The organism is Pseudomonas sp. P1_A1, from assembly GCF_056406935.1.
Window position 1 is genome coordinate 1 of the sequence record NZ_JBFTZE010000016.1, and the last position, 57,179, is coordinate 57,179.

48 protein-coding genes, 1 tRNA gene, 1 rRNA gene and 1 pseudogene (1 of these 51 running past the window's edge) are annotated in these 57,179 nt (G+C 57.6%); 27 read left to right on the forward strand and 24 right to left on the reverse strand.

Annotated elements, in window-relative coordinates; genetic code table 11:
* Positions 1 to 86 precede the first annotated feature (86 nt).
* From rrf to AC1D2Q_RS21535, 3 genes are all read left to right on the forward strand, one after another.
* Positions 87 to 202 (forward strand): 5S ribosomal RNA (rrf, locus tag AC1D2Q_RS21525).
* 152 nt (positions 203 to 354) lie between these two features.
* Complete coding sequence (locus AC1D2Q_RS21530; RefSeq protein ID WP_477814474.1) at positions 355 to 1,020, forward strand: M24 family metallopeptidase; 666 nt, start codon at positions 355 to 357, stop codon at positions 1,018 to 1,020.
* Between the two features lie 13 nt (positions 1,021 to 1,033).
* The gene (locus tag AC1D2Q_RS21535) at positions 1,034 to 1,387 is read left to right on the forward strand and encodes a gamma-glutamylcyclotransferase family protein (RefSeq protein ID WP_477814475.1); all 354 of its coding nucleotides are present in this window, start codon (positions 1,034 to 1,036) and stop codon (positions 1,385 to 1,387) included.
* A gap of 118 nt (positions 1,388 to 1,505) precedes the next feature.
* On the opposite strand, the gene AC1D2Q_RS21540 is transcribed toward AC1D2Q_RS21535, so the two are convergent.
* Together AC1D2Q_RS21540 and AC1D2Q_RS21545 are read right to left on the reverse strand one after the other, a co-directional pair.
* The gene (locus AC1D2Q_RS21540) at positions 1,506 to 1,769 is read right to left on the reverse strand and encodes a hypothetical protein (RefSeq protein WP_477814476.1); all 264 of its coding nucleotides are present in this window, start codon (positions 1,767 to 1,769) and stop codon (positions 1,506 to 1,508) included.
* Positions 1,759 to 2,550 (reverse strand): MlaA family lipoprotein, encoded by a 792-nt coding sequence (locus tag AC1D2Q_RS21545; protein WP_477814477.1) that lies wholly within the window; start codon positions 2,548 to 2,550, stop codon positions 1,759 to 1,761. Before AC1D2Q_RS21545 ends, AC1D2Q_RS21540 begins: the two co-directional genes overlap by 11 nt.
* Before the next feature lie 165 nt (positions 2,551 to 2,715).
* Here AC1D2Q_RS21545 and AC1D2Q_RS21550 point away from each other — a divergent pair, with 165 nt between their 5' ends.
* Complete coding sequence (locus AC1D2Q_RS21550) at positions 2,716 to 3,426, forward strand: response regulator (protein WP_428635472.1); 711 nt, start codon at positions 2,716 to 2,718, stop codon at positions 3,424 to 3,426.
* Positions 3,423 to 4,775 carry an ATP-binding protein gene (locus AC1D2Q_RS21555; protein WP_477814478.1) on the forward strand — a complete coding sequence of 451 codons (1,353 nt, stop codon included), beginning with the start codon at positions 3,423 to 3,425 and terminating at the stop codon, positions 4,773 to 4,775. The genes AC1D2Q_RS21550 and AC1D2Q_RS21555 overlap by 4 nt, the downstream gene beginning before the upstream one ends.
* Positions 4,776 to 4,884: 109 nt before the next feature.
* On the opposite strand, the gene AC1D2Q_RS21560 is transcribed toward AC1D2Q_RS21555, so the two are convergent.
* The 4 genes from AC1D2Q_RS21560 to AC1D2Q_RS21575 are packed head-to-tail and all read right to left on the reverse strand — an operon-like array spanning position 4,885 to position 10,023.
* Positions 4,885 to 5,106: a formate dehydrogenase subunit delta gene (locus AC1D2Q_RS21560; RefSeq protein ID WP_018926721.1), complete on the reverse strand. Its 222-nt coding sequence runs from the start codon at positions 5,104 to 5,106 to the stop codon at positions 4,885 to 4,887.
* On the reverse strand, positions 5,103 to 7,991 hold the full coding sequence (fdhF, locus tag AC1D2Q_RS21565; protein ID WP_477814479.1) for a formate dehydrogenase subunit alpha: 2,889 nt from the start codon (positions 7,989 to 7,991) through the stop codon (positions 5,103 to 5,105). The genes AC1D2Q_RS21560 and fdhF overlap by 4 nt, the downstream gene beginning before the upstream one ends.
* A complete protein-coding gene (locus AC1D2Q_RS21570; protein ID WP_477814480.1) occupies positions 7,988 to 9,550 on the reverse strand; it encodes a formate dehydrogenase beta subunit in 1,563 nt (520 codons plus the stop codon). Before AC1D2Q_RS21570 ends, fdhF begins: the two co-directional genes overlap by 4 nt.
* Positions 9,547 to 10,023 carry a formate dehydrogenase subunit gamma gene (locus AC1D2Q_RS21575; protein WP_018926718.1) on the reverse strand — a complete coding sequence of 159 codons (477 nt, stop codon included), beginning with the start codon at positions 10,021 to 10,023 and terminating at the stop codon, positions 9,547 to 9,549. Before AC1D2Q_RS21575 ends, AC1D2Q_RS21570 begins: the two co-directional genes overlap by 4 nt.
* Before the next feature lie 757 nt (positions 10,024 to 10,780).
* Between AC1D2Q_RS21575 and AC1D2Q_RS21580 the strand changes: the two genes are divergently transcribed.
* Complete coding sequence (locus tag AC1D2Q_RS21580) at positions 10,781 to 11,698, forward strand: Abi family protein (RefSeq protein WP_477814481.1); 918 nt, start codon at positions 10,781 to 10,783, stop codon at positions 11,696 to 11,698.
* A 45-nt stretch (positions 11,699 to 11,743) separates the two neighbouring features.
* Here AC1D2Q_RS21580 and AC1D2Q_RS21585 read toward each other — a convergent pair whose 3' ends face one another.
* The 5 genes from AC1D2Q_RS21585 to AC1D2Q_RS21605 all read right to left on the reverse strand — a co-directional run bounded on the left by AC1D2Q_RS21585 (position 11,744) and on the right by AC1D2Q_RS21605 (position 18,088).
* Positions 11,744 to 11,995 (reverse strand): hypothetical protein, encoded by a 252-nt coding sequence (locus AC1D2Q_RS21585; protein ID WP_477814482.1) that lies wholly within the window; start codon positions 11,993 to 11,995, stop codon positions 11,744 to 11,746.
* 850 nt (positions 11,996 to 12,845) lie between these two features.
* A complete protein-coding gene (locus AC1D2Q_RS21590) occupies positions 12,846 to 15,116 on the reverse strand; it encodes an alpha-ketoglutarate-dependent dioxygenase AlkB (RefSeq protein ID WP_477814483.1) in 2,271 nt (756 codons plus the stop codon).
* Positions 15,113 to 16,228 carry an AAA family ATPase gene (locus AC1D2Q_RS21595; RefSeq protein ID WP_477814484.1) on the reverse strand — a complete coding sequence of 372 codons (1,116 nt, stop codon included), beginning with the start codon at positions 16,226 to 16,228 and terminating at the stop codon, positions 15,113 to 15,115. Before AC1D2Q_RS21595 ends, AC1D2Q_RS21590 begins: the two co-directional genes overlap by 4 nt.
* A 2-nt stretch (positions 16,229 to 16,230) precedes the next feature.
* A complete protein-coding gene (locus AC1D2Q_RS21600; protein WP_477814485.1) occupies positions 16,231 to 17,100 on the reverse strand; it encodes a hypothetical protein in 870 nt (289 codons plus the stop codon).
* A gap of 658 nt (positions 17,101 to 17,758) precedes the next feature.
* Positions 17,759 to 18,088, reverse strand: a complete 330-nt coding sequence (locus AC1D2Q_RS21605; RefSeq protein ID WP_477814486.1) for a hypothetical protein — start codon at positions 18,086 to 18,088, stop codon at positions 17,759 to 17,761.
* Positions 18,089 to 18,570: 482 nt separating this feature from the next.
* On the opposite strand from AC1D2Q_RS21605, the gene AC1D2Q_RS21610 reads away from it, so the two are divergent.
* From AC1D2Q_RS21610 to AC1D2Q_RS21620, 3 genes are all read left to right on the forward strand, one after another.
* Positions 18,571 to 18,876: an NIPSNAP family protein gene (locus tag AC1D2Q_RS21610; RefSeq protein WP_414868018.1), complete on the forward strand. Its 306-nt coding sequence runs from the start codon at positions 18,571 to 18,573 to the stop codon at positions 18,874 to 18,876.
* A 548-nt stretch (positions 18,877 to 19,424) separates the two neighbouring features.
* Positions 19,425 to 20,129 carry a helix-turn-helix transcriptional regulator gene (locus tag AC1D2Q_RS21615; RefSeq protein WP_477748804.1) on the forward strand — a complete coding sequence of 235 codons (705 nt, stop codon included), beginning with the start codon at positions 19,425 to 19,427 and terminating at the stop codon, positions 20,127 to 20,129.
* A gap of 63 nt (positions 20,130 to 20,192) precedes the next feature.
* A complete protein-coding gene (locus tag AC1D2Q_RS21620) occupies positions 20,193 to 20,495 on the forward strand; it encodes a hypothetical protein (RefSeq protein WP_288074740.1) in 303 nt (100 codons plus the stop codon).
* Between the two features lie 383 nt (positions 20,496 to 20,878).
* On the opposite strand, the gene AC1D2Q_RS21625 is transcribed toward AC1D2Q_RS21620, so the two are convergent.
* The 5 genes from AC1D2Q_RS21625 to AC1D2Q_RS21645 form a co-directional block, all read right to left on the reverse strand.
* A complete protein-coding gene (locus tag AC1D2Q_RS21625) occupies positions 20,879 to 23,251 on the reverse strand; it encodes a TOTE conflict system archaeo-eukaryotic primase domain-containing protein (protein ID WP_477748805.1) in 2,373 nt (790 codons plus the stop codon).
* A 196-nt stretch (positions 23,252 to 23,447) separates the two neighbouring features.
* On the reverse strand, positions 23,448 to 23,723 hold the full coding sequence (locus AC1D2Q_RS21630; RefSeq protein ID WP_477748806.1) for a hypothetical protein: 276 nt from the start codon (positions 23,721 to 23,723) through the stop codon (positions 23,448 to 23,450).
* A complete protein-coding gene (locus AC1D2Q_RS21635; RefSeq protein ID WP_477748807.1) occupies positions 23,720 to 24,697 on the reverse strand; it encodes an integrase domain-containing protein in 978 nt (325 codons plus the stop codon). The genes AC1D2Q_RS21630 and AC1D2Q_RS21635 overlap by 4 nt, the downstream gene beginning before the upstream one ends.
* Before the next feature lie 908 nt (positions 24,698 to 25,605).
* Entirely contained in the window at positions 25,606 to 26,925 is a 1,320-nt protein-coding gene (locus AC1D2Q_RS21640) for a tyrosine-type recombinase/integrase (RefSeq protein WP_477748808.1), read from the reverse strand.
* Positions 26,926 to 27,088: 163 nt separating this feature from the next.
* Positions 27,089 to 27,173 (reverse strand) — tRNA-Leu (locus AC1D2Q_RS21645).
* Positions 27,174 to 27,280: 107 nt separating this feature from the next.
* On the opposite strand from AC1D2Q_RS21645, the gene queA reads away from it, so the two are divergent.
* From queA to AC1D2Q_RS21705, 12 genes are all read left to right on the forward strand, one after another.
* On the forward strand, positions 27,281 to 28,330 hold the full coding sequence (queA, locus tag AC1D2Q_RS21650) for a tRNA preQ1(34) S-adenosylmethionine ribosyltransferase-isomerase QueA (RefSeq protein ID WP_428633979.1): 1,050 nt from the start codon (positions 27,281 to 27,283) through the stop codon (positions 28,328 to 28,330).
* Between the two features lie 14 nt (positions 28,331 to 28,344).
* The gene (gene tgt / locus AC1D2Q_RS21655) at positions 28,345 to 29,460 is read left to right on the forward strand and encodes a tRNA guanosine(34) transglycosylase Tgt (RefSeq protein WP_019651852.1); all 1,116 of its coding nucleotides are present in this window, start codon (positions 28,345 to 28,347) and stop codon (positions 29,458 to 29,460) included.
* Between the two features lie 43 nt (positions 29,461 to 29,503).
* On the forward strand, positions 29,504 to 29,839 hold the full coding sequence (yajC, locus tag AC1D2Q_RS21660; RefSeq protein WP_007934009.1) for a preprotein translocase subunit YajC: 336 nt from the start codon (positions 29,504 to 29,506) through the stop codon (positions 29,837 to 29,839).
* Between the two features lie 63 nt (positions 29,840 to 29,902).
* Positions 29,903 to 31,771: a protein translocase subunit SecD gene (secD, locus tag AC1D2Q_RS21665; RefSeq protein WP_018926707.1), complete on the forward strand. Its 1,869-nt coding sequence runs from the start codon at positions 29,903 to 29,905 to the stop codon at positions 31,769 to 31,771.
* A 9-nt stretch (positions 31,772 to 31,780) separates the two neighbouring features.
* Positions 31,781 to 32,695: a protein translocase subunit SecF gene (gene secF, locus AC1D2Q_RS21670; RefSeq protein ID WP_018926706.1), complete on the forward strand. Its 915-nt coding sequence runs from the start codon at positions 31,781 to 31,783 to the stop codon at positions 32,693 to 32,695.
* Between the two features lie 120 nt (positions 32,696 to 32,815).
* Positions 32,816 to 33,364: a glycine zipper 2TM domain-containing protein gene (locus AC1D2Q_RS21675; protein ID WP_018926705.1), complete on the forward strand. Its 549-nt coding sequence runs from the start codon at positions 32,816 to 32,818 to the stop codon at positions 33,362 to 33,364.
* Between the two features lie 136 nt (positions 33,365 to 33,500).
* On the forward strand, positions 33,501 to 34,397 hold the full coding sequence (gene xerD / locus AC1D2Q_RS21680; RefSeq protein WP_477814487.1) for a site-specific tyrosine recombinase XerD: 897 nt from the start codon (positions 33,501 to 33,503) through the stop codon (positions 34,395 to 34,397).
* A gap of 143 nt (positions 34,398 to 34,540) precedes the next feature.
* Positions 34,541 to 35,272, forward strand: a complete 732-nt coding sequence (locus tag AC1D2Q_RS21685; protein WP_477814488.1) for a DsbC family protein — start codon at positions 34,541 to 34,543, stop codon at positions 35,270 to 35,272.
* Between the two features lie 134 nt (positions 35,273 to 35,406).
* Positions 35,407 to 36,711, forward strand: coding sequence for a homoserine dehydrogenase (locus AC1D2Q_RS21690; RefSeq protein ID WP_018926703.1), 1,305 nt, complete (start codon positions 35,407 to 35,409; stop codon positions 36,709 to 36,711).
* Between the two features lie 66 nt (positions 36,712 to 36,777).
* Positions 36,778 to 38,187 (forward strand): threonine synthase, encoded by a 1,410-nt coding sequence (gene thrC, locus AC1D2Q_RS21695; protein WP_477814489.1) that lies wholly within the window; start codon positions 36,778 to 36,780, stop codon positions 38,185 to 38,187.
* A gap of 133 nt (positions 38,188 to 38,320) precedes the next feature.
* The gene (locus tag AC1D2Q_RS21700; RefSeq protein WP_477814490.1) at positions 38,321 to 39,676 is read left to right on the forward strand and encodes a transporter substrate-binding domain-containing protein; all 1,356 of its coding nucleotides are present in this window, start codon (positions 38,321 to 38,323) and stop codon (positions 39,674 to 39,676) included.
* Between the two features lie 219 nt (positions 39,677 to 39,895).
* Entirely contained in the window at positions 39,896 to 40,183 is a 288-nt protein-coding gene (locus tag AC1D2Q_RS21705; protein ID WP_477814491.1) for a DUF3509 domain-containing protein, read from the forward strand.
* A gap of 171 nt (positions 40,184 to 40,354) precedes the next feature.
* On the opposite strand, the gene AC1D2Q_RS21710 is transcribed toward AC1D2Q_RS21705, so the two are convergent.
* Together AC1D2Q_RS21710 and AC1D2Q_RS21715 are read right to left on the reverse strand one after the other, a co-directional pair.
* Entirely contained in the window at positions 40,355 to 41,281 is a 927-nt protein-coding gene (locus tag AC1D2Q_RS21710) for a TIGR02285 family protein (protein ID WP_477814492.1), read from the reverse strand.
* Positions 41,262 to 42,461: a CaiB/BaiF CoA transferase family protein gene (locus AC1D2Q_RS21715; RefSeq protein ID WP_477814493.1), complete on the reverse strand. Its 1,200-nt coding sequence runs from the start codon at positions 42,459 to 42,461 to the stop codon at positions 41,262 to 41,264. Before AC1D2Q_RS21715 ends, AC1D2Q_RS21710 begins: the two co-directional genes overlap by 20 nt.
* Positions 42,462 to 42,609: 148 nt before the next feature.
* Between AC1D2Q_RS21715 and AC1D2Q_RS21720 the strand changes: the two genes are divergently transcribed.
* The 3 genes from AC1D2Q_RS21720 to AC1D2Q_RS21730 all read left to right on the forward strand — a co-directional run bounded on the left by AC1D2Q_RS21720 (position 42,610) and on the right by AC1D2Q_RS21730 (position 46,301).
* Positions 42,610 to 43,152, forward strand: coding sequence for a YaeQ family protein (locus AC1D2Q_RS21720; RefSeq protein ID WP_007940622.1), 543 nt, complete (start codon positions 42,610 to 42,612; stop codon positions 43,150 to 43,152).
* Between the two features lie 66 nt (positions 43,153 to 43,218).
* Positions 43,219 to 44,928 carry a single-stranded-DNA-specific exonuclease RecJ gene (gene recJ / locus AC1D2Q_RS21725; protein WP_028939499.1) on the forward strand — a complete coding sequence of 570 codons (1,710 nt, stop codon included), beginning with the start codon at positions 43,219 to 43,221 and terminating at the stop codon, positions 44,926 to 44,928.
* A 266-nt stretch (positions 44,929 to 45,194) separates the two neighbouring features.
* On the forward strand, positions 45,195 to 46,301 hold the full coding sequence (locus AC1D2Q_RS21730; RefSeq protein ID WP_019581626.1) for an NADH:flavin oxidoreductase/NADH oxidase: 1,107 nt from the start codon (positions 45,195 to 45,197) through the stop codon (positions 46,299 to 46,301).
* A gap of 169 nt (positions 46,302 to 46,470) precedes the next feature.
* Here AC1D2Q_RS21730 and AC1D2Q_RS21735 read toward each other — a convergent pair whose 3' ends face one another.
* Positions 46,471 to 48,096, reverse strand: a complete 1,626-nt coding sequence (locus tag AC1D2Q_RS21735; RefSeq protein WP_477814494.1) for a glucan biosynthesis protein D — start codon at positions 48,094 to 48,096, stop codon at positions 46,471 to 46,473.
* 411 nt (positions 48,097 to 48,507) lie between these two features.
* Here AC1D2Q_RS21735 and AC1D2Q_RS21740 point away from each other — a divergent pair, with 411 nt between their 5' ends.
* On the forward strand, positions 48,508 to 48,693 hold the full coding sequence (locus AC1D2Q_RS21740) for a hypothetical protein (protein WP_105344867.1): 186 nt from the start codon (positions 48,508 to 48,510) through the stop codon (positions 48,691 to 48,693).
* A gap of 85 nt (positions 48,694 to 48,778) precedes the next feature.
* Here the strand turns inward: AC1D2Q_RS21740 and AC1D2Q_RS21745 are convergent, their stop codons facing one another.
* The 5 genes from AC1D2Q_RS21745 to ydcS all read right to left on the reverse strand — a co-directional run bounded on the left by AC1D2Q_RS21745 (position 48,779) and on the right by ydcS (position 54,388).
* Entirely contained in the window at positions 48,779 to 50,203 is a 1,425-nt protein-coding gene (locus AC1D2Q_RS21745; RefSeq protein ID WP_477814495.1) for a gamma-aminobutyraldehyde dehydrogenase, read from the reverse strand.
* Positions 50,204 to 50,283: 80 nt separating this feature from the next.
* A complete protein-coding gene (locus AC1D2Q_RS21750; protein ID WP_477814496.1) occupies positions 50,284 to 51,108 on the reverse strand; it encodes an ABC transporter permease in 825 nt (274 codons plus the stop codon).
* A complete protein-coding gene (locus AC1D2Q_RS21755) occupies positions 51,098 to 52,042 on the reverse strand; it encodes an ABC transporter permease (protein ID WP_477814497.1) in 945 nt (314 codons plus the stop codon). Before AC1D2Q_RS21755 ends, AC1D2Q_RS21750 begins: the two co-directional genes overlap by 11 nt.
* A 1-nt stretch (position 52,043) precedes the next feature.
* The gene (locus AC1D2Q_RS21760) at positions 52,044 to 53,081 is read right to left on the reverse strand and encodes an ABC transporter ATP-binding protein (RefSeq protein ID WP_477814498.1); all 1,038 of its coding nucleotides are present in this window, start codon (positions 53,079 to 53,081) and stop codon (positions 52,044 to 52,046) included.
* Between the two features lie 155 nt (positions 53,082 to 53,236).
* Positions 53,237 to 54,388, reverse strand: coding sequence for a putative ABC transporter substrate-binding protein YdcS (gene ydcS / locus AC1D2Q_RS21765; RefSeq protein WP_018926690.1), 1,152 nt, complete (start codon positions 54,386 to 54,388; stop codon positions 53,237 to 53,239).
* A gap of 295 nt (positions 54,389 to 54,683) precedes the next feature.
* Here ydcS and AC1D2Q_RS21770 point away from each other — a divergent pair, with 295 nt between their 5' ends.
* Together AC1D2Q_RS21770 and AC1D2Q_RS21775 are read left to right on the forward strand one after the other, a co-directional pair.
* Complete coding sequence (locus AC1D2Q_RS21770) at positions 54,684 to 57,077, forward strand: hypothetical protein (protein WP_477814499.1); 2,394 nt, start codon at positions 54,684 to 54,686, stop codon at positions 57,075 to 57,077.
* Between the two features lie 62 nt (positions 57,078 to 57,139).
* Positions 57,140 to 57,179 (forward strand): annotated as a pseudogene (locus tag AC1D2Q_RS21775) (tellurite resistance TerB family protein) (its annotated part continues 32 nt past the right edge of the window); the annotation flags it as partial.

A 57,179-nucleotide genomic window follows, 5' to 3' on the forward strand; every position in this document is an offset into this window, starting at 1 on the left:
TTCACAAAAGCCGTTCACAAAAGCCGCACAAACTATCGCATACCCAATTTGCTGAAGCGTCGAAAGACGGTTCGGTACCCGAATTTCTTGACGACCATAGAGCATTGGAACCACCTGATCCCATCCCGAACTCAGAAGTGAAACGATGCATCGCCGATGGTAGTGTGGGGTTTCCCCATGTGAGAGTAGGTCATCGTCAAGATTAAATTCCGAAACCCCTATCTGCGTATGCAGGTAGGGGTTTTGTTTTGCTCGCAGGAAAGTTTCTTCAGCCTGGATCATGGCTATATCTTTTTATCGAATATCGCAGTATATGAAAATATATAGCGAGAATTCGTACAAAAGGAATGATCGATGACAGCGGCCCTGAGCGGTAAAGAAGCAGTCGGCGAGCGTTACATGCTGGAAACGATGCGCCATGCGCAGCAGATGACCTGGAAGGCCATTGAACAGATTGCCCGGGTTATTTCTCCCGGCATGCGCGAGTCCGAAGCCCAGTCACTGGGTAAACAGGTTCTGTCGGAACTTGGCATGGATCGCATCTGGCACCCGCTACTGATCCGCTTTGGCGCCAATACGCTCAAGACGTTCAAACAGCGCTCCGATGGCGATCCTGTGCTGGGTGACGAAGATATTTTCTTCGTCGACATGGGCGCGGTCTGGCAAGGGCACGAAGGTGATGCAGGGGCGACTTTCACCACCGGTTCCGACCCGGAAATGATCGCCTGTGCTGCGGCCTCCCGGGAGCTTTTCAATCGGGTCGAAGGCTTTTGGCGTAGTGAGCAGGTTTCCGGCATGGAGCTTTACCGCTATGCGGCTGACCAGGCGCAAGCCATGGGATGGAAGCTCAACCTCGACATCAAAGGCCACAGAGTCAGCGATTTCCCTCATGCCATTCACCGTGGTGGCGACCTCGGGGATTTAGACAAGTGCCCGACGACTGGCCTGTGGATTCTGGAAATCCAGATCGCCCACCCTGAGCGCCCTTTCGGAGCGTTCTACGAAGACTTGCTTATCTGATCGAGGAAATCTCATGCCAAACCAAACAGAGCAACCGGTTCTGCTGTTCTCCTACGGTACTTTGCAGGACCGGGCCGTTCAGCTGTCCACCTTCGGGCGCGAGTTGAAAGGGCGCCTGGACAGCCTGCCAGGTTACAAGCAGAACCTGGTCGAGATAACCGATCCGGCGGTGTTGGCCGCTAGTGGGAAAACCCATCATCCGATCGTGCAGGAGAGTGGCGACCTGTCGGACGAGATCGCCGGCACTGTTTTCGAGCTCACGGCCCAAGAGCTGGTCGCGGCCGACGAATACGAGGTGGCGGACTACAAACGCATCAGTGTGACCCTCAAGTCCGGCATCAGCGCTTGGGTCTATGTGCGAGCCTGATTGCTGGTAAGGGCGGCAGTCACTATGGGAGGGCAGACAGATTTGTCTCAGTTTCGCTGTAGGCTTCGCAGGGGATGACGACCGGAAGACTAGCATCCTCCGTATCATCCCCCTGAAATCAAGACACTGACTGACTATCAGCTCGCGTGACCTCCACCTCACCATTGGCCACGAGCCAGCGCAACAGTTCGGCTACTGACACCGTATGGCTACGCTCGATCCAACGCACCACCGCCTGGCCGTAGTGTTCGGTGTAGCGACTGAGCACCAGTTGGCGACAGTCCGCTGACAGGCGCAGGGTGATTTCCCGACAATGCAGATTGGCCGGATCTTGCTGGATTACCCGTTTCTGCAGAGTCAGGCTATTGCTTTCAGAACCCATCGGCCGCTGCTCCTGTGCACTGTGGGGTAGTGTGCTCTGGCGAGCCTTGTTTGCCATCGGCTACGTAAGCGGCACGACGCTCGGCAACCACGTTACGCAGAGCGCCATAGTAGTCCGGCAGTTTTTGCAGGCTGTCGGTCAACGGTAAGGCTTCTGCCCGACCATCGACGATGCCGCCGACAGTGCTGATAGTGGACAGCGTATCCACGGTATCGCTGTTACTGCCGAACGGATCGACCACAAAGTCGAGCACGCGACCGGCGGCGTCGCGACTGTTGGAGGTTCCGAGCAATGGCAGCTCGACGATCGGACCGTTGCCGATGCCCCACACGCCGAAGGTCTGGCCGAAGTCCGCATTGTGACGCGGGATACCGGCCATGCCGGAAACGTCGATCAAGCCCACCACCCCGACGGTGGTGTTGAGCACGAAACGCCCCATGGTATTGACCGAGCGTATTGGGTTGCCTTGCAGCAGGTCATTGATAAAGACCTTGGGCTCGCCGAAGTTCGCCACAAAGTTATGCACACCGGTCTGGAAAAAGTCCGGCATGTAACGATAGCCGCGAGCGACCGGCGCCAGAGCGTAGTCATCGAGCACCCGGTTAAACGCGAAGACCCCGCGATTGAGTGGTTCCGCCGGGTCGTACACCGAATAGGCGACGTCGGCGCAGCTCACGTTGGTGGTAGACGGCGGTTGGCTGCTGCAACCCGTCAACCCTGCGGTCAGCACAGCAATCGAAGTATTACGGGCCAGCCAAGGAGCACATTTGAAAGACAACATGGATGAGTCTCGGGAGGAATTCGCCGAGATACTGAGCCCCGTGCCTTGCGCGAAGATGTCTGGTTTATTGCGGCGATGACGTTTTGTTGCAAGATTGAAATATATGACGCGCTGCCGTGAATGGTTTTAGATGGCGGTTCCATTCGCCCCCTTAAGTGACCTTCGGTGAACAGCCTTTTAATTGTGGACGACGACCTTGAAGTCCTCGATCTACTGAAAAAATTCTTCGTGCAGCACAGCTACAGTGTCGAGGTCGCCACAGACGGTGCGTCGCTGTGGGCGGCCATAGAGCGCCAGGCACCGGACCTGATCATTCTGGACGTGATGTTGCCCGGCGACAGCGGGCTGATCCTGTGTCAGCAACTGCGGATTCGATATGCAATGCCGGTGATCATGCTCACGGCCATGGGCGAGCTCAGTGACCGGGTGGTCGGGCTGGAGCTGGGCGCCGATGATTATCTAACCAAACCCTTCGACGCCCGTGAATTGCTGGCCAGAGTGCGCGCCGTGCTGCGGCGTGTGGACGAGCGTCGTCCGGTGCCGCAGGAACGGCCCCGGCCGCTGATTGATTTCGCTGACTGGCACCTGGACGTCACTCGCCGTGAGTTGCGCTCGCCGGACAACGTGATGATCCCGCTATCGGCCGGTGAGTTTGACTTGCTGCTGGTCTTCGTCGAGCACCCGCAGCGCATTCTCACCCGCGAGCAGTTGCTGGACCTGGCGCGCGGGCATTGCCATGAGGCGTTCGATCGCAGCATCGACGTTCAAGTCAGCCGCTTGCGACGCAAACTCGAGTCCGATACCAAGCGCCCGGCAATGATTCGCACCGTGCGCAATGGTGGTTACCTGTTCACGCCCAGCGTGACGCGGCGATGAGCTGGCTGAATCGGATTCGCGCCCGAGACTGGCCGCAAGATACGGTGGCGCGCTGGATTGCGTTGACGATCATTCTGGCCATGCTCATTTCACTGGCGCTCAACGGGTTGTTTATCCAACTGGCCGGCGTGTGGGCGCGTCCGCCGCTGACCGAAATCGGCCTGCTGGAAAAAGCCGCCGCCATCACCCGCGTCATCGAGGCCGCTCCTGCGCCTCTGCGCCCCTCATTGGCGCAAGCCGCCAACGAGAGCGGCTTCACTATCACTTGGCACCCTGATCGGCACGATCTCAATCTGCCGACAGTGGAAGATCCGAAGTCCGACATCGGTTCGAGCATCCTGCAGCCGATGCTCAGAGCCCCTGACCGGCGCATCGAAGCCTATGAACCGGCCGACTGGAAGGAGCACACGGCGGACGCACATTACGCGCTGCTGATCGAGTTGTCCGACGCATCGTGGCTGATGTTCTCCGCGCCCTCGCGCAGTTGGGGGCTCGACGAAACGCCACGCTACCTGATCGTGATCCTGCTGGTGCTGATCTCCACCGCCCTGGTTGCGCTAATCGCCACCCGGCGCCTCGCCACACCTTTGCAGCGCTTTGCCGAAGGCGCCCGTCGCTTCGGTGTGGACTTCCGCGCACCGCCGATCGAACCACTCGGTCCCCACGAAATCCGTCAGGCGATTCTCGCGTTCAATGCCATGCAGGCCCAATTGCAGCACTTCATTCGCGACCGTACGCAAATGCTTGCCGCCATCTCTCACGACCTGCGCGCCCCTCTGACGCGGATGCGCCTGCGTGGCGAGTTCATCGAAGATACCGAGCAACAGCAGCGGCTGTTTCGCGACGTGGATGAAATGCAGGTGATGATCAACTCGGCGCTGGAGTTCTTCCGCGACGACGCCAGGCTTGAACCGGCCACCCAGTTTGATCTGGCGGAACTGCTGCAAACCCTGCTCGATGATTACCGTGATCAGCGTATCGAGATTGCCTTCAGCGGGCCGCTGCGGCTGGTGTATTTCGGTCGACCGTTGGGGCTCAAACGGGTGATCACCAACTTGCTTGATAACGCCATCAAGTACGGTAGTGAGTCGGAGATTGAACTGATTCCCGGTACTGGAGAGGTGCGGATCAAAATACTGGACCGTGGACCGGGTATTCCAGATGCCTGCCTTGAACAAGTGTTCGCACCGTTCTTTCGCATGGAAGGCTCGCGCAACAAAAACACTGGGGGTGTTGGTTTGGGGTTATCGGCGGCGCGAGCGATTGTGCTGGAACACGGAGGCGAGCTGACCCTGAGTAATCGGTCGATGGGCGGGTTGGAGGCATTGGTGGTGTTGCCGGTGCATTAGTCCCGAAAGACTCGCAACACATGCTCACATGTGGCGAGGGAGCAAGCTCCCTCTCCACAGTTTTCAGTCAACAGGCCAAGGGGCAATCTTCCCCAAGGATGGTGTGAACCTAAGCCTCCCAGCCAGCCCCACTGACCGCCGCCTGCGCCAGCGGGTGCAAGTCTGCTCCCTGATGCGTCGTCTGCCAGGCCAGCAACTCCTTGCGCATGCCGGGCGTCCAGTACATCTGCAGATGATTGCGCACGCCGAGCACGGCCTGTTGCTGATCCGGTTCGCTGGCAAAGTATTGGGCGATCTGGTTGACCATCTTGATCAGGTTTTCCGTACTCATCGGCGTACCTCGGCTTTTGTCCCGGCGCTACGTTCATGGCGACGTTCGTTGAGCAGGCGTTGTTGTTCGTCGCTGAATGCCTGATAGCGTTTTTGCCACTCGGAAGGGTGATAGACGCGGCTGACCTCCACGGCGGTGACCTTGTACTCCGGACAGTTGGTAGCCCAGTCGGAGTTGTCGGTGGTGATCACGTTGGCACCCGACTCAGGGAAGTGGAAGGTGGTGTACACCACGCCTGGGGCAACCCGTTCGGTGACTCGTGCCCGCAGTACGGTCTGGCCGGCGCGGCTGCCGATGCCGACCCAGTCACCTTCGTTGATCCCACGGCTCTCGGCGTCGGTCGGGTGGATTTCCAGGCGGTCTTCGTCGTGCCAGGCGACGTTTTCAGTACGCCGGGTCTGGGCGCCAACGTTGTATTGGCTGAGGATGCGCCCGGTGGTCAGTAGCAGCGGATAGCGACTGTTGACCTTTTCCTCGGTTGGCACGTAGCCGGTGAGCATGAAGCGTCCCTTGCCACGCACGAATTCCTCAATGTGCATGGTTGGCGTGCCGTCCGGTGCCGCGGCGTTGCATGGCCATTGCAGGCTGCCGTGACTATCCAGTGCGGCGTAGCTGACGTTGGTGAAGGTCGGCGTCAGGCTGGCGATTTCATCCATGATTTCCGACGGATGCTTGTAGTTCATCGGATAGCCCAGGGCGTTAGCCAGAGCCACGGTGCCTTCCCAGTCGGCCTTGCCGCCCAGAGGCTCCATGACCTTGCGCACCCGGGAGATGCGCCGCTCGGCGTTGGTGAAAGTGCCGTCTTTTTCCAGGAACGAGGCGCCCGGCAGGAACACATGGGCGAACTTGGCGGTTTCGTTGAGGAAAATGTCCTGCACCACGATGCATTCCATGGCCGACAGCGCCGCGGTGACGTGTTGGGTGTTGGGGTCGCTCTGGGCGATGTCTTCGCCCTGGCAGTACAGGCCCTTGAAGCTGCCGGCCAGTGCAGACTCGAACATGTTGGGAATGCGCAGGCCCGGATCGGGTTGCAGGGTGACGTTCCAGGCCTGTTCGAACTGCGTCCGTACCACCTCGTTGGAGACGTGACGGTAACCGGGCAGTTCGTGGGGGAAGGAGCCCATGTCGCAGGAGCCCTGAACGTTGTTCTGCCCACGCAACGGGTTCACGCCCACGCCTTCGCGACCGATGTTGCCGGTGGCCATGGCCAGGTTGGCGATGCCCATGACCGCGGTACTGCCCTGGCTGTGCTCGGTGACGCCCAGGCCGTAGTAGATCGCCGCGTTACCGCCGGTGGCATACAAGCGTGCAGCGGCACGGATATCGGCAGGTTCTACGCCGCAGACAGGGCCAAGGGCTTCCGGCGAGTTTTCCGCTCGGCTGACGAACTCTTTCCAGTGGGCGAAATCGTTGCCCTCGCAACGGGCGTCGATAAAGGCCTGGTTGAGCAGGCCTTCGGTAACGATGACGTGGGCCAGGGCGTTGAGCATGGCGACGTTGGTGCCCGGACGCAGGGCCAGGTGCAGTTCGGCGCGGGCATGCACCGTGTCCACCAGGTCAATACGGCGTGGGTCGATGACGATCAGTCGTGCGCCTTCACGCAGACGGCGCTTGAGCTGGGAGGCGAACACCGGGTGAGCGTCGCTGGGGTTGGCACCCATCACCAGGATCACGTCAGCCTGCATTACCGAGTCGAAACTCTGCGTGCCGGCGGATTCGCCCAGGGTTTGTTTCAGGCCGTAGCCGGTCGGTGAGTGGCAGACTCGCGCACAGGTGTCGACGTTGTTGTTGCCGAACGCGGCGCGCACCAGTTTTTGCACCAGGTAGGTTTCTTCGTTGGTGCAGCGGCTGGAGGTAATGCCACCAATCGAGTCACGGCCGTACTTTTGCTGCAATCGGCGGAATTCGCTGGCGGCGTAGGTCACCGCTTCATCCCAGCTGACTTCCTGCCAAGGGTCGTGAATGGACTTGCGGATCATCGGCTTGGTGATGCGATCCGGGTGGGTCGCGTAGCCCCAGGCAAAGCGCCCCTTGACGCAGGAGTGGCCGTGGTTGGCCTGGCCGTTCTTGTCCGGAACCATGCGCACCAGTTGGTCGCCTTTCATCTCGGCACGGAACGAACAGCCCACACCGCAATAGGCACAGGTGGTGATCACACTGTGTTCGGGCTGACCCAGTTCGACCACACTTTTTTCCATCAGCGTCGCGGTCGGACAGGCTTGCACACAAGCGCCGCAGGACACGCATTCCGAGTCGAGGAAGTCCTCGCCACCGGCGGCCGCGACCCGGGATTCGAACCCGCGCCCGGTAATGGTCAGGGCAAACGTCCCCTGGGTTTCTTCGCAGGCGCGCACGCAGCGGTTGCAGACGATGCACTTGCTCGGGTCGTAGTCGAAGTACGGGTTGGACGTGTCCTTCACGTCGTCCAGATGGTTCTCGCCCTCATAGCCGTAACGCACTTCCCGCAGGCCGACCTGGCCGGCGACGGTTTGCAGCTCGCAGTTGCCGTTGGCCGAGCAGGTCAGGCAATCCAGCGGGTGATCGGAGATGTACAGCTCCATGACGTTGCGGCGCAGGGTCGCGAGCTTCGGCGTCTGGGTGTGCACGGTCATGCCTTCGCTGACCGGCGTGGTGCAGGATGCGGGGTAGCCGCGCATGCCGTCGATCTCCACCAGGCACATGCGGCAGGAACCGAAGGCTTCCAGGCTGTCGGTGGCGCACAGTTTGGGAATCGTGGTGCCCAGCAGCGCGGCGGCGCGCATCACCGAGGTGCCTTCGGGCACGCTGATGCTTTGGCCGTCGATGTTCAGGGTGACTTGCACGTCGCTGTCGCGGGCGGGTGTGCCTAGATCGATATCGGTTTTCGGGTCGAAGAGAGTGATCATTGGTCGGCCTCCGAAGATTGCAGACCGAAGTCGGCGGGGAAGTACTTGAGGGCGCTGACGACCGGATAGGAGGTCATGCCGCCCAACGCGCACAGCGAACCGTATTGCATTGTGTCGCACAGGTCCTTGAGGATGATCACCTGCTCATCGCGACCACTCTGGTCCGGCGCAGCGAGCAAGCGGTCGATCACCTCCACGCCCCGGGTCGAACCGATGCGGCACGGCGTGCATTTGCCACAGGATTCCTCGGCACAAAACTGCATGGCGAAGCGCGCCATGTGGGCCATGTCCAACGTGTCATCAGCCACCACCACACCACCGTGACCGAGCATCGCGCCCATGGCGGCGAAGGCTTCGTAATCCAGCGGCGTATCGAATTGCGACGGCGGCACCCAGGCGCCGAGAGGGCCGCCCACCTGCGCGGCCTTCAGCGGCCGGCCACTGGCGGTCCCGCCGCCGTAGTCTTCCACCAATTCCCGCAGGGTCAGGCCAAACGCCCGTTCCACCAAACCGCCGTGACGAATATTGCCCGCCAGCTGGAAGGGCATGGTGCCCAGGGAACGGCCCATGCCGTAATCGCGATAGAACGGCGCGCCCTTGGCCATAATCATGGGCACCGAGGCCAGGGTCAGCACGTTGTGTACCAGAGTCGGCAAGCCGAACAGCCCCTGCAACGCGGGGATCGGCGGCTTGGCGCGGACGATCCCGCGTTTGCCTTCGAGCGAATCCAGCAGTGCAGTTTCCTCACCGCAAATGTAAGCGCCGGCGCCAACCCGCACTTCCATATCAAAGGCCAGGCCGCTGCCGCCGACATTGGCGCCGAGGTAACCGGCGGCCCGGGCGATGTCCAGCGCCTCGCGCAGGGTGGCCACGGCCTGTGGATATTCCGAGCGCACATAGATGTAGCCGTAGCTGGCGCCGACGGTGATGCCGGCAATGGCCATGCCTTCGATCAGCAGGAAGGGGTCGCCTTCCATCAACATGCGGTCGGCAAAGGTGCCGGAGTCGCCTTCGTCGGCGTTGCACACAATGTATTTCTGCGCCGCTTGGGTGGCGCGCACCGTGCGCCATTTGATCCCGGCCGGGAAAGCCGCGCCGCCACGGCCACGCAGGCCAGAATCGAATACTGCAGTCGCGGTCTGCTCGCCGCCCAGAGCGATGGCCTGGGTCAAGCCCTCGAAACCGCCATGAGCCCGGTAATCCTCCAGGGACAGCGGCCGGGTAATGCCGGCGCGAGCGAACAACAGGCGTTGTTGGGTCTTCAGATAAGACAACTCCTCCACCAGCCCCAAGGCCAGCGGATGAGCGGACAGCTCGCCTTGCAGCGCATCGAGCACGGACGGCACATCGGCAGCGGTCAGCGGGCCGAAGCCGATACGACCTTGCGGGCTGTCCATTTCCAGCAGCGGTTCCAGCCAGTACAGGCCGCGCGAGCTGGTGCGCTGCAAGTCCAACGACAGACCGCGCTCTTGGGCCTGAGTGACCAGGGCCACGGCCACCTCATCGGCGCCTACGGCACGGGCAAGAGAATCACAGGGCAGATAAAGCGTCGGCATCATGCGTCCTCCTGGCAAGCGTTGAGCAGGGCATCCAGGCGTTCGGCAGTGAGCCGCGCATGCACCTGACCATCCAGCTCCAGGGCCGGCGAACAGGCGCAGGCGCCGAGGCAATACACCGGGCGCAGACTGATGTTGCCGTCGGCGCTGCTGCCGTGGTCGTCCAGTTGCAGGCGGTCGCGCAATTGTGCCGCGAGCTGCTCGGCGCCGCGGCTCTGGCAGGACTCGGCCCGGCACAGACGCAGGATATGTCGGGCAGGAGGCGCGGTACGGAAGTCATGGTAGAAGCTGATCACCCCGCGAACCTCGGCCTGACTCAGGTTGAGGGCATGAGCAATCTCGGGAACGGCGGCATCGGGGATGTAACCGATGCCCTCCTGAATTTCATGAAGGATCGGCAACAATGCGCCGGGCAAACCCTTGTGGCGCTCCAGCAGGCTGTTGACCATAGGCAGGTGCAACATCTCATCAGACATACAGCATTCCTCACGGTCACGGACAAACCAGGCGGTTGTCGGTCGTCCGAAAGTGTCGGCTGCGGCGTTCACACCACGTCACGGTATCGTGGCATTTTCAGGCCGTTGGCCAGGGCACCCTGAGTGGGCATCTTGTTGTGCCCGGCGCGGTCTTTGCCGCACCTCTTCAGGCATATCACGCAGCTTGCCACGCCGCCTTTGAATCATCCGCACCAAAGCGACGTGTTCGGTTCTGCCTACGACTACCCAATAAGTCTAGATGAGCGGGGCGTGGGGCGTTCACGCACTGGCTTAATGCTTTGAGGGCTTGTCGATGGGGGATGTATAGCAAGCATTACGGGTGAGAAACAGCATCAGATCTGGGGGGGATTTCAGGGAGCAGATGCGTCTGATTGATCGGTCATTGGCCACCTCCGATGACGGAGAGAATATCCCTACCGCTATTTCGGAATGGCCTGACAACAATCCGCAGTGCTCTGTTTTAGGCTGCTCACAAGCGCGCGCCATCGTCTGCAACAGATCGTCGCAAACCCGCGTAAACTCTGGTGTTTACTGCGTTTTCTGTGACGTACACATTGACAGGGTCATCAGGCTACGGCAGCATTAATTCCAATCGCGCCCGATCCTCTGGTGCTGGCTTAGTCCGGCATTACGTTCGGGCCTTCTTGTTTCTGGAACATGGAAGTTGTCTAGCCCAGCCCCTCCGAAGCCGTTCCGTACATACCCTGATTTGGTTGCGTTGCTGGCCAGCAGGGGGATGCAAATCCATGACCCGTCTCGTGCAGAACGCAAGCTCGCGCAGCTAGGGTATTACCGTCTCAGCGGTTACTGGTACCCGGCGCGAGAGTTCAAGATGAACGGCCTGCAGCAAGACGTCTGCTCGGTCACGGGCAAGCCTTTTCGTCTCGACACTTTCCAGGTCGCCACCTCTTTCGACACGATCGTAGACCTTTACAAGTTCGATAAACGATTGCGAATGCTGATGCTGGATGCAGTCGAGCGCCTGGAGGTTAACCTCAAGACCGTGATGGCTCACGAGGTTGGGTATCACGACCCGATGGCCTACGCCAATGTGAAATTCATTCTGCACAAATGGACTCAACCGTACACGGACCGCCGTGGCAATACGCGAAACAAGTGGACAGAGTGGAGTGTGAAGCAACAGTCGCACATTGCGCGGAGCAAAGAGGACTGTATTCAATGGCACTTGCGAGCCGGTAAGTCCATTCCTGTATGGGTCGCGGTGGAGGCATGGGATTTCGGGGATCTCTCAGAGTTTTTCGAGCTGCTCAATAGCAAGTATCAAAATCTCATACTCACGCGCCTCGGCTTGAACAACGCCAAGATGCTCAGTCGATGGATGCAGCAAACCAGCCATTTGCGCAACCGCTGTGCGCACCATACGCGTATCTGGAATCAGGCTTCGCCCAACCCGTTAGCGGTCCCCGCCGCCCCGTATTTTCAGACGTTGGGGCTGGATCAACATGCGCTCAAGCGGCTGTACGGATTAGTCGCGGTCATTTGGTTTCTGCTGCAGAGAATTGCACCAGCTTCGACCTGGATCCGCGAAGTTGCGGATCTGATCGACACCAAGCCTTCTATGCCGGGCTGCACTTTCAAAGCGATGGGGTTCCCGGATGAAACAGGGTTCCCTCGGAAACTGTTCGGGATTTAGCTGGCTTCTGGGGACACACAGTCGTGGTCTGTCCCCGTATTTCCGTTACCGTGCTTTCGCGGACTTCAATAATCGGGTAAAGCTGGAGATCGCGAGATGTATGTCATCTTGGGTATCCCCGTCCCACTCCTCAACCGTTTCCAGTTCTGCGCGTAACCTGGCGATACGTAGTTCGATCTCTTCGATTTCAGCGGTACCACATTGCCTAGCGATTGCTTGCCAGCCAGCATCAGAGATTTTTTCCTGGACAGATAAGCCGGACCGGGCATTTACGATTAGTTTCTGAAGGTTACTCATCTAAGATCTCGCCTGTAGGCTCACGTTGAGCTGGAGGCTTGGTAAAGGAAAGTGTTATGCCACCGCTGATATGGGACCCGTTTGACCTTTTCAATGTGCTTGGGGTTATCCCCTCTGAGGGAGAGTTTGGGGCATCACACCGGTACATCGTCGAACAAGGCCCCATCAGGCTCCAGCTGACAGTTTGGCAGTATGAGGCCGATGTGGAGATCCAACTATGGGCGGTTTCGCTGCCAAACCCAATAATCTGCTACTCAATGCTCGGATGCCCTGGTATTCGGGTCGTAGACGATAAGCGCGGTAGATTTTTAGAGTTTGCGGCGTCTAATACTTTCACAGGTCGCTACGACGGGTACTCAGTCATTCCTTACGGATTAAGGCTCTGGGTTGAACCGCAAGTTTTTCTTGAGCCGTTCACATATTCGACCTGACAGTGCCACGTCCTAAGTGAACTCACCTGAGCTCAATTTTTTGGAGCTTTTGAGAGAAATAAATTTGTCCCCTTTTCCCTCGACAAGGTTGTCAGTAGTTTCTGGGAGTTTAACTGCTGGGTCTGTAGTTAGAAAGGACTCTCCAAAGTTAAGACTTATATAACGAAAAATCGCGTCCCGACCGGGCTGATGAATTGGCTGAGCATCGGAATGGTGTTAAAAGCCCTGGCACATCTGCTCGGCGCGCCGACATTTAATATTCAACGCGGGATGGGGGTGTCCGCAATGGGAGAATGGCTGGGTAAAAATCACATCTGTGCCAACATGGCTGCCCCAAGTGATGACGTATCTAGCATAAATTAAGGGCCCTGCAATGGCCCTTTTGATACAATGGATATTAATCACTCAACATCCTAAAGCTAGACGTCAACCTTTCTAAACGTGATAGATATGCGACGTGCTCTCGGTACGCCTGCTTCCTTCCAACGTTTTGGAATCTCGTGATACCAATTTTTTCTAGCCTCTCCAGCCAAAACCGCAGCACTTCGACGTTCAAGCATCACCTTATACTTCTCGTCTATATCTGATTGTAATTTGCGGCTGAATATCATCTCCCAACTTTCAAGAAGGCTGATTGTAACGACTGCACCTCGGAAGCAAGGAATACAATCAATGTGCTTCGAAATTCCTTGATTTTCGAGGTACTCGTTCACGATAACCTGATCTGGTAGTTCTTTTAGATGTTTTTCTTTGTAGAGCCTCTTTCCCAAGAGTTCCGCCCATTTCGGCAATGGTCCTAAATACGCAGAAGGATCAATTTTCCTGGACTTATAGTCATATCGCCAACCATAGTGTTGCACTTTTCGACTCATAGATGAGTCCCAAGACGCCGAATCAATAGCCGCAAGCAACGCCGTCTCTTCCCGAGGGGTGATAAATTCTGGAATAATAATCAAGCCTTGCGGGGCGCCAGTTGGTTCTCTATTAGGCTGATTGGTGAAGGAGCGAGCAGGAGCGCGAGCTCTAGAACTTGTCAAAGCAGTCGAGATTTGCGCTCTTGAGCTAGACACATGAATAGGTACTTGCTCAAAAGAGTCGGGGCTAGCTGGCAATTCGGTTAATGAGGTCGAAGGATTGGGTATTTGTAGTTCTAACGATGAGGTCGCAAGCCAATGGCGAAAGCCGCGTACATCAAGGCTTGGCTCCAACTTACCAATCGACCCAAGAATAATTTCAACTCTTCCGTCAATTCGCAGCGTCGCAGTAGAAGCGTCGACTCGAGCCACACCTTTACCGAGCAAATCGTAAGTTCCTTCATTTAAAATGAGGGACTGTTTGATCAGCCAAGGACAGTGCTGTATAGCAACGGCTTCGGCACTGGCTCTACAGTTTTTCTTGGTCAAATCTAACTCGTACCATCGCCCTCTATTGCTGAATTTATGCTCAGCGAGTTTTAATGGACCTTTGCGTAATAGTACCGAGTCATGCTCAATGACCCAGTTTACTGGTCCTTGGAACAAGGCACTCCACTCGCTGGACGAAGTTTCGTCCATTAGCTGCCAAGTAGATATCGACAGGGATTTACGCGCCTCAATAGAGCCACGCAATTCCAAAGGTAACGCTCGGAATCCCGCTAGGTACCCAGTGAGAATCGCCCCTGTCCACCAAGCACCCGGAGGAATGGACGGTCTGTCTTTCTTCCAGAGCACATAGCGCTCTGGTTTGTGCCTCAACAGAACAAGCTGAAAAGCTAATTCCAATACGTCGTCTTTGATCCCAAGATCGCGAATACTGCCGAAATCTTTGAGAAGCTTCTCGGTTGTGTCTTCAAGGTGAGCTAGCCGCTCCTCATTGCCCCCTAGGACACGTGCGCGCTTACAAACTTCCTTTAACACCCAATCCGAGCGCCAGTCTTTTCGGTTATTGGGGTCAGAAAATACTTCGATAATCGCACGCCATAACGGCAAATGATTGTCTGAAACCTCCCTCTTCTGGGACCAAAGGGCCAATCCCAACCATGGGGTATCCACCACCTGGGCGGAATCTACAGATTGCTCCCTCGAGAACCAACCGCATAAGACTTGTAACCAGGGGCCAATCGCGGGCACGCATTCCAGGGCCATAGCTGCCGCGCCGCGCAGGGCGTCCCAATTCGCAGGAGGGTTCTTCAAGCCAAAGGGAAACTTTTGTCGTGCTGGGACCGGTACCTCAATTTTGCTTCCAAGGAATACCTCAACTGGTTGTTGGGGGCTTTCGATATCTGCAAAATTTCGCACCTGCGCCAGAAGATGCGCTCGGGTGTTGTCTGAGGGAACAGTGAAATGGTCCACCGCAAAAAGCGGTAACGGTCCGTTCCATAGAATCGCTTTATCCGATGGTTTCAGGCTAGCCAACGAAACGCTTACCCAAGCACTCTCACGCCATGCCATAACGTTAGAGTTAGGTAGCTTCGCTTGGTCGAACCAGACACACACAGCGGTAAATTTTTCTGGGATATGGGTGTCACAAGGTAACCCCACTCCCAGTAGGACCCCGCGCGACGCTTCAGGATACAACCACTCCTCACTAAGAAATCGCATCCAAGAGCGATGGTCCATCTCAATGACGAGAGGCGATCGGACCTCAGGCAAATTCGCCTTGAGGCCTGAGTCATTAAGAAAATCCAGCTGTGTTTCGGGGTAGTTTTTCATTGATCAAGAATATGGTTAGGAGGTAACGAGGTCAATTGCAACGGAGATAGTTGTCCTACGCCTAGGGGGCCGTTGACCAGCACCAATTTGTCGCGCGCGCGCGCGCACAACATGTAGAGACGTCGAGCCTGAATGGCCTCTGTAATAGGAAGAGATCGGTAAAGATCCTGTAGGTAGAGCGTATGAAATTCGAGGCCGATGGCTGATTCTCCCGAGATAATAGTCACTCCCGGATCGCGCATTTGAATCGCCGACTCAGCCCCTGCACCATCGGTATTTACATACGAATCGACCCGTGCATGCGGCATCCGCTCACGTAATAATTGTGCCATATGCTGAACGTGAGCCACTTGGTAAACAATGACACCAACGGACTCAGCTCGATTTTGTAGACGGGCAACGATCGTATCGGCGAGCGCTTCCCAGGTAGCAACGGCCATCAACTGTGGTCGATCGAAGCCAGCCCCCCTTCTAGGAGTCGCTACAGGCAGCGCCCGATCCTTATGGAAATGCGCAATAACATCTGCAATTTCTTGTGTGTTTCGGTGATTGACTGTTAAAACAAGGGCGTTATTAAACCCAGCAGCCCGCAAATCTTTAACGTGACAACCACCTTCATGGGTCGATTGATTTTCATCGGCAAAGACAGAGACAGCTTTTGCTTTAAAGCGAACCGCCCACACTATAAAGCCAATGGGTAAATTCTGTCCTTCATCAATAATCAAATGATCTAAATCATGTGCAGCGTTCGATTGTTCATATTTATCTAAAATTTTAGGCCAGTCAAAACTGTACTCCTGCAGTTTAGGCGCATATTCGCCAAATTTTTGGTAATAATCTTTCGAAATGTAAGAGTGCATAGTTGTTGAGTGAATATCGGCGCCCTCATGCTCCTTTGCTAGTTGAAGTGCGACCGCGGCTAGAAGGCGATTTCGAGTAACCAACACGACGGAGCGATGCAGTTCTGGGCTCACAAGTAGACGCGCCCGCCAAATAGCCATGGATGTCTTACCCGAACCAGGCGGACCGACAACCAAAACGGATTTGTCCGGTGGGTAGTCGTAAACATCGTGTTGTTCTGGAATGAGATCATTAAAGCTTGGCAGATGCATTGTTAGAACTCTGAAAGGGGTAGCATTGCTACTGCGGGGTTAAAAAAAAGCGCGTAGTGGATTGAACGATCTTTGTCACTGCCCGTAAAAGTCTCCGTGTTTTCGACAACCTCCCTAAAGCCGGCAGCTTCCAAACACTCCATAAATTCTGGATATAGTTTGCGTGCTTCGATGCGCCCAGTATTTGTGTACAGTAAAACGGCCGGCCCTAAACCAACCTTTTTTCGAGCAGCAACGATTTGATCGACAAGCACTTTGACGTTGATAGTGTCACTTGCCAAAAGATAGGAGAGAACGAAAATTGTGATTTCAGTGGCATTTTTTTGACCAAAATCTATTGTGTCGATGTTCTGGTGAAAACTGAATTGGGTACGTTCGTGAAACTCGCCAGCATCGCTAACTTTGAGTGCCAGTTTTTCGCCAAATGAGCACATCGTCAAAGAATGATCAATGCCAAAATACCGGTACGCAACACGATCACCGACGACATTCGCAAGTGAAAGTCCCGCGGTAAATGGACCACACCCAATATCGATTACAGTCGCGTTTTGAAACCGTTCTAAATCAGGCAATAGCTTTTCGAACGCATGGATCAATTCATCAACATGCGCTTTCTGATTAAGGTATGCGTACAACATGACGCGGTTGAGAGGAGTGAGGTCCTCAATTTGCAGATCAAAATTCGCCTGTCCCCCGCCAATGGCGTGCTTGAAGAGCCAAGGTACATTCCGTCCGAGCGGTTTATCAGGTTTGGTTCGATAGTCCGTTTGAATTGGGCGCACGATTGCCTGTCTGCGTAGATCTTCTAGCCAAGGCTTTCTATTAGGCATTTTTGTTTTCCCGAAAGAAAATTTTGCATTGTTATTGTTCACAAGGCATTTGCGACCATGTGCTGGTAGCAGCAATACGGAATTGTACTGGCTTAAAGATGGCTCATGGCCAGCACGATTGGCCAGTAAAACAAACTCTTCGCCTCATCCCTGACGTTGGCAAATTGAGGTGCAGCGTTTATCTGACTGGAATCAGCGCATAGCGCATCAGCGCTTTGGCTTTGTGGCTACTAACTCGCACTATGACGTCACATCGCTCGCACCAATGACCAGCTCGTATCACCGCTAAAGAGGCTTAGCAGTGATGGTCGCGGTGACATAACCACTGCATGCACGCAGCGTTATTCTCTAGGCTATTGGCGCTGATGCGATTTGACCCACTCAGCTGATTTTGAGTGATCTACGTGCTGTCCCTGAAATCGGCTACAAGGCCATCATTTACTAAGTATTCGGGTGGTTGAACGAATCCCGGCATTCTGGGGCAAATCGCATCAGCGCCAGTATTGAATCGCCCTTAAGTTCGTAGAAACACCCGAATGAGAGCTTTTGGCTGGAATCGGACTTGGCGAAGGCCGGTAGGCGGAAAAAACTGGGGGAAGGGGACTTGGAAAAGGGGGCAGTTTTGTTATCGGATTAGAAGGGCAACTAATGTCGGTCCAGCTGTCGAACGCTAGAGCTTTTTTATGTCGTCCGCCGTCATTCATTGAATGTCTTTTAGGTAACCCTTGAGCGCTATAAGCGAGGTATCTAGCTGCTCCATGGTCCGTGCAGCACTGAAATCTGTCGCCAATATATGCAGCTCGCGCCCCAGCGGCGTACCAACCCCACCTATCGCCTCAAGCGCCAGCCCCACGCACTCAGCTACTTTGACCTTAATGGTCGCGACATCACTTCTGCGTACCAGCAAGCCGAATAGGTCACGCTGGTAGTCGCCCATCATCAGGTCGTCGCGCAGGATCGGGCTTTGATCTTCCGTCTCGTAAGCCAGTTTCAGGGAGAAGAGGGCGACGCTTTCCAGCTGCAATTCCATGGGGGAATCCTTGTGAAATGTTCCACCGGTGCGGGAGGTGCGTGAGAAGAAGCAAGATCAAAAGATCGCAACCCTCGGCAGACCCCACACGACAGCAGTGCGGGCAATGGCTTTTCTACAGGCGAAAAAAAAGGCCTTGCAAAGCAAGACCTTTCTTAATTTTGGTGCCCGAGGGAGACTCGAAACTAACATTAATTACTTGATTGGTATAGATTAAATTGGATGTACATCTTTTTGTGTACATGAATTTATACTTGGCATGTATTTTGACGCGAGCAGGTGGGCGGGGGAAGATTTATGTTTCCGTCTTTTGAGTTTCCGACGAGATGCATGTTGTGTGAGTCAATGTTGTTAACAAAGCAATCAGGTTGGCGGAGTCTGGCCTGCCGCTATAGGCAATTGTCGACCCAGAACTGCCATCGACGACTCAGCTTATGGCATGTGTAGAATAGCGGTTTCCCCATTTTCAAAGGAATGAACCAGTGATCACTTGCCACGTCAGGTATGTAATCGATCCCTACCAGATCCCGGCTTTCGAAAACTATTCTCGCCATTGGATTCGTGTGGTGACCCGTATGGGAGGAAACCACCACGGCTACTTTCTACCAGCCGAAGGCGCCAACAACATCGCTTACTGTCTATTCAGCTTTTCCAGCCTGGCAGATTATGAGCAGTATCGTAGGGAGGCCGGAGTAGATCCTGAGTGCATTCAATTGGTGACGCAGGCTACCGAGCAAAAATTCATCCTGAGCTATGAGCGCAGTTTCCTTCGTCCCATTCTTGATTGAACTGACGTGTTTGCGGCCGCGCGCGGGCGCGCCAAAGAGACCGCTTTTGGCCGATTTCTGCCGGTCATAGTTACAGAGCGTGTTGGCCAAATCCGATGCAATCGGTGGTCAGAGCGAATGCAAATGACTGGCCAGGCCGAATGCAAACGTTGGGCAAGTGGAGTGCAATTTCGCACGCCAGCACTGCGAACCAGAAGTGCGAACTTGGGTGCGAACTCGTGGCCGGTATGCATTGGCGAGTGCGTACCAATGGTGCGTACCTGGCTGCGTACCAATGCCGGACAATTCTGTCTCAGAGACAGTTTCGCGCATTCCACCTGCGTGAAAAGTCTGCGTGAAACACTGCTTGAAAAAACGCAGTTAGGCACTTGAAGCGGCTCATTCATGGGGGTGTTTCCCCAAATGGGGGAGAATGAACACTTTGGCTCTGAGTAGAGCAGGTTTTGATTCACTCCAGTGCCCGCAGACGAGATGCGCCCGACACATGGGATGCTTCGGAGGCGATGGCAACGCCCTTCCTAAAATCGAGCACATTGGTCCTTCAGTACATGCGTAAATCAGATCGGCTATTCCAGGTAGTAAACCTGATCCGGGTACATCAGCCGATTACAGCGGAAGACTTGGCAGGGCGTATCGGGGTCTCAGTCCGCACGATTTATCGGTATGTCGACGACCTGTCTGTGAGCGGTATTCCTCTCTATGGCGTCGCTGGCGTTGGGTATGCTCTGCACGAAGGGTTTGAGCTGCCGCCTCTGACACTCACCCAGGATGAACTCGACGCGCTGATGCTGGGCGTTGAGATGCTTTCAAATTCCGCAGGCGCTGAACTCGCTTCTTCTGCAAGGACGCTGTTGAGCAAAGTTGCTGCCGTATTACCGTTCCGCAATACAGAACCATCACTCTCCAATATCCGCGCGTTGAGGGCTAAGCCCGTCACTCCAGACCAACGATATTTGGACGATCTCCACCGCGCTATTCAACAGGCGAGAGCCGTCCGCTTTTCATATTTCAGCTTGAGTGAAGAGATCTCGGACAGGACGGTGTTCCCCTTGGGCCTTTTCTACTGGGGAGGAAAGTGGACTGTCGGAACATGGTGTACGTCCAGAAAGGCATACAGAGACTTTCGAGTTGACCGGATACGAAGCCTGCAGATCATGATGGATGGTCAGAAGCTTGAGGCGGAATGGAACCTGCGGTCATACATGCAGTTTCAGTCTGATCAATGGGCGGCCCAACAACCTCTCAAGCACTGACAGTACGGTGTCAGTACGACCCCAGGATACTGGTCGCTCCTCACCACACAATTGGAGTGACATATGATGCAGAACAGCCATGTACTCGAGCTAGCAATTTTTACCGTCAAGGAAGGCTTCGAAAGCCAAATGCCTGAGTTGCGGTTGATGCTTCGGGAAACCCTCAAAGGGTTTGATGGGTTGATTGAGTTCTCAGGTTATTGTCCTGAACCACAAGGGCGTGTTTTCGCTGACCTGGCTAAATGGGACAGCCTTGAAAATGCTCAGAAAGTCGCACAGGCATTCGAGGGTGGAGATCCGAGGTTTGCTCCTTACGCCCGGGCGATTGAAGCACTTACGTTCATGGGACATTTTTACCCTGAGTAGAAACTCAGCGCCCTACTCTTAGGCTCCTTTCGCGCACGAGAGTTGTTGTCTATGTGACCAGCAAAAAGTGGTCACTGGTGGTGGTCACCGCAAATGTTCGCCACCTAGGGTATCCGCGCCGGATCAGCTCCAAACCGTGGATACCGACCGCTTTCTACTGAGGCTGTGTAAAAACGGTTTAGAGCAGGTTTGACAGTCAGAACCAGAACGAAAATCGCGTTCCTACGCAAATTTCAGGTCCGCTGATACACCAATCATTGGCAAATTTTACGTAGCGACGCAGGCTTCAAAACAGTGTCTGCGTTTCTACACAGCCTGGACCCACAGTGGCCGGTCATTCGTCTACGAAAGCGGGGTCGTTGATATGTCAACTGTCAACCACGTTAGAGTAGGTCCATGGTGGCCATGGAATCAGCCATACGGTAGCCCATCGCTTTGTAACCCGCCTGGCGCTTATCCCACATCCTCAGCAGCGCGACATTACCCTCGTCAACGAAGTCGATCACTCGCACGTCGGCCTTATCGGCATGCGATCGATGCAAGCGCCCAGCATATTGCTGAAGGATTCCCTTCCATGAGATGGGCATCGCCAGTACCAGCGTGTCCAACGGCGGGTGATCGAAGCCTTCACCTACTAGTTTTCCTGTTGCCAACAGCACCCGTGGAGCATCAGGGGGAAGGGACTCAAGCTCATGCATACGGGAAATCCGCTGTTTCTTAGGCACCCGCCCATGAAGCGTGAAAAGGTTATGCACGCGCGGCTTCAATTCTAATTCAAGGGCATCCACATGTTCCGTCCGCTCCGTTAGCACTAGAATTTTTCTACCCTCGTTGTATGCCAGCTCAATCTCCGAGACGATTTTGGCTGTCCGCTCAGAGTCTTCGGCTAGACGCCGAAAAACGTCCTGAATCCCAAAGCCGTCGGGGACCACTATTGGTTTGGGCAGTAATCGAGGCACGACAGATAGGTCATGGGGCGCACTCGCTGGTCGAGCAGCAGAATGTCGGATCGGTCCGCACTGCATGAAAATAATGGGCTGCTGCCCATCTCGGCGCACTGGGGTTGCTGTGAGTCCCAGTACGTACCGCGCGGTCGCGCTCCTCAGTAGTGCCTCGAATGACACTGCCGATAGGTGATGACACTCATCAACGATGATCTGGCCGTAGTTTTTTACCTGATCGCTGATCTCGCCTTTTCGCGATAACGACTGCATTACGGCAATGTCGATGATGCCGGTAAGCTTCGCTTTTCCGCCCCCAAGAGTACCAACGACACCATTCCCGACTCCCAAGAACGCCTGCAAGCGCTCTTGCCACTGCCTTAACAGCTCCGTCCGATGCACAAGCACCAACGTGTTAATGCCACGTGCGGCAATCAACGCAGCAGCACTCACCGTTTTACCGAAAGCTGTCGGTGCGCAGAGGATACCGGTGTCATGACTTAGCATTGCGCTGACAGCAGCCTCTTGGTCAGAACGCAGGGTCCCGAGAAAGCTCACGTCGATGGGGTCGCCCGCGAAGCGTTCGTCTTTAAGAATAGGGGTAACCCCGTTTTCCTCTAAAAGCTCCAGCGCAGCATCCAAACAGCCGCGTGGCAACGCAATATGTTTGGGGAAGTTCTGGGCACAGCCGATAATCCTTGGCTTGTTCCACACTGACATGCGCATGGCCTGAGCTTTGTAGAACTCAGGATTTTGAAAGGCAGCGAGCCGGACAAGCTGGTTTGCCAGTGGCTGTGGCAATTCCGACTTTTCAAAGTAAATTAAGTTAGCCAGCGTGATGTTCACAGCAGCAGGCAACGGGCATGTCAATTTACGTGATCTCGACTCACGATCTTTCCAAGGTTCTGCATCACCTTCGTCATCGACATAGGCGACCCCTAAAGGGTCCCGATTACCCATCGCCTGGATAATAACGGGCTGGATATCTTCTGGACTCATGCGCTGAATCGATGCCAGGAAGGCCCATTGATCAGGATGAGGCTCAAGCGAGTCGTCTACAAAAACGCTATTGTTTTGGGCCCTGGCCCGCTTTTGTAAAGGGAGCGCGATGAGATTTCCAAAGCCGCCTTTGGGCATATAGTCCTGGTTTGGAAACAGTCGATCATAGGAGCTGAGCGCCAACTGCCGGGTGCGCTCACAGGCATGACTGATGATTGCGGCACCGAGGCGGCGCGCATCGCAGGCAGGAACATTGCGCTCAAAGAAAATCCAGCCATGAGCCCCTTGGCCTGAGCGCGAGATTTCCAGCGCCACCGGGACGTTCAGCTCATGGCATGACTGCACAAAAGCTTTGGAATCATCACGCCATTCGGCCTCATCGAAATCGACCGCCAAAAAATAACAAGTGTCATCAGAGAGTAGGGGGTAGATACCAACGACCACTTCGCCCGCCAGATGGCGATAGACCACCTCATCGGTCAGTGGAAGCAGCTGGCGGTTACCGCAGTCGCCACATTTAATTCGGGGCTTCTCACAAACGCCAGGCCTCCATTCGTTTGCGCAAGCGGGTGCGTATCCTGATTTGCCTGCCTTGCTTTCCCAGCGGATGGGATAAACGTCCGTCCTACCACGAAACAAGCTTCGGAATAGGGCAAGCTTTCCATCAGTATCGAGTTGCTGTGATTGTTCTGCTTGGACAATCGCTATCTTGACTGGCTCAGCAGGCGGGCGCCATTCGATGCCATGAGCATCCAGCAAGGCAACCAATCTTGCATTCTCAGCCCTTAGCTTCGCCACCAGACTAGTGTCTATCACCGCCTTCAGCCTCTACGTCTMAGGTGAAGCCTGTAGCCTCGAGCTACAACCCTCAGTCCATCAGTAAAACATAGAGGTTATCAAACAACAGAGGTTAGGTTCAGGGGCTCAAGAGGTCCGCCCTAATCCCAATCAAATTGTTGGCTGGCTCAATCTGCCAGTTAGGGATACAGAGCGCGCAGTTGCTGGCATTCGGCTAACGTTGGAAATTCCAGGATTTTCCTAGGCGTAGAGTGATCAGGCTTGTGGTCAGCAGGTAGTAGTAGCGTGTCGATTTCGAGTTTGAGTTCATGTGGTGGTTCAAAAACCAAACGAGATGCTTTCTTTGCCATGTCCATGGATTATCTCGGTTCCAGCGTTCAGAAATGGCTGCTTGAATAGTCTTGGCCTGGCGGATGTGACGTTTGCGTGTGGCATGTGCTCCAGTCAGCACCCCAGCCAAGAAGATCTCCATATCGAATGGTTTATTCAAACCCGGCCACCGATGTACGCCGATACCACGTCGATTCGACCATGTCCCAGCTCATAGCTGATTTGTAAGCGTGCCTCTCGATCAAGGCGTGGATCGAGGCGCCTACACCTGCCACCGTTGATGGGCGCTAGGTGATGGGTGATCTGCTCATAGCGTTCGCACGCATAAGCCGCGCGCAGTTCGTGGAAACCTTTGAGATTGTGCTGATGGAGGATGTGTCGGGCGGGGCGGACGATTTCCCGTTGGAAATCGAGGTAGCTCTCGTTCGGTGCCAGCAGGTTGCGGCTACCGTCGGGAGAGACCTGTTCGGCGTACCTGAGCGCTTCGCGAATATGGTCATCCACCCTGATCCAACGAGGCGCGGTTGCGCCGCCGCGGCCACCTTTGGTGCCGTCCTGGATGTTGATTTTGTCGTAGTGTTCGACTTCACGCTTGAGTCGCGGTAGGTCGGCCAGAATCGCCTCACGCAAACGCATGCCGGTGGCACGTGCCAATTGTGCGATGGCAGCGGCACGCGGATGCTGTTCGCGGAGCGCATCGACAGTGAGCATCACTTGCTCGTGATCTTGGCCTTGAGGATTTGTCGTGCGCACGGTGATGCGCTGCGTTCCCAAAGCCTTGCTCGGACTTGGCACTTTCACATATTGATCACCGCGAAGCGCAGCCATGGTCCGATTCACACTGGACAACCGGTTTTGCGCAGTGGCGATGGCCAGCTCACCTCGTTCAACTTGTTGGCGTAGATGTCCGGCGTAGTCCATCAAGGTCTGCCGATCAATCTGCCGCGCATTGTTAAACCCCGGGCCATCCTCCGACCGACACCAGCGCACAAACGCCTGCCAACGATCGCTGTGCGCCTTGACCGTGCCGTAGTGCCCGCTGCCGAATAGGTCTTTCAAGGCCTGCGGACCGGCATAGCTCAGCTGCCGACCATAGCCAAAGTTGCGCCCATCCCGTCTACCGACCAACGCCATGATCAAACTCCTCTCGAAGCCAAACCGTTTGAAGTCTTTCCCCACGTCATCCCGCCAAGAATGCTGAGTGTTATCAGGGATCAAGGCCCCTGCGACCTGTGAGGGTTGTCCACTAACGCGGGACTGGCGGCTCTTTACGACCGGGAGCTTGGGCATCTCATGATCTGACCTCCTGAGCACTTCCAAAGGAGTGGGCGGGTGGAGGCTGCGCTGGCTGACGAGACCAGCGCCGCGAGATCCTGAGTCAGGTGAAGGCAGTGATGCGGTGACCGGGGCATGCCTGACTGTCAGTCAGGTGCAGTCCATTCCGTGGGCTGCGGCACCATCATTTGCATCGCTGTGGCTGGTGACTTCGGTGTTTGTCACGCCGATTGTCACGAGGGGGAATGCCGCAAAGCCTTGTACGAGTTGGGCTGCAGCAGCGGTTGGAGCGCCCGTCTCTTTCCGGGAGAAAGAGACGGGCGCAGGTTGGCGCAAGGAAATGGCCAAGCGGATAGGTTGCTGCAGAGCAGCTATGAAAGGGGATGAGTTGCCGCAGTGGGCAACTGGTAAAAATAGGCATCCATCACATCGCTGTGACCGTGCGAGCCGCCGGACGCTAATCGCACTTTGGGAGAACCACCACAGTGTGGCGTAGCCTTAAAGGTTCTGGCTACCTGGGTTGCTGTCAACGACAGCGTTTGCACGATCTTTTCTACGCTCTCCGATAGACAGGGTCAAGGCTCGACTTTTCGAGAATTCTGCGGCTGCGAATGGCATAAGCCGTCTATGGAAATCCGTGGTTTCTAGAAGACGGTTATGCTGATTTTTAGATTTTTCAAGTGAGGCCCTTCCAAGCAGGGCGGCTTTGCAGCCCTGCTTGGAAGGGCCCGCGTGGAAGGCAAAGCTGTGGAGATTTCACTGACGTGTTAGCGCTGGAATGCGCCACGCTCATCTTCCAAGGCGCTGATGCCACCACCGGCCGAGTTAACTCCGAGAAGCTCCGAAGACTTACGCGACAGAAACTGATTAACCCGCGTATCAAACTGATCCCGCAGGCTCGCCGTAATCCCAGCCCTGAGCGCATCGAGATAATCGGCATACCACTGCATCATGATCCGCCGTTGCGTCAGGTACAGTGCCTGGTTGTACTCCCCAGCAATGCCACCCTCGACATGCGCCAGTTGACTTTCAACATGATCCTTCAGCCACCCATGTTCGCGCAGCAGCGTGCTCGCGGTGTGGCGAACGCCATGGCTCACCATCCGCCCTTTATAGCCAATCTTGGCAAACACCAGATTGATCGTGTTCTCGCTGATGACGGGCCGTTTCTCTCCACTACCCGGAAACAGGTAGCGGCTGCGTCCAGTGCATTGGTGCAGCTTGATCAGCATCGCGATCAGTTGATGGGGCAGGGGACTGACATAGTCCCGGCGCATCTTCATGCGTTCAGCCGGTATGGTCCACGTCCCTTCTTCAAAATCGATTTCATCCCACGTCGCATACCGAACCATGCCGGGTCGGCTCGCCGTCAGTATTGCCATCCACGAAGCAATCCTCGACGGCAACCGGCTGGTGGTCTTGCTCAGTGCCTGAAGAAATTCCGGCAGTTCGCTTTCATGCAAATGCGGATAGTGCTCAGGGGAAGGCGGCGCCAACGCGATGGCATGAAGTTCTGAAGCCGGATTGTGTTCGCACAACCCCCGCGCAATCGCCTGACTGAAAATTTGCTTGAGCCAAGTCCGAGCCTTGTCTGCCACATTGAACGCCCCGCGCTTTTCGATGCTGGCCTGCAACTTCGCGCAGTCGGCGCGAGTAATGTGCTCCAACTGCATCTCGCCGAGTGCCGGTAGCAGATCCTTGTCGAGGTAGTCGCGAATCTTCTTTAGCGTCGCATGGCTGCGGCCGGAGTCGGCCTTGAACTGATACCAGTACTCCGTAGCTCGCCTGAAGGTGTTGAGGCCAGCCTCCCGTTGCTGCTGCTTGTCATCCCGGCGTTTGGCTCCAGGATTGGTTCCTTCCTTGAGCAGCTTGCGGCATTCGGCAGCCCGTTCGCGAGCTTCCTGCAAGGAGATGCTCGGGTAGACGCCCAATGACATGCGCGCCGGGCGACCATGATACGAATAGCGGAAATGCCAGTACTTGTGGCCGTTCGGCTGGACTAGAAGGGCAAGACCCGAACTATCACTCAGCGTGTATTGCTTGTCGGCAGGCTTGGACGCTTTGACTTGCAGGGCAGTGAGGGGCATGGCTGTACACCTCCGGTTCTCGAACTGGAATCTGTACAGAAAATGTACCAAAAAGAGGCTGGCTTGCAAGGGACGGGGATGGAACCCCAGAGACCAAAAAGCCCGCAGTTAGCGGGCTCTAGGGGTGTTGCGTAGACGCTGGTAGGCGTCTATGTACTGCAAATGGTGCCCCGAGGGAGACTCGAACTCCCACTCCTTTCGAAAACGGATTTTGAATCCGCCGCGTCTACCAATTCCGCCATCAGGGCTCAATGGCGGCGAAGTATAGAGAGGTGAATACCGCTGGTCAATCAGGTACATGGAGAATTTTTGATATTTCCGCTAGACTTCCCGGCCCTGCTAGACGAACCCCATCATGCGCGTTGCTGACTTTACCTTCGAGCTCCCTGATTCGCTGATTGCTCGCCATCCTTTGGCCGAGCGTCGCGGTAGTCGCCTGTTGACCCTGGATGGGGTCAGCGGCGCCCTGGCACACCGTCAATTCACTGATTTGCTTGAGCATTTGCGCCCGGGCGATTTGATGGTGTTCAACAATACCCGGGTGATTCCGGCGCGGCTGTTTGGCCAGAAAGCTTCCGGCGGCAAGCTGGAAATTCTGGTGGAGCGGGTGCTCGACAGTCATCGCGTGCTGGCCCATGTGCGTTCCAGTAAGTCGCCCAAGCCGGGGTCGAAGATTTTGATCGACGGCGGTGGCGAGGCCGAGATGCTGGCGCGTCACGATGCGTTGTTCGAGCTTAAGTTTGCCGAAGAGGTGTTGCCGCTGCTCGATCGCGTCGGGCACATGCCGTTGCCTCCTTATATAGACCGCCCGGATGAAGGCTCGGACCGCGAGCGTTATCAGACGGTGTACGCCCAGCGCCTGGGCGCGGTGGCGGCGCCGACGGCGGGGCTGCATTTTGATCAGCCGCTGATGGAGGCGATTGCCGCCAAGGGCATCGAGACCGCATTCGTGACCTTGCACGTCGGCGCTGGCACTTTCCAGCCAGTGCGCGTGGAGAAGATCGAAGATCACCACATGCACAGCGAATGGCTGGAAGTCGGCCAGGACGTGGTCGATGCCGTTGCGGCCTGCCGCGCTCGCGGCGGTCGTGTGGTGGCCGTGGGGACCACCAGCGTGCGTTCCCTGGAAAGTGCCGCGCGCGATGGCGTGCTCAAGCCGTTCAGTGGCGACACCGATATCTTTATCTACCCGGGCCGGCCGTTTCATGTGGTCGATGCCCTGGTCACCAACTTCCATTTGCCCGAATCCACACTGTTGATGCTGGTTTCGGCGTTCGCCGGTTATCCCGAGACCATGGCCGCCTATAAAGCCGCCGTCGACAACGAATACCGCTTTTTCAGCTACGGTGATGCGATGTTTATCACCCGTAATCCCGCACCACGTGGCCCTGAGGACAAAGAATGAGTCGCCAAAGTCGTATGTCGTTTGAGTTGCTTGCTACTGACGGCAAGGCGCGTCGCGGTCGTTTGACCTTCCCGCGCGGCACCGTCGAGACCCCGGCCTTCATGCCGGTGGGCACGTACGGCACGGTCAAGGGCATGCTGCCGCGGGATATCGTCGCCACCGGCGCGGAAATCATTCTGGGCAACACCTTTCACTTGTGGCTGCGTCCTGGCACCGAAGTGATCAAGAAGCACGGCGACCTGCACGATTTCATGCAGTGGAAAGGCCCGATTCTGACCGACTCCGGCGGTTTCCAGGTGTTCAGCCTGGGCGCCATGCGCAAGATCAAGGAGGAGGGCGTGACCTTCGCTTCTCCGGTCGACGGCGCCAAAGTGTTCATGGGCCCGGAAGAGTCGATGCAGGTCCAGCGTGACCTGGGCTCCGACATTGTGATGATCTTCGACGAATGCACCCCGTACCCGGCCGACGAAGACGTCGCTCGCGTATCGATGGAGCTGTCGTTGCGCTGGGCTCAGCGTTCGAAAAACGCCCATGGCGACAACACGGCGGCGTTGTTCGGCATCGTCCAGGGCGGCATGCACCAGGATCTGCGCATGCGTTCGCTGGAAGGCCTCGACAAGATCGGCTTCGACGGCCTGGCCATCGGTGGTCTGTCGGTGGGCGAGCCCAAGCACGAGATGATCAAGGTGCTCGATTACCTGCCGGGCCAGATGCCGGCTGACAAACCTCGTTACCTTATGGGCGTTGGCAAACCGGAAGATCTGGTTGAGGGTGTGCGCCGCGGTGTGGACATGTTCGATTGCGTGATGCCAACCCGTAATGCCCGCAATGGGCATCTGTTCATTGATACCGGCGTGCTGAAGATCCGTAACGCGTTCCATCGCCATGATGATTCGCCGCTCGATCCGACCTGCGATTGCTATACCTGCCAGAACTTCTCCCGCGCTTATCTGCATCACCTGGACAAGTGCGGCGAAATGCTGGGAAGCATGCTCAATACCATCCATAACTTGCGCCATTATCAAGTGCTTATGGCTGGTTTGCGCGAGGCTATTCAACAGGGTACATTGGCCGCCTTTGTCGATGCCTTCTACGCCAAACGCGGGTTGCCTGTTCCGCCTTTGGACTGAGTTTTCTGACCCCAAGATTCAACATTTGCAACTGGAGTGCTAAATGAGCTTTTTTATCTCTAATGCCATGGCTGACGCTGCTGCACCTGCGGCAGGCCCGATGGGCGGCGGCTTTGAGTGGATTTTCCTGGTCGGTTTCCTGGTCATCTTCTACCTGATGATCTGGCGTCCACAGGCCAAGCGCGCCAAAGAGCAGAAGAACCTGCTGAGCAGCCTGCAAAAAGGTGACGAAGTTGTGACCACCGGTGGTATCGCCGGCAAAATCACCAAAGTCTCCGACGACTTCGTGGTTCTGGAAGTGTCCGACACCGTTGAAATGAAGTTCCAGAAAGGCGCCATCGCCGCCACGCTGCCAAAAGGCACGCTCAAAGCGATCTAAGTTACAACTTCTACTCAATCGACGGGGCGCGCAAGGCGCCCCGCGTCATAAGCGGGCGGCGTGATGCTGAACAAATACCCTCTGTGGAAATACATTCTGATCCTGGCGGTGCTGGCGGTCGGTCTGATTTATTCCGCTCCCAATCTATATCCTGATGACCCGGCCATTCAGGTCAGCGGTGCAAGCACTGCGCTGCAAGTCAATCAGGCTGATCTGGACCGTGTGAGCACCGCGCTCAAGGAATCCGGGATCAACGTCAAGGCGGCCACGCTGGCGGCAAACGGCAAGGGCGGTCTGATTCGCCTGGTCAAGGCTGAAGACCAGTTGCCAGCCAAAGACGTCGTGCGCAAGGCATTGGGCGATGACTACGTCGTTGCACTGAACCTGGCGCAAACCACCCCGCAATGGCTGCGCAGCCTGGGCGCGCACCCGATGAAGCTGGGCCTGGACTTGTCCGGTGGTGTGCACTTCCTGCTGGAAGTGGACATGGACAAAGCCCTCGACGCACGCCTGAAAGTCTACGAAGGCGACGTCAAGAGCCTGTTGCGTAAAGAGAAGCTGCGCTATCGCAGCCTGCCGCAGCTGGGCGGTGCCATTCAGCTGGGCTTCACCGATGAAGACTCCCGCGAACAGGCCCGTGCGCTGATCCGCAAGAACTTCAACGATTTCGACATTGTTCCGGCCGACCTCAATGGCCAACCGGTACTGCGTCTGGCGATGACCCCGGCCAAGCTGGCGGAAATCCGTGAATACTCCATCAAGCAGAACTTGACCACGGTACGTAACCGCGTCAACGAGCTGGGTGTTGCCGAACCTATCGTTCAGCGCCAGGGCGCCAACCGCATCGTGGTTGAGCTGCCGGGCGTGCAAGACACCGCAGAAGCCAAGCGTATCCTCGGCAAGACGGCCAACCTGGAGTTCCGTCTGGCGGCTGAGCCTGGCGCTTCGAAAGCCACTTCCGAGGAGTTCGAGTTCCGTGAAGGCAAGCGTCCTCCGGCTCTGATCGAGCGTGGCCTGATCATCACCGGTGACCAGGTGACTGACGCCAAGGCCGGCTTCGGCGAGCACGGTACGCCAGAAGTGAACATCCGTCTGGATGGCCACGGTGGCGAGCTGATGAGTCGTGCGACTCGCAGCAACGTCGGCCGCAGCATGGCGGTAATCTTCATCGAACAGCGTCCGGTCACCACTTACGTCAAGCAAGTGGTCAACGGCGTCGAGAAAGACGTGCCGGTTCAGACGTTCAAGGAAGAGAAGAAGATCATCAGCCTGGCGACCATCCAGTCGCCGCTGGGTGCCCAGTTCCGCATCACTGGCCTGAACGGCCAGGGCGAATCGTCCGAGCTGGCGCTGTTGCTGCGTGCCGGTGGTCTGGCGGCTCCGATGTACTTCGCTGAAGAGCGCACCATTGGCCCGAGCCTGGGTGCCGACAACATCACCAAAGGTATCGATGCATCGTTGTGGGGCATGCTGTTTGTCTCGCTGTTCATCATGGCCATCTACCGCTTCTTCGGCCTCATCGCCACCGTCGCGCTGGCAGTGAACATGGTGATGCTGCTGGCCTTGATGTCGCTGCTGGGGGCAACGCTGACCCTGCCGGGTATCGCCGGTATCGTATTGACCATGGGTATGGCGGTCGACGCCAACGTCCTGATCTTCTCGCGGATACGTGAAGAGATCGCGGCCGGCATGACCGTACAACGGGCAATCAACGAAGGCTTCGGCCGGGCATTCACCGCGATTCTCGACGCCAACCTGACAACCTTGTTGGTGGGCGGGATTCTCTTTGCCATGGGCACCGGCCCGGTCAAAGGGTTCGCCGTGACCATGTCCCTCGGGATCTTTACCTCGATGTTCACGGCCATCATGGTGACCCGCGCGATGGTCAACCTGATCTTCGGCGGTCGTGACTTCAAGAAGTTGTGGATTTAAGGGGCTGCCATGTTACGTACAATCAACTTCATGGGCGTTCGCAACTTTGCGTTCGGCGTCACATTGTTCCTTACCGCGCTGGCAATGTTCAGTGTCTTTCATAAGGGCATGAACTGGGGCCTGGACTTCACCGGTGGTACGCTCATCGAGCTGACCTACGAGCGTCCGGCCGATGTCACCAAGGTGCGTGAGCAACTGGCTACAGCCGGTTATCACGAAGCCATCGTGCAGAACTTCGGTGCGACTACCGATCTTCTGGTGCGCATGCCTGGCGAAGACCCGCAACTGGGTCACCAGGTGGCTGAAGCGCTGCAGAAAGTCGGCGGCGACAACCCGGCTCAGGTCAAGCGTGTCGAGTTCGTCGGCCCGCAGGTGGGTGAAGAACTGCGCGACCAGGGCGGCCTCGGCATGCTGATGGCGCTGGGCGGCATCCTGATCTACCTGGCGTTCCGCTTTCAGTGGAAGTTTGCGGTCGGTGCGATCGTGTCCCTGATCCACGACGTGATCGTGACCGTCGGTATCCTGTCGTTCTTCCAGATCACCTTCGACCTGACGGTGCTGGCGGCGGTACTGGCGATCATCGGTTACTCGCTCAACGACACCATCGTGGTATTCGACCGGGTTCGTGAGAACTTCCGCGTCCTGCGCAAGGCCAGCCTGATCGAGAACATCAACATCTCGACCACGCAAACCCTGCTGCGGACCATGGCGACGTCGATCTCCACCTTGCTGGCGATCGCGGCCCTGCTGTTCTTCGGCGGCGACAACCTGTTCGGCTTCTCCATTGCCCTGTTCATCGGTGTTCTGGCGGGTACTTACTCCTCGATCTACATCGCGAACGTGGTGCTGATCTGGCTGAACCTGAACAGCGAAGACCTGATTCCTGTGGCGACGAGCGAGAAGGAAGTCGACGACCGTCCATAACGGTTATCGTTTTCCTGCTGCAAGCCGAGAAGGCGCGAGTGTTGAACTCGCGCCTTTTTTTATGCTCCAAGGCTGGGAGAAGCGCGGGTATGTCCCGTCTGTTATAGCCAGGAGGTTCATGTGAACAAGTCGTTGCTGGTTGGTGCGGTATTGGGTGCTGTCGGTGTGACTGCCGGTGGTGCTGTTGCCACCTACAAACTGGTAAAAAGCGGCCCTGAGTATGCACAAGTGCTGGCCGTTGAACCGGTCAAGACACAAATCAAAACTCCACGTGAAGTGTGCAAGGACGTTACGGTGACCCGGCAAGCGCCGGTGAAAGATCAACACCAGATCGCCGGTACGGTGGTCGGCGCCTTGGCTGGCGGCCTGTTGGGCAACCAGATCGGCGGCGGCACGGGCAAGAAAATCGCCACAGTGGCCGGTGCGGTCGGCGGCGGTTATGCGGGTAACAAGGTGCAGGAAGGCATGCAGGAGCGTGACACCTACACCACGACTCAGACTCGCTGCAACACGGTCAATGACATCAGCGACAAGGTCGTAGGCTACGACGTTCGTTATTCGCTGGACGGCAAGGAAGGCAAAGTGCGGATGGATCGCGATCCGGGCAATCAGATTCCGGTCGACAAGGATGGCAAGCTGATCCTGGGGCAGAACGAACCGGCCCGGTAATGAGCTGAGCGTCTACTCAAAAAGAAGCATCCCGCAAGGGATGCTTTTTTTGTGCCCGAATTTCATGTGTCACCCTCAACGTGTTATGAAAGACTCTTCATTTTTGCGGCCTTTTGTCCGCCAGTTCTGAGCCCCCATGCCTGCCATCGATCATCCCCTGATAGACCAGTTCCTCGACGCCCTGTGGCTGGAGAAAGGCCTTTCCGATAACACCCGCGATGCCTATCGCAGCGACCTGGCCTTGTTCAACGGCTGGTTGCAGGATAAGGGCCTGGAGCTGATCAACGCCGGGCGCGAGTTGATCCTCGATCACCTGGCCTGGCGCCTGGAGCAAAACTACAAGCCCCGTTCTACGGCGCGTTTTCTTTCCGGCGTGCGTGGTTTCTATCGCTATTTGCTGCGGGAAAAGCTGATCGCCGTCGATCCGACCCTGCGTGTCGATATGCCGCAACTGGGCAGGCCATTGCCTAAATCCTTGTCGGAAGCCGATGTCGAAGCCTTGCTGGCCGCGCCGGACCTGAGCGAAGCCATCGGCCAGCGTGACCGCGCCATGCTTGAGGTGCTTTACGCCTGTGGCTTGCGGGTAACGGAGCTGATCAGCCTGACGCTGGAACAGGTCAACCTGCGTCAGGGCGTGCTGCGGGTGATGGGCAAGGGCAGCAAGGAGCGGCTGGTGCCGATGGGCGAGGAGGCGATTGTCTGGGTCGAGCGCTACATGCGCGATGCCCGTGGCGAGTTGCTGGGCGGGCGTCCCAGCGATGTGCTGTTCCCCAGCCAGCGCGGTGAGCAGATGACCCGCCAGACCTTCTGGCATCGCATCAAGCACCAGGCCATGGTCGCCGGGATCAGCAAGTCACTGTCGCCGCATACCCTGCGCCATGCCTTCGCCACGCACCTGCTCAACCACGGCGCAGACCTTCGGGTGGTGCAAATGTTGCTCGGCCACAGCGATCTCTCCACCACCCAGATCTATACTCACGTCGCCCGGGCGCGCTTGCAGGATCTGCATGCCAAGCATCACCCTCGGGGTTAATGCAGTCCTTGGGATGGGAGTGCCGACCTGTGCCGAGGGGCCTTATGTGGTAGGCTTTGCCGGTTTGCACGATGGGCGGTTATGACCCGGTGTTTCGGCTCGGGTGTTCTGATCGTTCCATTTGTCCGCCTTCAGGAGTTCTCATGCGTCTGACCCAGATTTTCGCCGCCGCAGCCATTGCGTTGGTCAGCACCTTTGCTGTCGCCGATGACGCGGCCGACAAAGCCATTCGTAAAAGCCTGGAAAACCTCCAGCTCGACGTGCCGGTCGAAACCATCACCGCCAGCCCGCTGCCAGGTCTGTACGAAGTCAAGCTCAAGGGCAGCCGCGTGCTTTACGCCAGCGCCGACGGCCAATACGTCGTTCAGGGCTACCTGTTCCAGCTCAAGGACGGTAAACCGGTCAACCTGACCGAGAAGACCGAACGCCTGGGCATTGCCAAGCTGATCAACGACATTCCAGTGGCGGAAACCGTGGTCTACCCGGCCATCGGCGAAACCAAGTCGCACATCACCGTGTTCACCGACACCACTTGCCCGTATTGCCACAAGCTGCACGCCGAAGTGCCTGAGCTGAACAAGCGCGGCATCGAAGTGCGTTATGTGGCGTTCCCGCGCCAGGGCCTGGGCTCGCCGGGTGACGAGCAACTGCAAGCCGTGTGGTGCTCGAAGGACAAGAAAGCAGCCATGGACAAAATGGTCGATGGCAAGGAAATCAAGGCCGCCAAGTGCGATAACCCGGTGTCCAAGCAGTTTTCCCTCGGTCAGTCGATTGGCGTGAACGGTACACCGGCCATCGTTTTGGCTGACGGTCAGGTCATTCCGGGCTACCAGCCTGCGCCACAAGTCGCCAAACTGGCACTGGGCGCGAAGTAAATTCGCATCGTCACGGCCAGCCTTTGACGAGCGTGGTCCGGCGGCAGCATTTGCCGGGCCATCAATAGAGAGCCGCGAACCTGCGGCTGTTTTCACGGCCGGCCTCGAGTCGGCCGTTTTATGGGGAGTTCACAGTGAAACCGGTCAAAGTAGGCATCTGTGGGTTAGGGACCGTCGGTGGCGGTACCTTCAACGTACTTCAGCGCAACGCCGAGGAAATTGCTCGTCGTGCCGGGCGTGGAATCGAAGTGGCACAAATTGCCATGCGCACGCCAAAGCCTCAGTTCCAGACGACCGGTATTGCGATTACCAACGATGTCTTCGAAGTGGCCACGAACCCTGAGATCGACATCGTCATAGAGCTGATGGGCGGCTATACCGTTGCCCGCGAGCTGGTACTCAAGGCCATCGAGAATGGCAAGCATGTGGTCACCGCGAACAAGGCACTGATTGCCGTTCACGGTAATGAAATTTTCGCCAAGGCTCGCGAGAAGGGCGTGATCGTTGCGTTCGAAGCGGCCGTGGCCGGCGGCATTCCGGTGATCAAGGCGATCCGTGAAGGCTTGTCCGCCAACCGTATCAACTGGGTGGCCGGCATCATCAACGGCACCGGTAACTTCATCCTTACCGAAATGCGTGAAAAAGGCCGGACCTTCGAAGACGTGCTGGCCGAAGCGCAGGCCCTGGGCTACGCCGAAGCCGACCCGACCTTCGACGTCGAAGGCATCGACGCCGCCCACAAGCTGACGATCCTGGCTTCCATCGCGTTCGGCATTCCGCTGCAATTCGACAAGGCCTACACCGAAGGCATCACCAAGCTGACCACCGCTGACGTGAACTACGCCGAAGCGCTGGGCTATCGCATCAAGCACCTGGGCGTGGCGCGCAGCACCGCGGCCGGTATCGAGTTGCGCGTGCACCCGACGCTGATCCCGGCCGATCGCCTGATCGCCAACGTCAACGGCGTGATGAACGCGGTGATGGTCAACGGTGATGCTGCCGGTTCGACCCTGTTCTACGGTGCTGGCGCCGGTATGGAACCGACCGCTTCGTCGGTCATCGCCGACCTGGTGGACGTGGTTCGCGCCATGACCTCCGACCCGGAAAACCGTGTGCCGCACCTGGCCTTCCAGCCGGATTCGCTGTCGGCCCACCCGATCCTGCCGATCGAAGCCTGCGAAAGCGCCTACTACCTGCGCATTCAGGCCAAGGACCATCCGGGCGTGTTGGCCCAGGTGGCGAGCATCCTGTCGGAGCGCGGCATCAACATCGAATCGATCATGCAGAAGGAAGTCGAGGAACACGACGGCCTGGTGCCGATGATCCTGCTGACCCATCGCGTGCTGGAACAGCACATCAACGATGCGATCGCTGCCCTGGAAGCCTTGGCGGGCGTGGTCGGTCCGGTTGTACGGATCCGCGTCGAGCACCTGAACTAAGCCGTTATCGTTCACCGGGTCCGCGTGCGGGCCCGGGTTTGCGAACACTGTCTATTGGAGCCAGTCATGCGTTATATCAGTACCCGCGGCCAGGCACCGGCCCTGAATTTCGAAGACGTCCTGCTGGCCGGTCTAGCCACCGACGGCGGTCTGTACGTCCCGGAAAACCTGCCACGTTTCACTCAGGAAGAAATCGCTTCCTGGGCTGGCCTGCCGTATCACGAGCTGGCCTTCCGGGTGATGCGCCCGTTCGTCACCGGTAGCATTCCGGATGCCGATTTCAAAAAGATTCTTGAAGAAACGTACGGCGTGTTTTCCCACAACGCCGTGGCGCCGTTGCGTCAGCTGAACAGCAACGAATGGGTGCTGGAGCTGTTCCACGGCCCGACCCTGGCGTTCAAGGACTTCGCCCTGCAACTGCTCGGTCGCCTGCTCGACTACGTGCTGGAAAAACGTGGTGAGCGCGTGGTGATCGTCGGCGCTACCTCCGGTGACACCGGTTCGGCGGCCATCGAAGGCTGCAAGCATTGCGAAAACGTCGACATCTTCATCCTGCACCCACACAACCGCGTGTCCGAAGTGCAGCGTCGCCAGATGACTACCATCTTCGGCGAGAACATCCATAACATCGCGATCGAAGGCAACTTCGATGACTGCCAGGAAATGGTCAAGGCGAGCTTCGCCGACCAGAGCTTCCTCAAGGGCACTCGCCTGGTAGCGGTGAACTCGATCAACTGGGCGCGAATCATGGCCCAGATCGTTTACTACTTCCACGCAGCCCTGCAACTGGGTGGCCCGGCGCGTTCGGTATCGTTCTCGGTGCCGACCGGCAACTTCGGCGATATCTTCGCCGGTTACCTGGCGCGCAACATGGGCCTGCCGATCAACCAGTTGATCGTCGCCACCAACCGCAACGACATCCTGCACCGCTTCATGAGCGGCAATCAGTACGTCAAGGAAACCCTGCACGCCACGCTGTCGCCGTCCATGGACATCATGGTCTCGTCGAACTTCGAACGCCTGCTATTCGACCTGCACGGTCGCAACGGCGCGGCGATTGCCGGTTTGATGGACACCTTCAAGCAGGGTGGCGGTTTCAGCGTCGAACAGGAACGCTGGACCGAAGCACGCAAGCTGTTCGATTCGCTGGCCGTGGATGACGCTCAAACCTGCGAAACCATTGCCGAAGTCTTCGAGCAAACCGGCGAGCTGCTGGACCCGCACACCGCCATCGGCGTGAAGGCCGCGCGCGAATGCCGTCGCAGCCTGGATATCCCGATGGTGATCCTGGGCACGGCTCATCCGGTCAAATTCCCGGACGCGGTGGAAAAAGCCGGTGTAGGAAAAGCACTCGAACTACCTGCACATCTTTCTGATTTGTTTGAGCGAGATGAGCGTTGCACCGTGTTGCCGAACGACCTGAAAGCCGTGCAGACCTTTGTCAGTCAGCATGGCAACCGCGGCAAGCCACTGTAACCGGTAAAAGCTGTCACATTTTGAAGCCCGTCTCCTGACGGGCTTTCTCATTTCTGCATGCCACACTTGTCGGGTTTCGTAAATGAAGAGCCGCCCATGAAGGGCGGGCGAGACGATCACCAAGGAAGTGGCAATGCTGTTTTTTAGAGGGTTTAAACCAGCTGCGTGCTGGATATTTCTGGTCGGCGCCATGTGCTTTGCTCAATGGGGGCTGGCGGCGCAATTGGCGGCTTATGAGCCCCGGGGGGCGGTCGCCGAGGCCGCTATCGGGCTAGACGCTCAGGAGCTGCAATGGATTGCGGAACATCCGACGGTCACCGTCGCGTCAGCGCAGTACCCGTTGTATTTGTTCAAGGATGAGCATGGACACTGGAGCGGGTTGAACAACGATGTGCTCAACCGCATCAGCGCCATGACAGGGCTGAAGTTCCTCCATGAAGAGACGTTTTCCACCGATCAGTTGCTGGAGCGGCTGGAAAGCGGCGCGGCAGACATGAGCACCACACTGGCAATGAGTGAGGAGCGCAAGGAGTTCCTGGATTTCAGTCATGCGTTCGGTGGTGCGGGCTGGGTGTTCGTCGGGCGAGCGGGCGCGCCAGCGGTGCAATCCATGCAGCAGCTGTCGAAAAGAGTACTGGTGCTGCCAGCCCGGCATGCGCTGGAGGCGACCATTCGTCGCGACTATCCGGCCATTGAGCTGCGTTCGGTCAAAACCTACGCCGAGGCCAGGGCGCTGGTCGAAAGCGGCGAAGCCTACGCCACCATCGAGAACGAAACCGGGGCGCAGCTCTATCCGTCCGGGCAGCTCAAGGTGGGCGATACGGTGGAGGGTAAATGGGAGGCTGATCATCTGGCGCTACGCAAAGGGCAGCCGCAATTGTTGAGCATCCTCAACAAGGCGCTCGAAGCGTTTCCGCCTGCCGAGTTACGTGCGATTCGCTTGAAGTGGCTCGATGGCATTGTTCCTGTACAGACGCCTTCGACGTGGCAGCAAATAACCGAATGGGGCTGTTGGAGCGTTTTTTTCGCCAGTGTTTTTGCGCTGCTATCCCTGCTGTGGAACCGGCGACTCACGGTGTTGATCCAGCAACGTCGGGACGCCGAAAAAGACCTCAATGACCAGCTCGCCTTCCAGCATGCCTTGATAGACGCCATGCCCGATCCGATGTTCGTGCGTGATCTGGAAGGGCGCTTGATCATGTGCAACAAGAGTTATGAAGAGGGGTTGTCGACCCGTTTCGACCAGATTCAGGGGCGTCGACTGATCGAACTCGATGTCTTGCCCAAAGAAACCGCCGAGCAACTGCACGCCGAGTTCATGGCCCAGCTCGGTACGCGCAAGACCCGCTTCAGTGAACGTCAGTTGATGTTCAAGGATGGTATCAGGGACATCTACCAATGGACGGTGCCGTTTTACAGTGCCGACGGTCAGTTGCGAGGGCTGCTGGGCGGATGGACCGATCTGGCCAAGCGGACAAGGCAGGCGTAAAGCGCAATGCCTGTAGCAGCTGCTACAAGGAATGTGTCTCGGGTGAAAGGGTTTAAAAGCGGCTGTTTTTTTACTGTCATCTTTTCCGGGCATGCTTTATCCACCAGAGGCGCCGGTGCGCCTGCCGTTGGAATCCAGAACTTTCTTCTCGGGCCTGGGGTCAATTACTGTGGATACGCCCCAGGCACTTTGTTTGCGGACTATTGAGTGGTGATCGAGATGGAAAGTATCAGTCTATTGCTCGGCGAGGCTCTGAGCCCGTACCAAGTCACGTTGACCCCATCGGGTGCCCATGGCGAATGCCTGGTGACGCTCAAGAGTACGACCGGCGCTATTGTGGTCGAACGGCTGTTCAATCAGGCCCAGTTAACCGATAAACGTCTGCTGACGGATGTCGTCGACGGCTTGCACCGCGACGTGCTGATCGCTGAAGGACGCCTGGAGCCCTGTGTTATCGCGGCGTTGCGCAATGCTGCTCAGGACAAGCGTCTGGCCAGCCGAAATTGAAGTGTTTTTTGTGGGAACCTTCCTGCACCAAGGTCAGTCAGACCATGTAACAGCAGGATCGAGCATTGTGCTCCGGTGCTTGTAGCTTGCTGCTACGGGTCTGTAATACGGGCCACGTTTAACCCCGAGTTGTCTCCCCACTTCTCGGGGTTTCTTTTTGCCTGCGATTTGTCAATGCGTGGCCTGATGCTTAAAAAAGGCCCTGGTTTCTTCCAGGTAATCCTTGCGTCTTTGCGGGTCGAGCCAGTCGGCATACAACGGCTCCAGGTGCTCGCGGGGCAGGGCGCGCAGTAGTCGGTTGATTTCACTGATCGCCTGTCGACCCTGGGGCGTATTCGAGCAACCGATGTACACGGGCATGTAGTTGCCCGTGCCTTTGACCGGATAGAACTCCAGTTGCTCATCGGCCAGGTTTTCCTGATGGGCCTGATAGCGGATTTCTGGCCAGTAACCCAATACCACCTGCAAACGACCCAAGCGTTGCATCTGCAGCAGGCTGCCGAGGGCGTCATTGCCATAGTGGGGCGTCAGCGCGCCGGCTGGCGCCTGTTGCAGCAGTGTGTCGAGGAACTCACCGTAACGGCGCTCGGCGATCACACCGACTTTCTGTCGACCGCTGGCCAACAGGGCCGCTAGATCGACTTCGCCGTTGGAAAGAAACGGCTCCAGCACCCGCCGATCTTCACGTCGGATCACCAACCCATTGCTGACCACCCGGAAGGCCGGAATGGAATACGCGATCCATTGTTCGCGCTCCTTGCTCCAGACCAATGAGGGGTCGCAGGTAAAGGATTCTTCGTGAAGCATCTGCATGCCGCGGGCGCGATTGACCCGTATCAGGGTGTGTTCGTACTGCGGCATACCGGCGATCAGCAGGGGCATCAGTTGGTCAATGACGCCCTGGCCTTTTTTCGGACCTTCGAAGATCGTCAGTGGCGGCAGGTCGCGCAACAGCCAGTACAAATGCTCCTTGGGTTGCGCCAGGGCCGGGGATATCAGCCCCGACAACAGCCCGAGCGCCGCCAGCAGGCGCCCGATGCCGGCGTAATCGAGGACAGATGAAAGCAGGCGATTCAGCTTAGATGGCCCCGTCTTCACGCAGCCGTGCAATCTGTGCCGCGTCGTAGCCCAGATCGTGGAGAACTTGCGCATTGTGTTCACCCAACTGCGGCCCGACCCATTCCGAGGTGCCGGGTGTCTCGGAAAGCTTCGGTACGATGCCGGGCATCTTGAAGTCCTTGCCGTCGGGCAGCTTGGCTTGCAGGAACATTTCCCGGGCCAGGTACTGCGGATCGCTGAACATGTCTTCGGCGCTGAAGATCCGGCTGGCGGGAACGTCGGCCTGGTTCAATTGCTCGATCACCGCGTCCAGCGGCAGTGAGTTGACCCAGCGATCGATCACCCCGTAAATCTCGTCGCGACGGCTGTCACGCCCGTCGTTGCTGGCCAGCACTGGGTCGTTGGCCAGGTCCTCGCGCCCGATGATCAGCATGAATCGCTTGAAGATCGCATCGCCGTTGGCGCCGATCTGCACGTGTTTGCCGTCGGCGCTGGTGTGGATGGAGGAGGGCGTGATGCCCGGCATGATGTTGCCGGTGCGTTCGCGGATGAAGCCGAACACGTCGAACTCCGGGACCATGCTTTCCATCATGGCGAAGATCGCTTCATACAGCGCCACGTCCACCACTTGCCCCAAACCGCCGTTGACCTCGCGATGACGCAAGGCCATCAGTGCACCGATCACGCCCCAGAGCGCGGCAATCGAGTCGCCGATGGAAATCCCGGTGCGCACCGGCGGCCGGTCCTCGAACCCGGTGATGTAGCGCAGGCCGCCCATGGATTCACCGACCGCACCGAAGCCCGGCTGATCTTTCATGGGGCCGGTCTGGCCAAAGCCCGAGAGCCGCACCATCACCAGTTTCGGGTTCAGTGCGTGCAGGACTTCCCAGCCCAGGCCGAGCTTTTCCAGCACGCCGGGGCGAAAATTCTCGATCAGGATGTCCGCTTCACTGAGCAGCTGTTTCAGGATCGCCAGGCCATCGGGGTGTTTCAGGTTCAGGGTCAGGGATTTCTTGTTGCGTGCCTGAACGAACCACCACAGCGAGGTGCCTTCGTACAACTTGCGCCATTTGCGCAACGGATCACCGCCGTCCGGTGACTCGATCTTGATCACTTCGGCGCCGAATTCGCCGCAAATACGCGAGGCAAACGGCCCGGCAATCAACGTACCCAATTCGATGACTTTCAGACCCGAGAGCGGTTTATTGGAGAACGGCATGCGAAATCCTGTAGGACAAAGGCTGAGCGAATATAGAGTTTTATCATAGGCCGACATCCATCGCCCAAAGTTGATCGCCTTCAATTCGTTGATTGCCCTCTTGCATCGGTTAGACTTGCCGCCTTTCCCCGTATCAAGAAGCCCGTTCATGGCCCAGCCGTCCACGACCTACAAGTTTGAACTGAACCTCACCGACCTCGACCGCAGCGTCTACGAGAACGTGAAGCAGACCATCGCCCGTCACCCTTCGGAAACCGAAGAGCGCATGACCGTGCGGCTGCTGGCCTACGCCTTCTGGTACAACGAGCAGCTGTCTTTTGGCCGCGGTCTGTCAGACGTGGATGAGCCGGCGCTGTGGGAAAAGAGCCTGGACGACCGTGTCCTGCACTGGATCGAAGTCGGCCAGCCAGACGCCGACCGCCTGACCTGGTGCTCGCGCCGCACCGAACGCACCAGCCTGCTGGCCTACGGCAGCCTGCGTGTCTGGGAAGGCAAAGTGATCCCGGCGATCAAGACCCTGAAAAACGTCAACATCGCCGCCGTGCCCCAGGAAGTGCTGGAAACCCTGGCCAAGGACATGCCGCGCGTTATCAAGTGGGACGTGATGATCAGCGAAGGAACGATTTTCGTCACCGACGACCGTGGTCAGCACGAAGTCCAGTTGCAATGGCTGGCCGGCGAACGCGGCTGATTATTCGCCGCTTGGCCGCGTCACCCGGTTTTATCCTACGTATTCAAGAGAAGCACCTGTCACCCCATGCGCATCGAACCTCGCCTGTTGCCCGACACCCTGCCATTCCTCGGTGATATCCCGCCGCTGCTGACCCGCCTTTACGCGGCCCGGGGCGTGCAGTCCGAGGCTGAACTGGACAAGAGCCTGGCGCGGCTGATTCCGTTCCAGCAGCTCAAAGGCATCGAGGCGGCGGTGGATTTGCTGGTAACGGCGCTGGAGCAGCGTCAGCGGATTCTGATCGTTGGCGATTTCGACGCCGATGGTGCGACAGCCAGTACCGTGGGCATGTTGGGGTTGCGTCTGTTGGGCGCGGCGCATGTCGATTATCTGGTGCCGAACCGCTTCGAGTACGGCTACGGCCTGACCCCGGAAATCGTCGAAGTGGCGCTGACCCGCGAGCCGCAGTTGCTGATCACTGTGGACAACGGCATTTCCAGCGTCGAAGGCGTGGCGGCGGCGAAAAAGGCCGGGCTCAAGGTGCTGGTCACCGATCACCACTTGCCCGGCGACGAGCTGCCGTTGGCCGATGCCATCGTCAATCCGAACCAGCCGGGTTGCGAATTCCCGAGCAAAGCCCTGGCCGGTGTCGGGGTGATTTTCTATGTACTGATGGCCCTGCGTGCGCGTTTGCGCAGCCTGGGCTGGTACGAGAGCAAGCCGCAGCCGAACATTGGCGAATTGCTGGACCTGGTGGCGCTGGGCAGCGTCGCCGACGTGGTGCCGCTGGATGCCAACAACCGGATTCTGGTGCATCAGGGCCTGGAGCGAATTCGCGCCGGGCGCGCGCGGCCGGGGATCAAGGCGATCCTTGAAGTGGCCAAGCGTGATCATTCGCGCATCACCTCCACTGACCTGGGCTTTATCCTCGGCCCGCGTCTGAACGCGGCAGGGCGGCTGGATGACATGAGCCTGGGCATCGAGTGCCTGCTCACCGAAGACGCTGGCGCCGCCCGTGAAATGGCTGCTCAGCTGGATGGCATGAACCAGGACCGTAAATCCATCGAGCAGGGCATGCAGCGCGAGGCGCTGGCCCAACTCAAGGATCTGCCGGTGGAATCGATGCCGTTCGGCCTGTGCCTGTTCGATCCCGAGTGGCACCAGGGTGTGATCGGTATCCTTGCTTCGCGCATGAAAGAGCGCTATTTCCGTCCGACCATTGCCTTTGCCGATGCCGGCGATGGCCTGCTCAAGGGCTCGGGGCGTTCGGTTCAGGGCTTTCACATTCGCGATGCCTTGAGCGTGGTCGCGGCGCAACATCCGAACCTGATCAGCAAATACGGCGGCCACGCCATGGCGGCCGGCCTGACCTTGCCGGAAGCGAATTTTCCGTTGTTCGCCGAAGCCTTCGATGCCGAAGTGCGCAGGCAAATGCGCGAAGAAGACCTGACCGGGCGACTGCTGTCGGACGGCACCCTGGCGGTCGAGGAGTTTCACCTGGAACTGGCCCGCGCCCTGCGCCACGCCGGACCTTGGGGGCAACACTTTCCGGAGCCGTTGTTTCACGGGGTGTTCCAGTTGGTCGAGCAACGAGTCGTTGGCGAGCGGCACCTCAAAGTGGTGCTCAAGAGTGAATGCGGCTCGGTGAAGCTGGATGGCATCGCCTTCGGGATCGACCGGGACATCTGGCCGAATCCGACCATCAAGTGGGTCGAATTGGCCTACAAACTCGACCTCAACGAGTTTCGTGGGAATGAGACTGTGCAGTTGATGATTGCCCACATCGAACCGCGATAGGCGTTTTAAAGATCAAAAGATCGCAGCCTTCGGCAGCTCCTACAGGTGTACGTCATGCCTTTGCAGCAGCTGCCGAAGGCTGCGATCTTTTCTTGAACCCCCCACTGATCCCCGATGTCGACTAGGCTCTAAGCACTGCTTGATTATCCTTGTGACGTCTTGTCGATTTTTTTGCCCGCGGGGGCGGGTGCTGCACCTTTTTCCTGTCACTCGTCGACTATTCAAACAGAACCCTGGAGCCTGCCCACTGATTTGAGAGGTGCCCCATGAGTCTGCTGCTTGAACCCTATACCCTTCGTCAATTGACCCTGCTTAACCGCATCGCGGTGTCACCGATGTGCCAGTACTCCAGCGTCGATGGGCTGGCTAATGACTGGCATCTGGTCCATCTCGGCAGCCGCGCGATCGGCGGCGCGGGTCTGGTATTCACCGAAGCCACGGCGGTCACCGCCGATGGACGTATCACCGCCCAGGACCTTGGTCTCTGGAATGATCAACAGATCGAACCCTTGCAACGTATTACGCGCTTCATTGCCGCTCAGGGCGCCGTTGCCGGCATCCAGCTGGCCCACGCCGGGCGCAAGGCCAGCACGCATCGGCCGTGGCTGGGCAAGCATGGCAGCGTCAAGCCGGAAGATGGCGGCTGGATCCCGGTCGGCCCTTCGCCGATCGCTTTCGACCCCCAGCACACACCACCCAAGCAGCTTAATGAAAGTGAGATCGCCGAGGTCGTCCAGGCTTTCGTCGATTCGGCCAAACGGGCGTTGATCGCCGGTTTCAAAGTGGTCGAAGTACACGCCGCCCATGGGTATCTGCTGCATCAATTTCTTTCGCCCTTGAGCAATCAACGGCGCGATCAGTATGGTGGCTCATTCGAGAATCGTATTCGGTTGGTGCTGCAAGTCACCGAAGCGGTGCGGGCCGTGTGGCCTGAAGAGTTACCGGTGTTTGTGCGGGTATCGGCCACCGACTGGGTGGAAGACGGTTGGAACCCCGACGAAACCGTGGAGCTGGCGCGACGCTTGAAAGACCTGGGTGTGGACCTGATCGACGTTTCGTCGGGCGGTACGGCGGTAAATGCCGAAATTCCTACAGGGCCCGGTTATCAGACCCGATTTGCTGAGCGGGTACGTAAAGAGTCGGGCATTGCCACCGGCACGGTAGGCATGATTACCGAGCCAGCCCAGGCCGAGCATATTCTGCGTACCTGTCAGGCCGACATCATCTTCCTCGCCCGGGAGTTGTTGCGTGATCCGTATTGGCCGCTGCATGCCGATGACGATCTGGGTGGGCACAAGGCTGTCTGGCCGGCGCAATACCAACGGGCCACTCATCGTGACCAGCCGATTCATGAATCGGATTTGCGAGACTGAAGGCCGCTGTAAAACCAAAAAGCCCCGGTATGGTTGACCGGGGCTTTTTAACGTCAAAAGATCGCAGCCTGCGGCAGCTCCTACATTGTCCGCGTCCGACCGCGATTTTGTAGGATACATGCAACCCTGTAGGAGCTGCCGAAGGCTGCGATCTTTTGATTTTGCTACATCAGATGTATTTACGTTTCTCCGGTGCCGGCGGGAAATACTGGTACAGCCAGGTTTCACTCAACGTGCGGTCATTGGTGCGAATGAACAACCGCAGCTCCACCGGCGCCACGCTGTCATTGGTCGGGTACCAGTCGAAGGTGATTCGGTAGCCCTTGATGTCATCGAGCACCAGTACGTTGAAATCCTTCACCTGACCGTTCGAGCAGGTCACCACCGGTTCGATCCCCGCGCCTTCGGGCAAGCGGTCCAGCCCGCCGCCGGTGAAGTCCACGGCAAAGCGGCGTGCCCAGACTTCGGGGTAATGCTCACCCGGTGCCCAGCCTTCGACAAAGCCGCCCATGCCCGAACGGGTCGCGTTGACCCGTGCCAGCGGCGTACCCGTCGGTGGCAGGGCGCTCCAGTAGAGCTTGTAGCCGTAGTTCAGGGAGTCACCGGCCGCGACCGGTTTCTTCGGCGTCCAGAACGCGACGATGTTGTCCAGGGTTTCACCGGTCGTAGGAATTTCCAGCAAATCGATAGAGCCTTCGCCCCACGCGGTCGTAGGTTCTACCCACAGGCTCGGGCGCTTGCTGTACCAGTCGACGGTGTCCTGATAACTGTCGAATTCATGGTCGGTCTGCACCAGACCAAAGCCTTTCGGGTCGGTGTCGGCGAAGGCATTGAATTGCAGGGTGGCCGGATTGTTCAGTGGACGGCAGATCCACTCGCCGTTGCCGCGCCACATGGCCAGGCGATCGGAGTCGTGGATTTGTGGGTGAATGGTGTCGCACATACGGCGCTCGTGGGTGCCGCAGCTGAACATGCTGGTCATCGGTGCGATACCCAGTTGCTCGATGGCGGTGCGGGCATTGACGTGGGCGTCGACTTCCATCACCACGCGCTCGGCCTGGCAATCGATGTCAAAACGGTAGGCCCCGGTGGCGCTTGGCGAATCGAGCAGGGCGTACACCACGAAACGGGTACTGTCCTTGTCCGGTGTCTCGAACCAGAACTTGGTGAAGTCCGGGAATTCTTCACGCTTCTTGGCGTAGGTGTCGATCGCCAGGCCGCGGGCCGACAAACCGTACTGGCCGGTGGCGTCTACCGCACGGAAATAGCTGGCGCCGAGGAACGACAGTACGTCGTGCTGATCCAGCTCCGGGGCCTTGAACAGCTTGAAACCGGAAAAGCCCAGGTCGCCCTTGAGCTGCTGGGTGTCGACGGTGGTTTTTTCATAATTGAACAGCGACGGGCGGAAATGCACCTCGCGCGCCAGTCGAGTCTTGGGATCGACGCTGTACATGCGCACCGGCTGCTTGAAACCCATGCCGACGTGGAAAAACTGCACGTCCAGCTGACCTTTCAGGTCCTTCCACAGCGAGTGATTGCCGTCGTAGCGGATCGCGTTGAAGTTCTGCGGCGTCATGGTTGCCAGCGTCGGCGGCAGCACCTGTTTGGTGTCCTGATACGGCTTGCCGGCGAGCTGTTTGGCTTGGCTCTTCAGCGCTTCGAAGTCGAACGCCTGAGCATCGCCATCGGCAGTGCCGCTACTGGCCCAGGCGTTCGCGGCCAGCAGGCCGGTGGCCGAGAGACCGGTGTAAGCCGCAATGGCCATGGAGGCTTTGAGCAAATTCCTGCGGTGCATAAATACAACCTGTCGTGAACAATCCCGCGCCGTTCCTGGCACGTGCTGGATCAGAAATAACGGTTCGGACATGCCTTCGGCCAAACGCAACGGACTTTAGAAAGATGCCAAATAGCTTAAACCGTTCAGTTGCAGAGCAAAAATGATTGATAGCACCGCGACAGCGCGGCAATGAAACAAGAGATGTCAGGTAACGTTTCTCACAGCGCTTTCTGATTTATAGGGCATATCTGCTTTTTTCGACTAATTACTCTAAAAACCTCTTTTCAGCACCGATTTAATTTCTATTCTATGGGCATGACCGGTTTCGGCCCTTCAGGCCGGTGGGTTCAGCGCACACAAAGCGGCCGCTGAAAGTGATAGGGCGATGCGGTTTTGAAGTTTTCTCTGACGTATAGAAGGACATCGTCCATGTCGAAAGTACAAGGCATCACCGAAATGTTAGGAATCTTCCCCTGCCTGGCTACCGGGCGGCGAAGGCGTCGGCTCAGTTCGGAAGAGCTGAAGTTGGTGGAGCGCTATCGCGAGTTGTCGGAAAGCGACCGGATTGCGATGCGCTATCTGGTGGATGCGATGAGGAGCGTTTCGCGGTTTTGAGGCGTTGATCGCAGCCTGCGGCAGCTCCTACAGGAAATCGGCGTACGCCCTGTAGGAGCTGCCGCAGGCTGCGATCTTTTCGCTTTTAATGCTTGAACATCACATGCCTTACCACCGTGTAGTCCTCCAATCCATACATCGACATGTCTTTCCCATAACCGGACAATTTCTGACCGCCATGGGGCATTTCGCTGACTAGCATGAAGTGAGTGTTCACCCAGGTGCAGCCGTACTGCAGGCGTGCAGACAGGCGATGGGCGCGGCCGACGTCCGAGGTCCAGACTGACGATGCCAGGCCGTAGTCCGAATCGTTGGCCCAAGCCAGCGCCTGCGCGTCATCGGTGAATCGGGTCACTGACACCACCGGCCCGAATACTTCGCGGCGCACGATCTCGTCGTCCTGTTGTGCGTCGGCCAGCACCGTCGGTTCGAAGAAGAAGCCATTGCCTTCCACTGGCTTGCCGCCGGTGATCAAACGAATGTGCGGTTGCGCCATGGCCCGCTCGACAAACCCGGTTACGCGGTCACGATGTTGGGCGCTGATCAATGGGCCCAGCTCCGTCGATGGATCATCCTGCAAGCCGTACTTGAGGCTGCTGACCGCGGCGCCGAGCTTCTCGACGAAGGTGTCGTAGATGCCTGCCTGTGCGTAGATGCGGCAAGCGGCAGTGCAGTCCTGCCCGGCGTTGTAAAAACCGAAGGTGCGAATGCCTTCCACGGCGGCATCGATGTCGGCATCGTCGAAGATGATCACCGGCGCCTTGCCGCCCAGTTCCATGTGCATGCGTTTGACGCTGCCGGCGGTGCTGGAAATGATGTTCGAGCCGGTGGCGATGGAACCGGTCAGCGACACCATGCGCACTTTCGGGTGGGTGACCAGTGGGGTGCCGACGGTAGGACCTCGACCGAACACCAGGTTAAGCACGCCCGCCGGGAAAATCTCCGACGCCAGTTCTGCCAGGCGCAGGGCGGTCAGCGGGGTTTGTTCCGACGGCTTGAGCACCACGGTATTACCGGCGGCCAGGGCCGGGGCGACTTTCCAGGCGAGCATCATCAGCGGGTAGTTCCATGGCGCGATCGAGGCAATCACGCCCACAGGGTCGCGGCGGATCATCGAGGTGTGGCCGTGCAAGTATTCACCCCCCAGCGCGCCACCCATGCAACGGCTGGCCCCGGCGAAGAATCGGAACACGTCGGCAATCGCCGGGATCTCGTCGTTCAGCGCGGCGCTGTAGGGTTTGCCGCAGTTGTCCGACTCCAGTTTGGCCAGCTCTTCGCCGTGGGCTTCGATGATGTCGGCGAGTTTGAGCAGCAACAGCGAGCGTTCTTTCGGCGTGGTTTGCGACCAGCCTTCGAAGGCACCGTCGGCGGCGCGCACGGCGGCGTCGACCTGAGCTTCGCTGGCTTCGTTGATTTCCACCAGTACACGACCGAGGGCCGGGTTGAACACGGCTTGGGCGGGGCCGTCGCCGGCGACCAGTTGGCCATTGATCAAGAGTTTGGTTTGCATGGCTTTGTCCTCCGAAGCTGTTGTTTTCTTTCTGTGGGAACTGGCCCCTGCTCCCACAGGATCCGGTTTCCAGTGGTCAGTTATTTTCCGCCGCTACCGGCGACACTCTCGCCACCACGGGTCAGGTAATACGCGCCGAGAATCGGCAACATGGTCACCATCATGACCAGCATCGCCACGACGTTGGTCACCGGCACGTCCCGAGGGCGGCTGAGCTGGTTGAGCAGCCACAGCGGCAAGGTGCGTTCGTGGCCGGCGGTGAAGGTGGTGACGATGATTTCGTCGAACGACAGGGCAAACGCCAGCATGCCACCGGCCAGTAATGCCGAGCCGAGGTTTGGCAGGACGATGTAGCGAAAGGTCTGCCAGCCGTCGGCGCCGAGGTCCATCGACGCTTCGATCAAACTGTAGGACGTGCGGCGCAATCGGGCGATGACATTGTTGTAGACGATCACCACGCAGAAAGTCGCATGACCGATCACGATGGTGAACACCCCCGGCTCGATCCCCAAGGTCTTGAAAGTCGCCAGCAGCGCGATCCCGGTGATGATCCCCGGCAGGGCAATCGGCAGGATCAGCATCAGCGAGATGCCTTGCTTGCCGAAAAAGTCCCGCCGGTACAGCGCCGCCGAGGCGAGGGTGCCGAGGATCAGCGCAATCAGGGTGGCGATGGCGGCGATCTGCAGCGACAGCTTGATCGCCTCCAGTACGTCGGGCCGCGAGAACGCCACGGCGATCCACTTCAGGGTGAAGCCCTTGGGCGGAAAGCTGAACGCCGCGTCTTCGGTGTTGAAGGCGTAGAGGAAGATGATCAGGATCGGGAAGTGCAAGAACAGCAACCCGCCCCAGGCGGCGATGCGCAGGCCCAGGGATGCCCGGTCTTGAGCGGAAGAGTCAGAGCGCATCGAAGGCCCCCAGGCGTTTGACGATGGACAGGTAAATGGCGATCAGCACGATCGGCACCAGCGTGAAGGCTGCCGCCATTGGCATGTTGCCGATCGCTCCTTGTTGGGCGTAGACCATGCTGCCGACGAAGTAGCCCGGCGGGCCCACCAGTTGCGGAACGATGAAATCGCCCAGCGTCAGTGAAAACGTGAAAATCGAACCGGCCGCGATCCCCGGAATCGACAGCGGCAGAATCACTTGCATGAAGGTCTGACGCGGCTTGGCGCCCAGGTCAGCCGAAGCTTGCAGCAAGGAGGGCGGCAGGCGTTCCAGTGACGCCTGGATCGGCAGGATCATGAACGGCAGCCAGATATAGACAAACACCATGAACCGCCCCAGGTGCGAGGTCGACAAGGTGCTGCCACCCACTCCCGGCATCCCGAGCACGAACTGCAACACCGGCTCCAGGTTCAGGTACTGAACGAACCACTGCGCCACGCCGCCCTTGGCCAACAGCAAGGTCCAGGCGTAGGCCTTGACGATGTAACTGGCCCACATCGGCATCATCACCGCGATGTAGAAAAATGCCTTGGTGTTGCCGCTGGTGTAGCGCGCCATGTAGTAGGCGATCGGGAACGCCACCACGGCACTGGCGAGTGACACGACGATGGCCATGCTCAGGGTGCGCAGGATGATGTCGAAGTTCGACGGCTGGAACAGCGCTGCGAAGTTCGCCAGGGTCAGGTCGGGGGTGACCGTCATGGTGAAGTCATCGAAGGTGTAGAAGCCTTGCCACAGCAGGGTCAGCAGCGAGCCGAGGTAGATCGCGCCAAACCACAGCAACGGCGGCACCAGCAGCAGCGACAGATACAGGTTCGGCCGCCGGTACAGCAGGTTGGAAAACCGCCGCAGCGGCGAGCCGTTGGCCGGGTTTCGAGAGATCACGCTGTCCATCTCACACCCCGCCTGCAACATTGTCGTGCAGCGGAATCATTGCCTCGCGGGCCCAACGAGCGTTGATGCGTTGCCCGGGCTGATGTTGCGCACTGACGTCCAGCCACTGGACATTAGCCTGGCTGATGTTCAGGGTCTGGCCGTTTTCCAGTTTCAGTTCATAGCGGGTGGCGCTGCCTTGGTACTGGATGTCATGCAGCACGCCGCTGACTTCTATTTCATGGCTGGCCAGCGGCCCTTCGGCGAAACGCACGTGTTCCGGGCGGATCGAAAACGGCTGAGGATTGCCGCTCAACTGCCGGGCCAGATCACCGCGTATCACATTGGAGGTGCCGACGAATTCGGCGACGAAGGTGGTTGTCGGTTTCATATAGAGGTGGCGCGGCGTGTCGACCTGTTCGATGCGTCCTTTGTTGAACACCGCCACGCGGTCGGACATCGACAACGCTTCGGTCTGGTCGTGGGTGACGAAGATAAAGGTGATGCCGAGCTGACGTTGCAGCTTCTTCAGTTCGCCTTGCATTTGCTCGCGCAGCTTCAGGTCGAGGGCGCCCAAGGGTTCGTCGAGCAACAACACGCGAGGGCGATTGACCAACGCGCGAGCCAGGGCCACGCGCTGGCGTTGACCGCCCGACAGCTGCACCGGTTTGCGCTCGCCGTAGCCATTGAGGGCGACCATGTCGAGGGCTTCTTCGGCACGTTTGTGGCGTTCGGTCTTGCCGACGCCTTTGACTTTCAAACCGTAGGCGACGTTGTCGAGTACGTTCATGTGCGGGAACAATGCGTAATCCTGGAACACAGTGTTCACATCGCGCTGATACGGCGGCAGCCCGGCGGCCTCCAAGCCATGGATGCGGATGGAGCCGGTGCTCGGCTGTTCGAAACCGGCGATCAGGCGCAGGCAGGTGGTTTTGCCCGAGCCGGAAGGGCCCAGCAGGGAAAAGAACTCGCCGTCCTGGATGTCGATGGAAACCCGGTCAACGGCCTTCACCTCACCGAACTGACGGGAAACGTTGGTGAACTGGACTGCAAGCGTCATGGATACGGTGCTCCAAAAAAACGGGGGGTGTGCCGTTAAAAGATCGCAGCCTGCGGCAGCTCCTACGGGATTCGTAGAAGACGCCACATTTGCGGTGCATGCCGTCGGCGTAGGAGCTGCCGAAGGCTGCGATCTTTTGATCTTGCTTAAACCGCTTAACGCCCTCCCATAATCGCGATGTAATCCTGGGTCCAACGGCTATAAGGCACGTACTTGCCACCCTCAGCCTGCGGGGTTTTCCAGAAGGCAATCTTGTCGAACTGGTCGAAACCGTTGGTCTTGCACCCCTCGGCCCCCAGCAGTTCGCTTGCCTTGCACGCCGCCGGAACCGCCGGCAGCGAGCCGAACCAGGCGGACACATCGCCCTGGACCTTCGGCGTCAGCGACCAGTCCATCCACTTATAGGCACAGTTCGGGTGCTTGGCTTCGGCGTGCATCATGGTGGTGTCGGCCCACCCGGTGGCGCCTTCTTTGGGGATGGTCGAGGCGACTGGCTGTTTCTCGTTCATCAGGCCATTGACCTGATACGGCCAGGAACTGGAGGCCACCACGCCTTCGTTCTTGAAGTCACTCATCTGCACGGTGGTGTCGTGCCAGTAGCGGTGGATCAACTTTTGCTGGGCGCGCAGCAGGTCGAGAACGGCCTTGTACTGTTTTTCGTCGAGCAGGTAAGGGTCCTTGATGCCCAGTTCCGGCTTGGCGGTTTTCAGGTACAGCGCCGCGTCCGCGATGTAGATCGGGCCGTCATACGCCTGCACGCGGCCCTTGTTGGATTTGCCGTCGGGCAGCTTCTGCTCTTCGAGTATCACGCTCCAACTGGTCGGCGGCTGTTTGAACACGTTGGTGTTGTACATGAGCACATTCGGCCCCCATTGGTACGGGGTGCCATAGGTCTGCTTGTCGACCACGTACCACGGCCCATCCTTCAGGCGCGGATCGAGATTCTTCCAGTTGGGGATCAATGCGGTGTTGATCGGCTGGACACGCTTGCCGGCGATCAAGCGCAGGGAGGCATCACCGGACGCTGTCACCAGGTCGTAACCGCCCTTGGCCATCAGGCTGACCATTTCATCGGACGTGCCGGCCGTCTTGACGTTGACCTTGCAGCCGGTTTCCTTCTCGAAAGCGCTGACCCAGTCGTAAGCCTTGTCGCTTTCGCCCCGTTCGATATAGCCGGGCCAGGCAACGATATCCAGCTGACCTTCGCCGGCACCAACGGCTTTCAGCGGTTCGGCGGCCTGCAGGCTGGCGCTGGCCAGGAGCGCTGTGGCGATTGCACTGAGCAGTGCGGTTTTGTGTTCGAACATGGGTAACCCTCTTGATGTAATTACGGTCGGGGCGGGGTTTGAACGGGGTGAAGTCAATGCCGTTACGGCTAATTGTTAGCGTAGTGCGCTTTTTTAAATGCTGTTCGTGGTTGCCATGATGTGTTGAAGCGCACGCTAGAACTGAACAGCACGCATCGGTGCTTCGAAGGTGCACACCCCTTCGTCTGAAAGCTCCCTCTACCTGTTAGTTCTGATAGTAGCCAAAGATGCTTTCTCGGGAGTCTGATAACCCCGGTAGTTCACCCATCGACTGTCCCACTGAAGGCATATTCCCATGACGAGCGATCAGTCCACTCAATTCGATATTCCCAATGGCGAACCCACTGTTGACCTCAGCCAATCAGCCATGTCCTCGCTCGACGCTGTCATCCCGGACAATACCGTGCTTGTGCTTTACGCGCCGCGTATCCCGGGGTCGAAGATTCCTGTGGTGGGAGCGCATTGCGGTGTTCCATTACGCTTGGTCGAAGAGGCACCCAGCGGCAGGCTCGAGGTAGTCATCGATGCTTACTTGGGGCAAGAAGCGGGCGATACCGTTTCGCTCAACATGAATGGCCAACCGGATATTGACAGCACTCAGACCAAAGCCACGGATGACCAAACAACACTCTACGTTCCAAAGGGGTTGTTATGGGCGGATGTAGTCAATCGACTCACTTATACCGTGACACGTGGCAGTCAGAACATGGGGACGTCCAACGTGCTGGAGGTTTTACACAACACCGTACGGCCGGGAAACCGGGATCGCGATGCGGAGGTTGGGGGGCATTCGGAGCTTGAGTTGTTGTTACCTGATGTCATCAAGAATGGCGTCGGTCCTGATTTTCCAGTGGCTGGTGCTCTTGTGTGCGTGTCTTATCCCTATTGCCGGGCCTATGACCGCATCTGGTTGAAGTGCAATGGCTTTGATGTGTATCACGATGTCACTGAACTCGAAGCGCCAGCTCCAGGATCGTCGAACCCGGTGAAGGTGTGTTTCACCGTGACGCGCGCCGACCTGGAGGGTGGTGGTAGTCACCCGCAGTTCTACTTCAACTTCTCCGTCATCGATCAGTTAGGCAACTTTCCGGATCCCACTGCGCTTTGGTCGGCCACGAAAACAGCCGATGTGGATCTTTCCGGTAGCCGTTTACCGAAGGCGATTCTGCGGGAGGACCTCAGTGACGCCAATGACACCCCAGAAACCATTGATCGTCAGAAACTGGGGTTTAAACCTCTAAACGTGATTATTCCGACTAGAGACTCTCGCTTCCGTGTGGGGGATGTCGTCAAGGTAATCTACACAGCCCAATCAACGGGGAGACCGGATGTAGTGGTTCTCTTGGAAGGAACAGTTTCAGGGGACGAACTGGGGGATCCGGTCCGCCTCGTGCTTACGGTTGCGAACGACAAAGTCGTTACTGCCGAGAGCGTGACCGTGACTTATAGGCTGGAAAGAAATGGCACCCCGGTCGCCGACTCGCGAACTGCTTTTGCCCGAGTGATCGGTGAAGGTCTGCCGGCACTGGTCAAGCCCAGGGTTCAGAAAACTGTAAACGGAGTGCTCCATCCACTGGATAACCAGCAAGGTGCCAATGGACAGGTGGAGGTGCAGGGGTGGCGCCAGGGAGATACGGTTCGACTGATCGTGAAAGGCAGTGCGGGAGTCGGATCCCCGGTTTTTACCGCCAAACCTCTGAACTCCAATAATCGGGCCAACTTTCCTCTGGATAAGGCTTTCATCAACGCCAATATGGGACGCGAGCCGGTAGTGTTCGAGTATAAGTTTATTCGAGATAGCAACGAGCATACCTCGCTGTCTACAACCATCACTGTGGCGAAAATCAAGGATGGCGATTTGCAGTTGCCGACACCTATGCTCGATGGCGCGAATCACTCGAACAATGAACTGGATGTTGCCAGTCTCCCGAATACGGCACAGTTACGATTGAGCGAGTGGCCCCTGCAGGAAAAAGGTCAGTGTCTATGGGTACTCTATGAAGGCATCAACGCCGACGGTGCAGCGGTTTCTTTCGAGGACAGTAAAGGCGAGTTTCACGACACGCTCCCGGGACTGGTCAGGCCGGCCCCGGTCAGTTGGTTGAAGACGCTCAAGCGGGGAAGTAAGCTGACCATCTACGTTCAGGTCAATTTCGATGGGGTAGCTGATAAAAGTACGGCAACAAAATTTCCAATTCAAACCTACCTCATTAAAACGATCACGGTGGAAAAATTCGAATCCACGCCTTTGCAACAAATATCGGTTGCAGGGCAATCGATGTTTAGCAAAATCTTCAGAATTACATTACTTAGTAAAACCCAACCTTTGCAGCATCTGAGCTTTGCTCGACCGCATAGTAGCTATTACGGGGGCGGGGTGCAGGGAGTGGTTTTCTATAACTACGATCACATGACCAACGCAACAATGTCATTCTCCGTTGAATTAATCAGTGGGACTGCCAATAGAATCAGGTTCTGGATAAAAGCCGCGAATATCACGACCACAACACCGCGCATTGATGTGTCGTTCTTGAACTCAACAGGTCAGGTACTCGGGGGGCAGTATTTTAATTCTCCCAGTGCGTTCTACGCTGGTTTTCAAATCGATTCAGGAATATTAACTAATATAAAATCGATAAGGTTCGCTCCTAATACCCAGTTTCATTTTGATCAGTTTGAAGTCGAATAGAGGGAGGCGCGCAGAAAAAGCGGTAGCGGTGGTTCCGGTGGTATTGGCGGTTTGCTCTCGGTGCGCGGCAGTTGAAGCTGGAGCCGGGGTTGAAGGCCGAAC

What these genes read in the sequence shown, in the direction of transcription:
- AC1D2Q_RS21530 (WP_477814474.1), top strand. Translation starts at nt 355, where the DNA reads ATGACAGCGGCCCTGAGCGGTAAAGAAGCAGTCGGCGAGCGTTACATG.
- AC1D2Q_RS21535 (WP_477814475.1), top strand. Translation starts at nt 1,034, where the DNA reads ATGCCAAACCAAACAGAGCAACCGGTTCTGCTGTTCTCCTACGGTACT.
- AC1D2Q_RS21540 (WP_477814476.1), bottom strand. Translation starts at nt 1,769, where the DNA reads ATGGGTTCTGAAAGCAATAGCCTGACTCTGCAGAAACGGGTAATCCAG.
- AC1D2Q_RS21545 (WP_477814477.1), bottom strand. Translation starts at nt 2,550, where the DNA reads ATGTTGTCTTTCAAATGTGCTCCTTGGCTGGCCCGTAATACTTCGATT.
- AC1D2Q_RS21555 (WP_477814478.1), top strand. Translation starts at nt 3,423, where the DNA reads ATGAGCTGGCTGAATCGGATTCGCGCCCGAGACTGGCCGCAAGATACG.
- AC1D2Q_RS21560 (WP_018926721.1), bottom strand. Translation starts at nt 5,106, where the DNA reads ATGAGTACGGAAAACCTGATCAAGATGGTCAACCAGATCGCCCAATAC.
- fdhF (WP_477814479.1), bottom strand. Translation starts at nt 7,991, where the DNA reads ATGATCACTCTCTTCGACCCGAAAACCGATATCGATCTAGGCACACCC.
- AC1D2Q_RS21570 (WP_477814480.1), bottom strand. Translation starts at nt 9,550, where the DNA reads ATGATGCCGACGCTTTATCTGCCCTGTGATTCTCTTGCCCGTGCCGTA.
- AC1D2Q_RS21575 (WP_018926718.1), bottom strand. Translation starts at nt 10,023, where the DNA reads ATGTCTGATGAGATGTTGCACCTGCCTATGGTCAACAGCCTGCTGGAG.
- AC1D2Q_RS21580 (WP_477814481.1), top strand. Translation starts at nt 10,781, where the DNA reads ATGCAAATCCATGACCCGTCTCGTGCAGAACGCAAGCTCGCGCAGCTA.
- AC1D2Q_RS21585 (WP_477814482.1), bottom strand. Translation starts at nt 11,995, where the DNA reads ATGAGTAACCTTCAGAAACTAATCGTAAATGCCCGGTCCGGCTTATCT.
- AC1D2Q_RS21590 (WP_477814483.1), bottom strand. Translation starts at nt 15,116, where the DNA reads ATGAAAAACTACCCCGAAACACAGCTGGATTTTCTTAATGACTCAGGC.
- AC1D2Q_RS21595 (WP_477814484.1), bottom strand. Translation starts at nt 16,228, where the DNA reads ATGCATCTGCCAAGCTTTAATGATCTCATTCCAGAACAACACGATGTT.
- AC1D2Q_RS21605 (WP_477814486.1), bottom strand. Translation starts at nt 18,088, where the DNA reads ATGGAATTGCAGCTGGAAAGCGTCGCCCTCTTCTCCCTGAAACTGGCT.
- AC1D2Q_RS21615 (WP_477748804.1), top strand. Translation starts at nt 19,425, where the DNA reads ATGCGTAAATCAGATCGGCTATTCCAGGTAGTAAACCTGATCCGGGTA.
- AC1D2Q_RS21620 (WP_288074740.1), top strand. Translation starts at nt 20,193, where the DNA reads ATGATGCAGAACAGCCATGTACTCGAGCTAGCAATTTTTACCGTCAAG.
- AC1D2Q_RS21635 (WP_477748807.1), bottom strand. Translation starts at nt 24,697, where the DNA reads ATGGCGTTGGTCGGTAGACGGGATGGGCGCAACTTTGGCTATGGTCGG.
- AC1D2Q_RS21640 (WP_477748808.1), bottom strand. Translation starts at nt 26,925, where the DNA reads ATGCCCCTCACTGCCCTGCAAGTCAAAGCGTCCAAGCCTGCCGACAAG.
- queA (WP_428633979.1), top strand. Translation starts at nt 27,281, where the DNA reads ATGCGCGTTGCTGACTTTACCTTCGAGCTCCCTGATTCGCTGATTGCT.
- tgt (WP_019651852.1), top strand. Translation starts at nt 28,345, where the DNA reads ATGTCGTTTGAGTTGCTTGCTACTGACGGCAAGGCGCGTCGCGGTCGT.
- yajC (WP_007934009.1), top strand. Translation starts at nt 29,504, where the DNA reads ATGAGCTTTTTTATCTCTAATGCCATGGCTGACGCTGCTGCACCTGCG.
- secD (WP_018926707.1), top strand. Translation starts at nt 29,903, where the DNA reads ATGCTGAACAAATACCCTCTGTGGAAATACATTCTGATCCTGGCGGTG.
- secF (WP_018926706.1), top strand. Translation starts at nt 31,781, where the DNA reads ATGTTACGTACAATCAACTTCATGGGCGTTCGCAACTTTGCGTTCGGC.
- xerD (WP_477814487.1), top strand. Translation starts at nt 33,501, where the DNA reads ATGCCTGCCATCGATCATCCCCTGATAGACCAGTTCCTCGACGCCCTG.
- AC1D2Q_RS21685 (WP_477814488.1), top strand. Translation starts at nt 34,541, where the DNA reads ATGCGTCTGACCCAGATTTTCGCCGCCGCAGCCATTGCGTTGGTCAGC.
- thrC (WP_477814489.1), top strand. Translation starts at nt 36,778, where the DNA reads ATGCGTTATATCAGTACCCGCGGCCAGGCACCGGCCCTGAATTTCGAA.
- AC1D2Q_RS21700 (WP_477814490.1), top strand. Translation starts at nt 38,321, where the DNA reads ATGCTGTTTTTTAGAGGGTTTAAACCAGCTGCGTGCTGGATATTTCTG.
- AC1D2Q_RS21705 (WP_477814491.1), top strand. Translation starts at nt 39,896, where the DNA reads ATGGAAAGTATCAGTCTATTGCTCGGCGAGGCTCTGAGCCCGTACCAA.
- AC1D2Q_RS21715 (WP_477814493.1), bottom strand. Translation starts at nt 42,461, where the DNA reads ATGCCGTTCTCCAATAAACCGCTCTCGGGTCTGAAAGTCATCGAATTG.
- AC1D2Q_RS21720 (WP_007940622.1), top strand. Translation starts at nt 42,610, where the DNA reads ATGGCCCAGCCGTCCACGACCTACAAGTTTGAACTGAACCTCACCGAC.
- recJ (WP_028939499.1), top strand. Translation starts at nt 43,219, where the DNA reads ATGCGCATCGAACCTCGCCTGTTGCCCGACACCCTGCCATTCCTCGGT.
- AC1D2Q_RS21730 (WP_019581626.1), top strand. Translation starts at nt 45,195, where the DNA reads ATGAGTCTGCTGCTTGAACCCTATACCCTTCGTCAATTGACCCTGCTT.
- AC1D2Q_RS21735 (WP_477814494.1), bottom strand. Translation starts at nt 48,096, where the DNA reads ATGCACCGCAGGAATTTGCTCAAAGCCTCCATGGCCATTGCGGCTTAC.
- AC1D2Q_RS21740 (WP_105344867.1), top strand. Translation starts at nt 48,508, where the DNA reads ATGTCGAAAGTACAAGGCATCACCGAAATGTTAGGAATCTTCCCCTGC.
- AC1D2Q_RS21745 (WP_477814495.1), bottom strand. Translation starts at nt 50,203, where the DNA reads ATGCAAACCAAACTCTTGATCAATGGCCAACTGGTCGCCGGCGACGGC.
- AC1D2Q_RS21750 (WP_477814496.1), bottom strand. Translation starts at nt 51,108, where the DNA reads ATGCGCTCTGACTCTTCCGCTCAAGACCGGGCATCCCTGGGCCTGCGC.
- AC1D2Q_RS21755 (WP_477814497.1), bottom strand. Translation starts at nt 52,042, where the DNA reads ATGGACAGCGTGATCTCTCGAAACCCGGCCAACGGCTCGCCGCTGCGG.
- AC1D2Q_RS21760 (WP_477814498.1), bottom strand. Translation starts at nt 53,081, where the DNA reads ATGACGCTTGCAGTCCAGTTCACCAACGTTTCCCGTCAGTTCGGTGAG.
- ydcS (WP_018926690.1), bottom strand. Translation starts at nt 54,388, where the DNA reads ATGTTCGAACACAAAACCGCACTGCTCAGTGCAATCGCCACAGCGCTC.
- AC1D2Q_RS21770 (WP_477814499.1), top strand. Translation starts at nt 54,684, where the DNA reads ATGACGAGCGATCAGTCCACTCAATTCGATATTCCCAATGGCGAACCC.